Annotated in this window: 50 protein-coding genes and 2 pseudogenes; 30 read left to right on the top strand and 22 right to left on the bottom strand. The window is 41.4% G+C overall.

From position 1 onward, the window contains the following. The first annotated feature begins 74 nt into the window (after positions 1-74). Positions 75-1,973: a transketolase gene (locus V7K56_RS00935; protein WP_334906699.1), complete on the top strand. Its 1,899-nt coding sequence runs from the start codon at positions 75-77 to the stop codon at positions 1,971-1,973. A gap of 916 nt (positions 1,974-2,889) precedes the next feature. Here V7K56_RS00935 and V7K56_RS00930 read toward each other — a convergent pair. Then, positions 2,890-3,192 carry a 2Fe-2S iron-sulfur cluster-binding protein gene (locus V7K56_RS00930; RefSeq protein ID WP_334906697.1) on the bottom strand — a complete coding sequence of 101 codons (303 nt, stop codon included), beginning with the start codon at positions 3,190-3,192 and terminating at the stop codon, positions 2,890-2,892. Positions 3,193-3,748: 556 nt separating this feature from the next. Here V7K56_RS00930 and V7K56_RS00925 point away from each other — a divergent pair. Continuing rightward, positions 3,749-4,672: an NADP-dependent oxidoreductase gene (locus tag V7K56_RS00925; protein WP_334906695.1), complete on the top strand. Its 924-nt coding sequence runs from the start codon at positions 3,749-3,751 to the stop codon at positions 4,670-4,672. Positions 4,673-5,305: 633 nt separating this feature from the next. Next, positions 5,306-6,571 (top strand): IS701 family transposase, encoded by a 1,266-nt coding sequence (locus V7K56_RS00920; RefSeq protein ID WP_334906693.1) that lies wholly within the window; start codon positions 5,306-5,308, stop codon positions 6,569-6,571. 71 nt (positions 6,572-6,642) lie between these two features. Here the strand turns inward: V7K56_RS00920 and V7K56_RS00915 are convergent, their stop codons facing one another. Further along, positions 6,643-7,626 carry a toll/interleukin-1 receptor domain-containing protein gene (locus V7K56_RS00915; RefSeq protein WP_334906691.1) on the bottom strand — a complete coding sequence of 328 codons (984 nt, stop codon included), beginning with the start codon at positions 7,624-7,626 and terminating at the stop codon, positions 6,643-6,645. A 263-nt stretch (positions 7,627-7,889) separates the two neighbouring features. Between V7K56_RS00915 and V7K56_RS00910 the strand changes: the two genes are divergently transcribed. Both V7K56_RS00910 and V7K56_RS00905 read left to right on the top strand, forming a co-directional pair. Continuing rightward, positions 7,890-9,161: an urease accessory protein UreH domain-containing protein gene (locus V7K56_RS00910; RefSeq protein ID WP_334906689.1), complete on the top strand. Its 1,272-nt coding sequence runs from the start codon at positions 7,890-7,892 to the stop codon at positions 9,159-9,161. Beyond that, positions 9,136-9,837 (top strand): hypothetical protein, encoded by a 702-nt coding sequence (locus tag V7K56_RS00905; RefSeq protein WP_334906687.1) that lies wholly within the window; start codon positions 9,136-9,138, stop codon positions 9,835-9,837. The genes V7K56_RS00910 and V7K56_RS00905 overlap by 26 nt, the downstream gene beginning before the upstream one ends. A gap of 165 nt (positions 9,838-10,002) precedes the next feature. On the opposite strand, the gene galE is transcribed toward V7K56_RS00905, so the two are convergent. Then, on the bottom strand, positions 10,003-11,001 hold the full coding sequence (gene galE, locus V7K56_RS00900) for a UDP-glucose 4-epimerase GalE (protein ID WP_334906718.1): 999 nt from the start codon (positions 10,999-11,001) through the stop codon (positions 10,003-10,005). Positions 11,002-11,381: 380 nt separating this feature from the next. Here galE and V7K56_RS00895 point away from each other — a divergent pair, with 380 nt between their 5' ends. The 3 genes from V7K56_RS00895 to acsF all read left to right on the top strand — a co-directional run bounded on the left by V7K56_RS00895 (position 11,382) and on the right by acsF (position 15,593). Further along, complete coding sequence (locus tag V7K56_RS00895) at positions 11,382-12,032, top strand: hypothetical protein (RefSeq protein ID WP_334906685.1); 651 nt, start codon at positions 11,382-11,384, stop codon at positions 12,030-12,032. Positions 12,033-12,384: 352 nt separating this feature from the next. Then, complete coding sequence (locus V7K56_RS00890) at positions 12,385-14,136, top strand: ABC transporter ATP-binding protein (protein WP_334906683.1); 1,752 nt, start codon at positions 12,385-12,387, stop codon at positions 14,134-14,136. A 401-nt stretch (positions 14,137-14,537) separates the two neighbouring features. Next, positions 14,538-15,593, top strand: coding sequence for a magnesium-protoporphyrin IX monomethyl ester (oxidative) cyclase (gene acsF, locus V7K56_RS00885; RefSeq protein WP_334906681.1), 1,056 nt, complete (start codon positions 14,538-14,540; stop codon positions 15,591-15,593). A gap of 213 nt (positions 15,594-15,806) precedes the next feature. Here acsF and V7K56_RS00880 read toward each other — a convergent pair whose 3' ends face one another. Further along, positions 15,807-16,664: an SDR family NAD(P)-dependent oxidoreductase gene (locus V7K56_RS00880; protein WP_334906679.1), complete on the bottom strand. Its 858-nt coding sequence runs from the start codon at positions 16,662-16,664 to the stop codon at positions 15,807-15,809. A gap of 83 nt (positions 16,665-16,747) precedes the next feature. After that, positions 16,748-17,602 carry an oxidoreductase gene (locus tag V7K56_RS00875; protein ID WP_334906677.1) on the bottom strand — a complete coding sequence of 285 codons (855 nt, stop codon included), beginning with the start codon at positions 17,600-17,602 and terminating at the stop codon, positions 16,748-16,750. Positions 17,603-17,720: 118 nt separating this feature from the next. Between V7K56_RS00875 and V7K56_RS00870 the strand changes: the two genes are divergently transcribed. Then, on the top strand, positions 17,721-18,608 hold the full coding sequence (locus V7K56_RS00870; protein ID WP_334906675.1) for a LysR substrate-binding domain-containing protein: 888 nt from the start codon (positions 17,721-17,723) through the stop codon (positions 18,606-18,608). On the opposite strand, the pseudogene V7K56_RS00865 reads toward V7K56_RS00870, so the two are convergent. After that, a pseudogene (locus V7K56_RS00865) lies at positions 18,593-18,856 on the bottom strand (transposase); the annotation flags it as partial. The gene V7K56_RS00870 and the pseudogene V7K56_RS00865 overlap by 16 nt on opposite strands. A gap of 176 nt (positions 18,857-19,032) precedes the next feature. On the opposite strand from V7K56_RS00865, the gene V7K56_RS00860 reads away from it, so the two are divergent. From V7K56_RS00860 to V7K56_RS00800, 13 genes are all read left to right on the top strand, one after another. Continuing rightward, positions 19,033-20,445, top strand: coding sequence for an eCIS core domain-containing protein (locus tag V7K56_RS00860; protein ID WP_334906673.1), 1,413 nt, complete (start codon positions 19,033-19,035; stop codon positions 20,443-20,445). A 367-nt stretch (positions 20,446-20,812) separates the two neighbouring features. Continuing rightward, entirely contained in the window at positions 20,813-21,760 is a 948-nt protein-coding gene (locus V7K56_RS00855) for a zinc-binding dehydrogenase (RefSeq protein WP_334906671.1), read from the top strand. A gap of 15 nt (positions 21,761-21,775) precedes the next feature. After that, complete coding sequence (locus V7K56_RS00850) at positions 21,776-22,123, top strand: hypothetical protein (protein WP_334906669.1); 348 nt, start codon at positions 21,776-21,778, stop codon at positions 22,121-22,123. Positions 22,124-22,148: 25 nt separating this feature from the next. Continuing rightward, positions 22,149-22,949: an SDR family oxidoreductase gene (locus V7K56_RS00845; protein WP_334906667.1), complete on the top strand. Its 801-nt coding sequence runs from the start codon at positions 22,149-22,151 to the stop codon at positions 22,947-22,949. Between the two features lie 76 nt (positions 22,950-23,025). Further along, entirely contained in the window at positions 23,026-23,940 is a 915-nt protein-coding gene (locus V7K56_RS00840; protein WP_334906665.1) for a TauD/TfdA dioxygenase family protein, read from the top strand. Between the two features lie 586 nt (positions 23,941-24,526). Beyond that, positions 24,527-24,838, top strand: coding sequence for a hypothetical protein (locus V7K56_RS00835; RefSeq protein ID WP_334906663.1), 312 nt, complete (start codon positions 24,527-24,529; stop codon positions 24,836-24,838). A gap of 123 nt (positions 24,839-24,961) precedes the next feature. Then, complete coding sequence (locus V7K56_RS00830) at positions 24,962-25,924, top strand: DMT family transporter (RefSeq protein ID WP_334906661.1); 963 nt, start codon at positions 24,962-24,964, stop codon at positions 25,922-25,924. Between the two features lie 157 nt (positions 25,925-26,081). After that, entirely contained in the window at positions 26,082-26,858 is a 777-nt protein-coding gene (locus tag V7K56_RS00825) for a sulfite exporter TauE/SafE family protein (RefSeq protein ID WP_334906659.1), read from the top strand. A 204-nt stretch (positions 26,859-27,062) separates the two neighbouring features. Then, complete coding sequence (hpxZ, locus tag V7K56_RS00820) at positions 27,063-27,449, top strand: oxalurate catabolism protein HpxZ (protein WP_334906657.1); 387 nt, start codon at positions 27,063-27,065, stop codon at positions 27,447-27,449. Between the two features lie 73 nt (positions 27,450-27,522). Continuing rightward, a complete protein-coding gene (locus tag V7K56_RS00815) occupies positions 27,523-27,717 on the top strand; it encodes a hypothetical protein (RefSeq protein ID WP_334906655.1) in 195 nt (64 codons plus the stop codon). A 30-nt stretch (positions 27,718-27,747) separates the two neighbouring features. Beyond that, entirely contained in the window at positions 27,748-27,918 is a 171-nt protein-coding gene (locus V7K56_RS00810; RefSeq protein ID WP_334906653.1) for a hypothetical protein, read from the top strand. A gap of 70 nt (positions 27,919-27,988) precedes the next feature. Next, positions 27,989-28,552 carry an NUDIX hydrolase gene (locus V7K56_RS00805; protein ID WP_334906651.1) on the top strand — a complete coding sequence of 188 codons (564 nt, stop codon included), beginning with the start codon at positions 27,989-27,991 and terminating at the stop codon, positions 28,550-28,552. Between the two features lie 60 nt (positions 28,553-28,612). After that, the gene (locus tag V7K56_RS00800; protein WP_334906649.1) at positions 28,613-28,765 is read left to right on the top strand and encodes a GNAT family N-acetyltransferase; all 153 of its coding nucleotides are present in this window, start codon (positions 28,613-28,615) and stop codon (positions 28,763-28,765) included. 237 nt (positions 28,766-29,002) lie between these two features. Here the strand turns inward: V7K56_RS00800 and V7K56_RS00795 are convergent, their stop codons facing one another. From V7K56_RS00795 to V7K56_RS00775, 5 genes are all read right to left on the bottom strand, one after another. Then, positions 29,003-29,677 carry a hypothetical protein gene (locus V7K56_RS00795; protein WP_334906647.1) on the bottom strand — a complete coding sequence of 225 codons (675 nt, stop codon included), beginning with the start codon at positions 29,675-29,677 and terminating at the stop codon, positions 29,003-29,005. Positions 29,678-30,321: 644 nt separating this feature from the next. Further along, on the bottom strand, positions 30,322-30,783 hold the full coding sequence (locus V7K56_RS00790) for a hypothetical protein (RefSeq protein ID WP_334906645.1): 462 nt from the start codon (positions 30,781-30,783) through the stop codon (positions 30,322-30,324). Between the two features lie 27 nt (positions 30,784-30,810). Next, positions 30,811-32,649, bottom strand: a complete 1,839-nt coding sequence (locus tag V7K56_RS00785) for a bifunctional serine/threonine-protein kinase/formylglycine-generating enzyme family protein (RefSeq protein WP_334906643.1) — start codon at positions 32,647-32,649, stop codon at positions 30,811-30,813. A 435-nt stretch (positions 32,650-33,084) separates the two neighbouring features. Next, entirely contained in the window at positions 33,085-35,484 is a 2,400-nt protein-coding gene (locus V7K56_RS00780; protein WP_334906640.1) for a beta strand repeat-containing protein, read from the bottom strand. Positions 35,485-36,000: 516 nt separating this feature from the next. Beyond that, positions 36,001-36,810, bottom strand: a complete 810-nt coding sequence (locus V7K56_RS00775) for an ABC transporter permease (RefSeq protein ID WP_334906638.1) — start codon at positions 36,808-36,810, stop codon at positions 36,001-36,003. Between the two features lie 783 nt (positions 36,811-37,593). Between V7K56_RS00775 and V7K56_RS00770 the strand changes: the two genes are divergently transcribed. Then, on the top strand, positions 37,594-38,679 hold the full coding sequence (locus V7K56_RS00770) for a glycosyltransferase family 4 protein (protein ID WP_334906716.1): 1,086 nt from the start codon (positions 37,594-37,596) through the stop codon (positions 38,677-38,679). A gap of 97 nt (positions 38,680-38,776) precedes the next feature. On the opposite strand, the gene V7K56_RS00765 is transcribed toward V7K56_RS00770, so the two are convergent. Beyond that, a complete protein-coding gene (locus V7K56_RS00765) occupies positions 38,777-40,408 on the bottom strand; it encodes a phospholipase D-like domain-containing protein (protein WP_334906636.1) in 1,632 nt (543 codons plus the stop codon). Positions 40,409-40,625: 217 nt separating this feature from the next. On the opposite strand from V7K56_RS00765, the gene V7K56_RS00760 reads away from it, so the two are divergent. Beyond that, complete coding sequence (locus V7K56_RS00760; RefSeq protein WP_334906634.1) at positions 40,626-41,795, top strand: cysteine desulfurase family protein; 1,170 nt, start codon at positions 40,626-40,628, stop codon at positions 41,793-41,795. Positions 41,796-42,114: 319 nt separating this feature from the next. Continuing rightward, positions 42,115-43,128: a VOC family protein gene (locus V7K56_RS00755; protein WP_334906632.1), complete on the top strand. Its 1,014-nt coding sequence runs from the start codon at positions 42,115-42,117 to the stop codon at positions 43,126-43,128. A 116-nt stretch (positions 43,129-43,244) separates the two neighbouring features. Here V7K56_RS00755 and tftA read toward each other — a convergent pair whose 3' ends face one another. Then, on the bottom strand, positions 43,245-44,597 hold the full coding sequence (gene tftA, locus V7K56_RS00750) for a hormogonium tapered terminus morphoprotein TftA (protein WP_334906630.1): 1,353 nt from the start codon (positions 44,595-44,597) through the stop codon (positions 43,245-43,247). Between the two features lie 179 nt (positions 44,598-44,776). On the opposite strand from tftA, the gene dnaG reads away from it, so the two are divergent. Beyond that, entirely contained in the window at positions 44,777-46,735 is a 1,959-nt protein-coding gene (gene dnaG, locus V7K56_RS00745) for a DNA primase (protein ID WP_334906713.1), read from the top strand. 81 nt (positions 46,736-46,816) lie between these two features. Continuing rightward, the gene (locus V7K56_RS00740; RefSeq protein WP_334906628.1) at positions 46,817-48,052 is read left to right on the top strand and encodes a DUF4336 domain-containing protein; all 1,236 of its coding nucleotides are present in this window, start codon (positions 46,817-46,819) and stop codon (positions 48,050-48,052) included. A 243-nt stretch (positions 48,053-48,295) separates the two neighbouring features. Here the strand turns inward: V7K56_RS00740 and V7K56_RS00735 are convergent, their stop codons facing one another. The 4 genes from V7K56_RS00735 to V7K56_RS00720 all read right to left on the bottom strand — a co-directional run bounded on the left by V7K56_RS00735 (position 48,296) and on the right by V7K56_RS00720 (position 51,806). Further along, positions 48,296-48,970 carry a response regulator transcription factor gene (locus V7K56_RS00735; protein ID WP_334906626.1) on the bottom strand — a complete coding sequence of 225 codons (675 nt, stop codon included), beginning with the start codon at positions 48,968-48,970 and terminating at the stop codon, positions 48,296-48,298. Positions 48,971-49,037: 67 nt separating this feature from the next. Next, a complete protein-coding gene (locus V7K56_RS00730) occupies positions 49,038-50,456 on the bottom strand; it encodes a sensor histidine kinase (RefSeq protein ID WP_334906624.1) in 1,419 nt (472 codons plus the stop codon). Between the two features lie 44 nt (positions 50,457-50,500). Beyond that, the gene (locus V7K56_RS00725) at positions 50,501-51,235 is read right to left on the bottom strand and encodes a DUF4079 domain-containing protein (RefSeq protein ID WP_334906622.1); all 735 of its coding nucleotides are present in this window, start codon (positions 51,233-51,235) and stop codon (positions 50,501-50,503) included. Between the two features lie 190 nt (positions 51,236-51,425). Continuing rightward, a complete protein-coding gene (locus tag V7K56_RS00720) occupies positions 51,426-51,806 on the bottom strand; it encodes a hypothetical protein (protein ID WP_334906620.1) in 381 nt (126 codons plus the stop codon). Positions 51,807-52,059: 253 nt separating this feature from the next. On the opposite strand from V7K56_RS00720, the gene V7K56_RS00715 reads away from it, so the two are divergent. Continuing rightward, the gene (locus tag V7K56_RS00715; protein WP_334906618.1) at positions 52,060-53,043 is read left to right on the top strand and encodes a DMT family transporter; all 984 of its coding nucleotides are present in this window, start codon (positions 52,060-52,062) and stop codon (positions 53,041-53,043) included. An 88-nt stretch (positions 53,044-53,131) separates the two neighbouring features. Further along, positions 53,132-53,499 (top strand): annotated as a pseudogene (locus V7K56_RS00710) (IS701 family transposase); the annotation flags it as partial. 7 nt (positions 53,500-53,506) lie between these two features. Here V7K56_RS00710 and V7K56_RS00705 read toward each other — a convergent pair. From V7K56_RS00705 to V7K56_RS00695, 3 genes are all read right to left on the bottom strand, one after another. Then, complete coding sequence (locus tag V7K56_RS00705) at positions 53,507-54,478, bottom strand: MvdD family ATP-grasp ribosomal peptide maturase (RefSeq protein WP_334906616.1); 972 nt, start codon at positions 54,476-54,478, stop codon at positions 53,507-53,509. A 306-nt stretch (positions 54,479-54,784) separates the two neighbouring features. Beyond that, on the bottom strand, positions 54,785-55,774 hold the full coding sequence (locus tag V7K56_RS00700) for an MvdC family ATP-grasp ribosomal peptide maturase (RefSeq protein ID WP_334906614.1): 990 nt from the start codon (positions 55,772-55,774) through the stop codon (positions 54,785-54,787). 191 nt (positions 55,775-55,965) lie between these two features. Further along, positions 55,966-56,256, bottom strand: a complete 291-nt coding sequence (locus V7K56_RS00695) for a microviridin/marinostatin family tricyclic proteinase inhibitor (RefSeq protein WP_334906612.1) — start codon at positions 56,254-56,256, stop codon at positions 55,966-55,968. A gap of 452 nt (positions 56,257-56,708) precedes the next feature. Here V7K56_RS00695 and V7K56_RS00690 point away from each other — a divergent pair, with 452 nt between their 5' ends. Next, positions 56,709-56,933, top strand: a complete 225-nt coding sequence (locus tag V7K56_RS00690) for a hypothetical protein (RefSeq protein WP_334906610.1) — start codon at positions 56,709-56,711, stop codon at positions 56,931-56,933. On the opposite strand, the gene V7K56_RS36870 is transcribed toward V7K56_RS00690, so the two are convergent. Together V7K56_RS36870 and V7K56_RS36865 are read right to left on the bottom strand one after the other, a co-directional pair. Beyond that, a complete protein-coding gene (locus V7K56_RS36870; protein ID WP_442939899.1) occupies positions 56,930-57,160 on the bottom strand; it encodes a transposase family protein in 231 nt (76 codons plus the stop codon). The genes V7K56_RS00690 and V7K56_RS36870 overlap by 4 nt on opposite strands. Continuing rightward, positions 57,127-57,324 carry a hypothetical protein gene (locus V7K56_RS36865; protein ID WP_442939898.1) on the bottom strand — a complete coding sequence of 66 codons (198 nt, stop codon included), beginning with the start codon at positions 57,322-57,324 and terminating at the stop codon, positions 57,127-57,129. The genes V7K56_RS36870 and V7K56_RS36865 overlap by 34 nt, the downstream gene beginning before the upstream one ends. Positions 57,325-57,671: the final 347 nt, after the last annotated feature.

Here is a 57,671-nt window from a genome sequence, read left to right as displayed (position 1 = left end):
TAGAGTAAACAATCGTTCGTGTTGACTAGCATGTGAGTGCTGTCCTTAGTTCCTATACATGGAAGAGAGCGATCATGGCTACCCTTGAACAATTGCAAGCATGGCATGAATTGGCACAACAACTGCGGATTGATAGTATTCGTGCCACCACCGCAGCCGGATCTGGTCATCCCACCTCCTCAATGTCAGCTGCTGACCTGATGGCGGTGCTACTTGCCAAGCATCTGCGTTATGACTTCAGCAATCCGCACTCCCCTAACAACGATCACCTGATCTTCTCAAAGGGACACGCATCACCGCTGTTATACTCAATTTATCGAGCGGCGGGAGTAATTGATGATCGCGAATTGATGTCCCTCCGTAAGTTTGGTAGTCGCCTAGAAGGGCATCCAACCCCAGCATTACCTTGGGTAGACGTGGCAACGGGTTCATTGGGACAAGGACTGCCGATCGCGGTTGGTATTGCTTTAGCTGGAGAGTATTTAGACAAGCTGCCTTACCACACCTGGGTTTTGTTAGGGGATAGTGAAATGGCGGAAGGTTCTATTTGGGAAGCCTTTGAACACGCCAGTCACTACAAACTGGCAAATCTGATTGCCATCCTCGATGTCAACCGTTTGGGACAGCGAGGTGAAACAATGTTAGGCTGGAACACCCAAACATACTGCGATCGCGCTCTTGCTTTTGGCTGGAAGGCAATTGAAATCGACGGTCACAACCTAGAAGAAATTGACGAAGCTTATGCAGCAGCGATCGAGAACCCCAACTGTCCAACACTGATTGTGGCTCGGACAAAGAAGGGCAAGGGTGTTGCAGATTTAGAAGATATTGGCGGTTGGCATGGAAAAGCCTTGAAACCTGACCAAGCAAAGGCAGCGATCGAAGAACTAGGTGGTGAACGTCAGATTGCTATTGCCGTTTCAAAACCTAATTTACAAATCCAAAAAACTGTAATTGGACAAATTCAAACTCTCCAACTTCCTAGCTATCAAAAGGGAGATTCAGTGGCAACCCGTAAAGCTTATGGGGATACCTTAAAAGCTCTCGGAGCGTCTCGACCAGATGTAGTTGCCTTAGATGGTGAGGTGAGCAATTCCACCTACGCCGAGGAATTTGCCAAAGCTTATCCTGAGCGCTATTTTGAGATGTACATTGCCGAGCAGCAAATGGTTGCCGCAGCAGTGGGGTTACAAGTGCGCCAGTATAAGCCCTTTGCTTCCAGTTTTGCGGCATTCTTAAGTCGCGCTTATGATTTTGTGCGGATGGCTGCCATTTCTCGCGCCAATATTAAACTTGTTGGTTCTCATGCAGGAATTTCAATTGGTCAGGATGGCCCTTCACAAATGGCACTGGAAGACTTAGCTTCTTTGAGAGCAGTGTATAGTAGCACTGTGCTTTACCCTAGTGATGCTAATCAAACCGCTCAACTTGTCGCCCAAATGGTCGATTGTGATGGGATTGTCTACCTACGCACAACCCGTGAAAGCACACCTGTTCTCTATGAAGCTGAGGAGGATTTTTCAATTGGTGGCAGCAAGGTCATCCGTAGTTCTGAGCAGGATCAAGCAGCAGTGATTGCAGCAGGTATTACGGTACATGAAGCACTTAAAGCATATCAGCACCTCAAGCAGGAAGGGATTACGGTACGCGTTATCGATGCTTACTCAGTCAAACCAATTGATGCTACAACTCTGCATCAGGCTGCCCGTGATACCCAGGGCAAACTCGTTGTAGTCGAAGACCATTGGGACGAGGGTGGATTGGGAGCTGCTGTCCTTGATGCTTTTGTGGGTACAGATACTGCTTCTACCTCTGGTGGATTGCCACTAAACCTAATCAAACTGGCAGTACGGGATCTGCCTGGATCTGGTACTCCAGAAGAGCTACTTCATGCAGCAAAAATTGACGCTTCTTCTATTGCCGAGGCTGTGCGATCGCTTGTTAAACAACCTGCTTGGGTATCAACGAAGTAACGACTCGCGATCTTTTTTTCAATCAAAGTTCAGAAGGCACAAGACAACAAAGGTTTAGTCGTACAAAAAGATGCTCCTATAGATAAATTGGAAATGCAAATGATTAGCGTTGCCATCAATCTCCTGAGTGTAGCGAAAACGATGGTCAGATTCTTTCTCCCCCAGCTTCAAAAGCGATGACTTTTTTTATTTAGAAGTCGTTAATGTGAATCAAGCTGTTGTTTTTACCTTGTGCTTTGTGCCTTATCTACAATTTTAAGAGGTAAATTATAATGTCAAATAGTTTAAAAATAATCAAATCTTTCAACGTATCCTAATTCAAGAAGAACGGCTAAAATAGTAATTTCTATTCTCAGAGATAATTACTGATTGTTTTCCAGTCCGCTTGCGCGGACTTTATTTATCAAAACAGAATAAAGGCGTCAGTCGCCAGAATAAGAAATTGAATTGGAGTGTGACTGGTGAGGCAGCGCGCAGAAAGTGGGTTTCCCCCATGAGCGACTGCCTTTCCCGTTGGGCGGATGAATAACTGGGTTTAAGAAAAGAGCTAAATCGTACCCCTTTCCTACGGAACGCTCCGCGAACGGGGAAGCAAGCTACGCGCAGCGTCTGGAGAAAGAGAAGATTTAGCGGTCTACAATCACCTGTAAGGGCCCCAATCCCCCACTGATAGCGAAGCTCCTTCGAGTCCGCGAACGTCTTGATTCTGACGCCTTGGCGGAGCTTTCCTTGCTCCGCTCCTGAATTCTGACGAATGTATTCTTCTTCAAATAGCCACAAATTCTAAACGCTAGGCTTTGATTTCAAATTTCAACTTAGTAAAGTACACGCATGGCGAAACATGGGCGCTTTCGTCAGTTTCGCCAGTGTAATATTGATGTAGTTGCTCGTCGTCAACTCAAATTGCTTGAACTGCTTATGCTATTTCTTCTTCTTTGTGAGTAATGATCTTGCAATCTGAGGTAGGATGAGCAACACAAATTAACACATAGCCAAGAGCAATCTGGTCGTCGTCCAAATAAGACTGCTCCGACTGATCGACGGAACCCTCTATCAGCTTCCCAGTACAAGTAGAACACACTCCCTGACGACAAGAATACGGTAACTCCATCCCTTCATTTTCAGCAGTAGCGAGAATATATTCATCTTCTGGAACATCTACTGTCTGGTTAATTCCCTCTTCTTCATTCGTCAATTGAATTTTGTATGCCGTTGTCATTTTTTTAAACCTCACTTTCAAATTAATATTTTTCATTTCTTACTGAAAAAATCTGAGATTTGTTCAGACATTTCAGACGTTTAAATCATCCCAAATGACCACTTTGATCAAAATTTAGCTTGAACAAGCTAGCATTTTCTCTCCCATAAGTTGAACATTTATTACTAATTTATTATTCTGCAAGATAGATATTAGAGTTTATTTAGAAGTCTCTAATTCAATCTGCTTGAGTTGCACTTTAGCCTGTTTTCTGAGCGTAAGGTAATTGAATGCTGTGGCATAATTGGGTATTCTGGCACTAAATCTATTTGGAAGCATTGAGCGACAGTCGCCAATAACAAAGCCACTTCCATTGCCGATAATCTGGTTAAAACAGTATTATTCCTTTCGTCAGATGACGCAGCATTCATAAGCGGTCAAACTATCAACGTTGATGGTGGAAACAACAACGCCCTAGTGGAGGGAAATACCATCGCGTTTGGATGACCACAGATGATTTTCTGCTTACAGGCTTCGTCAAATTGAACACACTATAACAATTTAGGTAAATAAGATAATGCAAGCAATTCGCATTCATAACTATGGTGAGTCAGACGCGCTAACACTGGAAACTATAGCGCAACCCGAACCACAACCAAATGAAGTGCTAATTCGGGTTCAGGCGGCTGGAGTCAATCCGCTCGATTGGAAAATCCGGGCAGGCTACATGAAAGAGGTTTTTCCAATACCTTTGCCGTTCACGCCTGGAATGGATGTTGCAGGCATTGTGGAAGCGATCGGCACTGATGTTAAAGCATTCCAAGTTGGTCAAGCAGTTTATGGTGAACTACAAATGGGGGCTTATGCCCAGTTCGCTACGGCTTTGCAAGATGCGATCGCCCTCAAGCCGGAGACGCTGGATTTTGTGCAAGCGGCATCAGTGCCGATGGTAGCAATGACCGCTTATCAAGGGTTGTTTGATCATGCTGATCTCAAGCCTGGTCAAACCGTCCTGATTCATGCGGCATCAGGTGGAGTTGGTATGTTCGCGGTACAGTTTGCTAAATGGATCGGAGCGCACGTCATTGGAACTGCCTCAGCCGCGAATGCAGAATTTGTCCGATCTCTGGGTGCAGATCAAGTGATTGACTACAAAGCAACACCCTTTGAAGAAGTTGTTCAGAATGTCGATGTAGTTCTAGATACGTTAGGTGGCGACACGCAAGCACGGTCTTATGCAGTGCTGAAGCCAGGTGGCATTCTGGTTTCAACCGCTGCTCCCCCTGATGCTCAAAAAGCTCAAGAACGAGGTATCCGTGCAGAGATGATGAATATGAAACCCTCGGCCTCGCTGCTAGAGGAAATTGCTAATTTACTCGATTCCGGGCAGCTTAAGACGGTTGTTGCTCAGACCTTGTCTTTATCTGAAGCCCGTCAAGCTCAGGAATTGAGTCAGGGCGGTCATGTCCAGGGCAAAATAGTGCTTCAAATCAATGCTTAACCCGATGCGTGCTCAACCTACTGATCCATCTGGAAAGGCTAAAAATACCAAAAATCGGGGAAATTTATAAGTTGGAGAAATTTGCAAGCAATGGCTCTAGAGTCAGTATCAACTTTAGAGCCATTGCACTATCGGCTTAATTAAAGGATGAAATTCATTTTTGTATTGTTTAACCAGTCTTGCCAAACTATCCTTTCTGGTAACTGTTTATCCCTCAAAATGTTTAAGTCCCTATAATCAAAGCGACCGCATCTAAATTTGCCATTTGCCACGGGCAGTATTATTTTTTGGTTCTAACTAGAAGCGATAGGGGGTTGATCCCGTAAAGAAGCGATCGCAGCTTGTAGATACTGCTTTATCATTGTTCGCTGTCAGACAGAGATGTTTATACGTATTATCTCGTAGTTTTTTTCAGAAATAAAATATGATTCCTATAGGATAAGTATTATCCTATGCTTACTCCAAACAAGCGTTAAAATTCTCTGTTCGATAAGCTTTTGGCTTATTTGTTTGTCATCTTGCTCAGTCAGCTTTTGGTAAACTCCCTAATTCACTAGCGGGACTTAAACAAAACAGGAGAGTAAAAAAGTGTATAATGCTATCTCAGCATATCTTTCACGTTAAAAGAAGTTGATGAAAGAAACTACCCCCGCAGCAATGCCGGCATGTTTTGAAAGATGGTGTCAAAGGTTTGATGATGTATTTACTCATAAAGCTCAAAAAAGAGAGTTCAGACATTATTTAGGGGGATTATTGGGTGAAAGTGAGAGAAAAAACCTATTTCAAATCGCAGAGAATGCCGTAGGGGTGACTTACCACCGATTACACCACTTTTTAACCGAAGCACCTTGGTCGAGTTCCCAGGTCAACGAGCGTCGGTTAGAGATTATGAACAAGTGTAGTCAGACGAGAATCAGTAGAGGCTTTAGCCTCATAATTGATGATTCTGGACATAGAAAAAGCGGTAATTTTACAGATGGAGTAGGAAGACAGTATATAGGAGAAATTGGTAAAACAGACAATGGAATAGTAGTAGTAACAACGCATTTACATGATGGAAGAAAAAGCTTACCATTAGACATAGAGTTATATCAGCACGCTGATTCTTTAGCCCAAGGGAAACAAGACCCAGAATTTGAGAAGAAACCAGAATTAGCAATTAAGTTGATAGACCTGACACTTCAAAGAGGTTATCAACCAGGAATAGTAATTGTAGATGCTGGATATTGCAACAACACATCCTTCCTATTAGAGTTACAGAAGCGGCAATTAAAGTATTTAGGGGGATTAGCTAAAAATCGCAAAGTAACTATCAATGGCAAAGATAATATTCAACAAATAATTAGACTAGATGAATTGGCACAAGCTTTACCCCAAGAGGTATTTACAGAAATTCAACTCAACTTAGATAAACCCAAAACATTATGGGTAGTAACAAAAGAAGTAGAAATATCAGGTCTAAACGGAAAGCGAAATATTGCTATCGTCATGAACGCTGCGACTTTCTCGGATGCGACTGATCTTGATTATTTTATCACCAATGTTTCCTCATCAATTGTCACACCCCAATGGGTCGTTGATACTTATGGAGCAAGAAATTGGGTAGAAGTTTTTTATAGAGAAGCCAAGGGTTGGTTAGGACTAAAAGAATATCAAGTTCGAGACAAAAGAAGTTTAATGCGACATTTTATCCTAGTATTCTGCGCCTACACTTTTATTCTTTGGCATCAACTAACAGGGGGCTTAAGACGTAGGTGGGCGAACAAATCTTTAAACACATTTACTGAAGCTTTAGAAGCCTTTAGAACAGCTATGTCCTTTCGATTTTTTGATTGGTTAATTATGAATCGTGACGTGTTTACCGCTTATAAAGCCAGTTTGGGCTTTATTTGGGCTTAATTTTTGTCTAAGTCCCGCTAGAAATTATTTTTACAAGAGTTTTTTACAGATTGACCTTTATGACAGAACATTCATGTTGAGCCTTGTTGCAATGGTCTTAGCAAGATATCCCAAAAATACTCAGCAGCCCCTTGTTGAGACAATAATTTCTTCACATTCTGTTGGCTTGCAAAGAAAGCCATTCCCAAAGGTTGCAGAAAAAGAGCATATCCATCATCAACTATAGGCATGGATTCATTAATACTATTATCACTTCCTGAAGCATTCGAGGAATATGCAATGTCGCTTCTAAAAAAACGGCTAATTCCTCCAATTTCTCCTATCCAAATTCGACATTCAGTAGCTTTCTTTCCCCTAATGTAGACAATAGCCGAAAAATGATTTGCATCTATACGCTTGAAATGTGTATCAACTTCTGGATTTCGGTTGGATAGTTCAGCAAGTGAATTCTCAAAAAAGTTGGATATGTATTCAAATGATTCCTCTACAAATTGCTCCCTGTCTCGATCCGAGAATGTTTTGCGAATATGGAGATTGCTCGATCTTGGTATATCCAAAATTTGTGGTTTGACAGCAGAACCGTAACTTTTGCTTGGTGGCGTAGAATTCTGACGGAGTTGTAAGCGAGTAATTGTCTGTTTTACAGCGTTGACTACTTCAAGAAAAGCATCGTCTTTATCAGGGAATTTTGTGATAGGCTTGCCATCAGTTGGCATGACCAAGAGTTTGCCAAATGGCGCACTGGGCCAATCGCATGGACGCAGGATGACTGGTATAATATAGGATTCTCCTTTCTCATGCTTTTCCATCGCACGTTGCATCTCAATGTCATAACAATAATTGGAAGCTAGAAAATCTGAACTGACTAATAAAAGAATGATGTCTGCTTCTTCCAAGTTTTTGCTTATTGCCTTATCGAATTCCTCACCAGCAGTTATTCGCCGATCATGCCACGTCTCAATGAAGCCTTGCCTTTTTAGCATAGCAAGATGAATTTCCATCTCATCGCGCAGGATTTGATCTCGATGTGAATAAGAGAAAAAAACTGTAGCCATTCGACGATTATTAATTAAAGGTAGGTATTTACTTATGATTAATACCTTTATATCTTATACCAGTACAAAAGAACTAATTTCCTAAAGTAAACATCAAGTTTGACGCTTTGTCTTTTGACAGCGATCGCAACTTCATTTACAGTTCCGCACTAGAGGAGTGTTGAGTACTGAGTAAAGAAGAAAAGAAAAAATTTCTTATTACTTCTGCAACATCTTTATTCGGACACTCAGGACTCATAACTCAGAATCTCGGAACTTTTTTTATGGTAGATTTGTTGCTGATCGCAATCGTGGGGTTTCTGGGGAGTTTTGGACATTGCTTTGGGATGTGTGGGCCGCTAACAGTGGCATTTTCTCTGTCTCATCAACCAAAAAGTCCACAAACAGTCTCCTTGGGACGGACATTAACCTTAGAAAAACCCGATACTTGGCAACAGCAATTAAAATTTCATATCCTGCTAAACCTGGGGCGGATGTTGAGCTATGCTCTAGTCGGTGCTGGCATTGGGGCGCTAGGTTCGGTATTGCTGCAAGGTGGACAGCTAGCGGGTGTTGGCAGCGACTTCCGGCGCTGGATGGCAATTCTGACTGGTGTGATGTTGATTTGGTTTGGCTTAGGACAAGTAAAACCTGATTTACTACCGCGTATTACCGTGTTACATCCCTTATTGCAAGGTAGTTTACACGATCGCCTCAGCAGAGGAATGGTTAAACTTTCCTTAAAAACCAAATGGTGGACGCCAATGCTTTTAGGGATGACTTGGGGTTTAATGCCCTGTGGTTTCCTGTATGCTGCCCAAATTAAAGCCGCTGGAACTGGCAATTTATGGATGAGTACAGCTACTATGCTGGCTTTTGGCTTGGGAACCCTGCCCACGATGCTAGGTGTAGGCGTTTCCACATCTTTGCTAAGTAAAGACAGGCGCAGTCAGTTGTTTCGATTAGGCGGTTGGGTAACACTCACCATTGGCGTCATCACCTTGCTGCGGACTGGTGACACAATGGTAGATTACACCGGACACGCCGCCTTAATCTGCTTAATTTTGGCGTTAATTGCGCGTCCGATTAGTGGTTTGTGGGCTTCACCACTGCGTTACCGCCGCGGCTTGGGAGTGGGATCTTTTGTGCTTTCTGTGGTTCACACCTTCCACATGATAGAACACTCATTGCAATGGAATTTTGCCGCCTTTTCTTTTCTGCCGCCAGAATTTCAGTGGGGGATGGCTGCGGGTGCTGTAGCATTGGTATTAATGTCCCCCGCCGCTTTTACAAGTTGGGAATCTTTGCAAAAATCTTTGGGCAAGCGTTGGCGACAGATTCATCTATTGGGTGTGCCAGCCTTGCTCTTGAGTGCCATTCATACTGTGTTGATTGGTTCCCATTACCTGGGTTCCTTGCAATCAACTTGGGGAAATAAATTAGCGGCAGTACTGATGGTAATTGTTACTTTCAGTGTCTTACTAGTGCGATCGCGCTTTTTTTGGTCAAAGTTAGCCGTAGAAAAGTTTTATGTTCCCCCAACCAAATCGCGGTAAATCATCCTTATTTTCAGGTTCCATTCCCAGGATTCAAAAACAGAGGCGTTACCCCCTCAAAGACATTTTCTGGAAGAATCAAGGAACAATAAAGTATTTATTATTCCTGAGTTGCTTAGTTATATCAATAACTAATCTTTACCCTGCTTTTGCTCATAAGGTGGAAGTAGCCTCAGATGTTGGCGGCACTCTCCACATTGAACCAAATGATAATCCCCGTGCTGGAGAACCAAGCCAAGCCTGGTTTGCACTTACCCGTAGAGGTGGAAAGGTGATTCCCCTATCACAGTGTAATTGTCGGTTGGCTGTTTATGCCGAACCTTATGCAGCCGGAGAGCCGCCGCTGTTAGAACCACAGTTAGAACCTGTGACAGCCGAACGTTATCGAGGCATCCCAGGTGCAGAAGTTGTCTTTCCCAAACCAGGTCTTTATGAGTTGCAACTAAATGGAAAACCTGTCTCTGGGGCAAGATTCAAACCCTTTGAGTTCAAATTTGAAGTAACTGTGGCAGGAGGCGGGTCTACACAAGGTACACGAAACCTGCGAAATGTCAATGGCGATTTGGTAGAAGGTCAATCTCAACAATTACCAACTTGGGCAATCGCACTGCCAATTCTCGGATTTATCGGCATCTTAGTTGTCGTCATGCAAAGTATGAGGAGGGGTGGGGAGTAGGGAAGAAGCAGAGGGGCAGGGGAGGCAGGGGAGCCGGGAGACAAGGGGACAAGGGGGACAAGGGGGAATTATTGAACAAGTCTCTCCCTTGTCTCCCCCTCTTCCTTGTCTCTTCTCCATGCTCAATGCCCCATGCCCCATGTCCCATGCCAATGCCCAATGCCCTTACTTGTGTCGCTTCTGATGCCACTGCCACGCATGAGCGACGATATCTTTGATGGATGGATACTGAGGTTGCCAGCCTAAGATTGTTCTGGCTTTCTCGCTAGTGCCAATGAGAATTGGGGCATCGCCAGGGCGGCGATCGTGTTCTTCTACTGGTATCGAAACTTCTGTCACCTGTTCGGCAGCTGCAATTACTTCTCTGACGGAGAAGCCGCTGCCATTACCCAAATTAAAAACTTCGCTATCGCCACCTTTTAATAAATATTCCAATCCCAAAATATGGGCATCTGCTAAGTCATTAACGTGAATATAATCTCGAATACACGTACCATCAGGCGTGGGGTAATCAATGCCAAAAATTGAAATGGATTCTCGTTTGCCTAAAGCTGTCATTAGCACCAAGGGAATCAAATGGGTTTCTGGATTGTGATCCTCGCCCAGTAAGCCATTGGGATTAGCACCAGCAGCATTGAAATAGCGAAAACGCACTGATTGCAAACCGTAAGCGACATCAAAATCAGAGAGAATCCTTTCTACCATCAGCTTTGTAGCACCATAAGGATTAATCGGATCTTGGGGATGGGTTTCTGGAATCGGCACGAATTGCGGCACCCCGTAGGTGGCACAGGTAGAAGAAAAGACAAATTTCTTTACAGATGCTGTCAGCATCGCTTCTAACAGGGTCAAAGTACCAAAAACGTTATTACGGTAAAATTTGGCCGGATCGGTAACAGATTCTCCTACGTAGGTATAAGCAGAAAAATGCATCACCGCAGCAATATCGTGGGTTTTAAATAAATGATCGAGCAAGGCGCGATCGCTTGTGTCCCCAATTATCAGTTCTACCTGTAAAACCTTTTCTACTAAATCGCGATGTCCATAGACCAAATTATCAAGTATAACAACGCTATAACCCGCTTTCTTCAAAGCAAGCACTGTATGGGAACCAATATATCCAGCTCCTCCCGTTACCAGAATAGTAGGCTTTTCAGGCGACATCATTTTTCCTTTTAAGTCGATTACTTAATTAATTTAGTTTATCGGTACCATATTACTCTTCTGGAAAATTATAAATATATAGACGCAGTGTCAAAAAATTGCACTAAAATCACTACGACGGTAGTCTTTGGGTGTGAGGTTTGAGAAATTTTAAGTCAAACAGTACGATTACAATTTGACAATAAAATAAATCCATTTCCCGAAACCTCTAGGTTGAGTCTTACGGGTGACGCTTCTAACGTCGCTATCAGTAAGAAGTCGCCAGTTGTTTTACACAGGGAAACCATGCATGGCAGTCTTTTCTGGGGGCAACCCCAATTGAAACGGACTGCCTCTCCACCACACTGGCTCACTGCACCAGAAAATTTGAGAGTTAGTCTATGTTTCTATTGTTAAGCCGGGTACTGCTGTGGCTGCTGATTGGCACTATCGTTTATTCTCTGTTCCAGCGATTTTATCCCTCTGGAAGTTTTGTCGGGCGATTAATCTTAGTGGTTATCTTGGTAATCGTAGCCCTATCATTTCTTAACCCCAATGAACCTGCTGTGGCGTCGTTGTGGAGGATGCTATCTTTTCCACTCAAGCCTCTAGGAGCCTCTGTTTTACTGATGATTATTGCCGCTCAGAAAATCAAAGGAGGTGGAATAGACAAACCAGGAGGATATTTGATCGGTTGGGCACTGACAATTTTGCTGTTGGCAAGTACACCAGCAGTCGCGTATTTACTTTATAGAGCGCCATTAGCAATGACAGTTGAAAGCTCTGTCGCAACTGCTACACCAACATCTGGGACACTGGTAGCATTAGGGCAACCCACCACAGCTAACATCTTAGATGTAACGGGAGATAGCATTCTTTCTTATAATTTGAGAGTGCCTCCCTATTTATTACAAGGAAGTCCTCAAGATATTCGCGCACGCGGTTTACGACTTGAAGACTTTGTACCAAATTCGGAAACATTGCAATTGACAACAAGAACTTGGGAAAGTTACCTCGTTGAAATTTACAGGTTCTTGCGTGTTCAGCGGTAATCAGGTGAGAGAAATTTACTGGGTTCGTAGTAAGCGCTTGAGCGCTCAATCCAAGAACTAAAGTCCTTACTACGAACTTATTTCTTCATTAAAGTTGCTGTAGTAGATTACTACAACACGGCGGAAATAAACATACTATTCCAAATCAACAAAACGCTTATGCTGCATTAATTTTGAATTTTGAATTTTGAATTTTGAATTCGCCTTGCGGCACTAGTACCAAACGGCAATAACTATCCAGTAAAAAGAGGTAACAAAAGCTGAATTTATCACAAGCGGTATTTCCTATGCGTAGCTGCCTTCTTGGATTAGCAGTTAATCTAGATGATAAAGAAGTTGCACAATTGCTTTAATGGCAAAATCTCGACGAATCGCTAAACTCGGTGCTTACCTACAACCCCATTGGCGGGAAGCCTCCTTAGGCATTCTCGCTTTGTTGTCTGTCAATGCATTGGGTGTTTATATTCCTTGGTTGATTCGTGCTGGTGTTGACAAACTCTCGACAACCTTCAGCTGGAACCAAATACTACATTATGTAGTGGTTATTGTCTTGCTCAGTTCGGCGATGTGGCTAATGCGGATGGCATCACGCATTTGGCTATTTGGAGTGGGACGTCAGGTAGAATTTGACCTGAAACAACGGATTTTTGAACACTTACTGAAGCTGGAGCCTGCTTATTTTGCCAGTAATACTACTGGCGATTTGATTAGTCGGGCTACTAGTGATGTGGAGAATATCAAGCGGTTATTGGGTTTTGCGGTCTTAAGTTTGGCAAATACAGTGTTTGCCTACGCCCTGACACTGCCAGTAATGCTGGCAATTAGTGTGGATCTCACCCTAGCCGCCCTATCAGTGTACCCTTTTATGCTCTTATTGGTGAGTCTGTTTAGCGATCGCTTACGCAAACAACAAGCAGTAGTCCAAGAGCAACTCTCTGACATCAGCGAACTCATCCAGGAGGATATCAGTGGCATTGCTTTAATTAAAATCTATGCTCAAGAAGCAAACGAGCGTCGAGCTTTTGCCAAGAAAAATCAGCAGCTATTGACTGCTAACCTGGAATTGGCAAAACTCCGCAATACACTGTTTCCGTTAATTGGCGGGCTAGCTAATATTAGTTCACTGGTAATCATCTGGCTAGGGTCGGCACGGATGTCTGCTGGGACGCTTCAGGTTGGCGATTTTTTAGCACTGTTAATTTATGTAGAGCGCTTAGTTTTTCCCACTGCCCTTTTAGGATTCACAATTACTGCCTACCAACGCGGTGAAGTTAGTATCGATAGGCTTGAATCTATTCTCTCTGTCACACCAAAAATTAAAGATACAGCCGATGCCATACATTTACCAATGGCTGAACTAAAAGGCGAGCTGACAGCTAAAAATCTTACCTACAATTACCCTGGTTCTACTACTCCAGCTTTAGCAAATGTTAACTTTACCATTGCTCCTGGAGAAACTGTCGCGATTGTTGGGGCAATTGGTGCGGGGAAATCTACTTTGGCCAATGCTTTACCGCGCTTATTGGATATTGAATCAGGACAATTGTTTTTAGATGGACTAGATATTACTAAGATCGCCTTGACAGATTTACGAGGTGCGATCGCCTACGTTCCTCAAGATAGCTTTCTATTTAGCACTACAATCAAAAATAATATTCGCTACGGCGATCCAATTGGCGAACAACAGCAGATAGAATCTGTCGCTAAACTTGCCCAAATTGAATCAGAAATTCAGAATTTTCCGCAGCAATATGAAACTATTGTTGGCGAACGCGGTATTAATCTTTCTGGCGGTCAACGGCAACGTACTGCTTTGGCTCGAGCAATGTTGGTCAATGCTCCAGTGTTAATTTTGGATGACGCTCTCTCTAGTGTGGATAATCAAACAGCCACGAAAATCCTCAAAAATCTCTCCAGTGGTACTGAACGTAAAACAGTAATTTTTATTACGCACCAATTATCAGCAGCGGCGACGGCTGATCGAATTTTAGTAATGGAAAAGGGAAAAATTGTGCAGGTCGGAAATCACTTAGAACTTTTAAAACAACAGGGTTTATACAGGACTTTGTGGAGCCAACATCAAGTTGAGGAATTACTGCGGTGAAGATCGCAAGCAATTATAAGCTGATAGGCTATTCCCCCAAACTACGGAAAAATTCACACCCTCTTCAGACACCTGCCCTTTTGGAATCAGGCAGTTACGTCTTTCTTTGCCTTCTGTTCGCTCCAGTGGCTTGTTGAAGCTCTAACGCTGCGTAAATCTCATCTCGTAAATTCTACATGAATTGCTGCGATCGCTTCCACCCGTCTCATATTCAGGGCAGCAAGACTTACTTCGGCGTGAGCGCTTAGTTAAACGCTGCCCAATCTACAAGATGATAATTTATTTATTGTAAATCCCTGCCTGCCGACTTTACTGAAGGATTGTAAAGAGGCCAAGCAAAATAATTGCATTTGTCATAACTTTATAGTTATAGAACTATTGATGTGATCGCCTCATTACTCATGGTTAACACCCTACCGAAGCCAGAAATTAAAATCCCCAGCAAAGAAACTGTACTCACCCCCCGGTTTTACACTACAGATTTTGAAACCGCAGCCAAGCTGGATTTGTCTGCTCAAGAAACTCAGTTGCAGGCGATGTTGACAGAAATGCGGACAGACTACAACCGCCACCATTTTGTTCGGGATGAAGCGTTTGAACAGTCTTGGGAACACATTAGCGGTGAAGCAAGGCAGGCATTTATAGAGTATTTGGAACGCTCTTGCATTTCTGAATTTTCCGGCTTCTTGCTCTTCAAGGAATTATCCCGCAAGCTAAAAAATCGTAGTCCAGTGCTAGCGGAAATATTTCAAATGATGGCACGTGATGAAGCCCGGCACGCCGGATTTCTCAACAAAGCAATGGCCGATTTTAAACTCTCTCTTGATTTAAGCACTGTTACTAAAACCCGCACTTATACATTTTTCCCGATTGAATGGGTACTTTACACCGTTTACCTCTCAGAAAAAATCGGCTACTGGCGTTACATTATTATTTTCAGGCATCTAGAAAAGCACCCAGAAAACCAGTTTTACCCCATATTCCGCTACTTTGAGAGTTGGTGTCAGGACGAAAACCGCCACGGGGACATATTTAAAGCATTATTGCGTTCTCAACCGCAACTTTGGAACACCTGGAAATCTAGGCTGTGGAGTCGCTTTTTCTTGCTATCAGTATTTGCTACTCACACCCTGACAGTTCATGAACGTTCTGGGTTCTACAAATCATTGGGACTTGATGCTACAAAATTTGATATCCAAGTTGTCCGCAACACCAATGAAACAGCAGGACGGGCTTTTCCTGTAATATTGAATACCGAACATCCCAAGTTTTTCTCACGTCTACAACGCTGTGCTGGTTATAACTTAAAAATTGCAGAGATTGAAGGCAGTTCTAGTCCGAAATTGGTGAAGCTAATTTGCAAACTACCTTTGATTGCAGCAATTGTTTGGAATCTCCTGTTACTTTACCTCATCAAACCGATTGATACTGAAGCCCTGCGGGGAACGGTTCGTTAGCTATTGATCAAACATCTGCTGGTGAAATTAATTATGTGTCCTGAATAACGCATAATTAATTTCACTAGATGTCAATTCTTGAATATTTGGGTAGCTGAATAATGACAAAATTAGACTAAGAGGCTATTTATTAAAGTAAATTTAAAGCCAAGTAGAAAAAGATTGTCGGAAGGATAGGATACCTCAGACCATCTCAAAGTACAAGCCCAGTTCTTAAAACGCAACATCCGCAGCAATCTCGTGCCAGCGAGTAGCCAAATCCTCCGCAGTAGAACTTTCAACAGCGGCAAGGTTCAACGGATAGTCCACGTTGTTTCGCTCGATCCAGCGCACAGCTGTGAATTGACCATTGCTTGCCCTTAATATAAATCCAGACTCTCGGCATTCTGGAGAAGCGAGATATAACACTCCGGGAGCTACTTGATCGGGTCGCAAATCCTTTGGCTGATCTTGTACGTCCCACATCCGCGTTTTGGCTACCGGCGAAATCGCATTAACAAGAATTTCATGCTCTTTGCCTTCAACCGCGAGCACGTTCATCAGACCTATCTGTGCCATTTTCCCCATCGCATAGGGGGCGAGACCACTAAGGGCATATTGCTGATAAATAGCTCTATCCGAAGTCGTCAGCACGATTCGTCCGTAGTTTTGCCGCTTCATAATTGGAAAGGCCGCTTGAGCCAACCACGTTGGCGCTTCGACGTTAACTTTAATGGCCCGCTGCAAAAAATCAGGGGTTAGCTCTTCTACTGATTGGTATGCGACCCATCCAGCGTTGTGGATCAAGATGTCGAGGCGGCCAAATTTCTCCAGCGCGGTTTCCACTAGGTGTGTGCAGTTCTCTCTACTATCAAGAAATTCGGTGATCGGGAACGCAATCCCGCCTGCTTCGTAAATTCTCCTTGCAGCATCAGCCGCCACGTTCGGATCGAAACCAGTTCCATCTTTATTAACGCCTGCATCGTGTACGATGACTTGCGCTCCTCTATCCGCTAGCAAGCGGGCATAAGCTGCTCCCAAACCTCGCCCGCTTCCAGTAATAATTGCTACTTGCTCGTCGAGTCGAATCACTTAACTTCCTCCTGACTTAAATTCTGAGTTTTAGTGGAGCTTTGCACCATCTAATGACTAGCTTACAGAGCTTAACTACACAACTATGTATAATCTGTACTCACAGTAACCTGCTGCCAAGTATCCAAATCCGTTTTCACCCCTGACAGTTTCTCCTGAATTAAACTCATGGCATCCGTGCCTAACGCCAGTCGCATCGGTGGATGAGGACTTTCCACAGCTTGAATGATGGCTTGCGCCGCTGATCGTGGATTGCCTAGTTGCTTACCATCCATATCTTTGAACCACTGTAATGAGGCACCGCTCACCGGAGCATAGGCATTAATAGATTGTTCGGCTGCTGCCAGAGAGCGTCCGTTAAAGTCTGTGCGAAATGCACCAGGTTCAATTAAAGTGACTTTAACTCCAAAGGATTCAACCTCCTTAGCCAGGGCTTCAGACATGCCTTCAAGAGCAAATTTAGTGCCACAGTAGATGCTACTTCCACTAAATCCCACTAATCCTGCCGTAGATGACATATTTATAATGTGACCGCTGCCTTGCTGACGCATCAAAGGCAAGACAGCTCGTATTAGACGGAGTACCCCAAAGAAGTTGGTTTCAAACTGTCGGCGAATATCGGTATCACTGACTTCTTCGAGTGCTCCAATTAGTCCATAGCCAGCATTGTTAACCAATACATCAATTCGACCAAATGTGATGATTGCTGCATCAACGGCTGCTTGTATGTCTTGGGATAATGTTACATCCAGACGTACAGCCTTTGCGATCGCTGGATAGTGGTCAATCAAAGCGCCAAGTTGCTCTGGTTTGCGAGCAGTAGCAAGTAGGTAGTCGCCCTTGTTCAACACAGCTTCTGCTAGGGCACGTCCGAACCCTGTTGAACATCCTGTAATCAACCAAACTTTAGGAGCGACACGATTTTTGTCCGAGTTCATTTGTTTTCTCCAATACAAAAACGATGAGACACGCCTTATATTTCTTACGATAGGAGACAGCCATGCGACTGTCCAATATATATTTGACTAAGATTAATAGGTTAGACATATAAGTGTGATGGAATTACGGCATCTGCACTACTTCATCGCGGTGGCTGAGGAACTACACTTTAGTCGAGCAGCCCAGCGGTTGTGCATTTCCCAACCCCCGCTCAGTCAGCAGATTCGTGCTTTGGAAGATGAACTAAAAGTCAAGCTGTTTGAGAGAACGAAGCGGCAAGTGCATCTGACTGAAGCAGGCAAAGTGTTTTTAGAGCGCTCCTATGGAGTGTTAGCGCAACTCGAACAGGCAATCGAAGTGACACAACAGATAGGGCGGGGTGAGGTTGGACGGTTGGCGATCAGCTTTGTCGGCTCTGCAACGTATACCGTACTGCCAGATATTTTAAGTGTCTTTCGAGAACAGTTTCCTGCTGTAGAACTGCGATTGCATGAACTGACAACTGCTGAGCAAATTCAAGCCCTGCATCACAAACAGGTTGATGTCGGCATTGTTCGTTCTGCCATCATCGAGCCAGGTTTGAGTGTGGAATGCATTTTGCAAGAATCATTGGTATTGGCGTTGCCAAAAACCCATCCGTTCTCTGCCCAGACTAAAGTATCTCTCTCCACTTTGGCAGATGAATTATTTATCCTATTTCCTGCCAAAATGGGACCCATCTTTTACGAGCAAATTATTAACATTTGTCAACAAGCTGGATTTCGTCCGAAAGTCGCTCAGGAGGCAGTTCAGATGCAAACTATCATCGGCTTGGTTGCAGCAGGACTGGGCATCGCTTTTGTTCCCGCCTCCTTGCAAAACTTCCACAGAAGCGGAGTCATTTACAGACCCTTACAAGAGCAGATACCTAAAACCGGACTCTATCTTACTTGGCGGCAGCATGATTCCTCTCCAGTAATAAAAGCATTTCTGGGCTTGGCACGGAAGACGACACAATCAACATGAGCTTGAATCATAAGCCAAACACACAGTGCAAATTTATCACCGTCATAGCCGGAATCGACCCACATGACCTCAACTTTATCTAGTAATTCGGGGCGCTCTTCTAGCAGTTTCATCAAAGCGTAGGCAGCAATTACTTGTTCTGAGGCATTTGCTTCACTAACGACAACTTTCAACAACAGTCCCAGACTATCAACCAAGGTCTGCCGCTTTCTTGCTTTTACCTTTTTACCGCAATCATTGCCGTACACATTCTACGCCAGTTACTTGGCTGTCGGCAAAGCCGCCCAACACACTGACTCCTTATAAATAGCCTCTAAAGTCTATACATAAGTATGTTAATAAAATAGTCAAATTTTTGTATATATACTGAAATGCAATAGGTAAGAGATTCGTTAATTAATCTATAAAATCTAGGAATTGGGAAATGAGCGACATTAAAAGACAAACCGCTTTGCCTTTACTCACATGGAAGCGACCCAACATAGGTACATCAAATTTTACAAATCCATCGCTTGTCTCATCCAATATTCCCACATTGGCTAATCCAACACGCGGTTTTGGTTTACCAACAAATAATACTCCACTCAATACAGTCATGGAAGTAACAGGCGACCTTCAAGATGCCCCGTCTGCTAATGAGCAATTATTAGAACCAGAAGTTATTAAAGAAAAGCCTCTTGTTCACGACATTAGTCGGATATCTTTACGTCGTCCACAACCGCAACTTATGGTTAGCCAGCCAAAAGACCAGTATGAGCAGTCAGCCACCCAGTCAGCTGACCAGATTATACTTCTACCTAAACCTAAATCAGATATAAATATCGGCGGAATAGATTCACATATAGTACAACGAGAATGTGCAGATTGCGAGCAAGAAAAAGAGGAAGTACAAACCGAGTTGTTGCTACAAGGCTTTAGCGATCGCAGCATTCAGACCCAAGATAATATTGAGAGTCAGTTAAATAATAGTAAGGGTGGAGGAAGCCCGTTATCTCCCGAAGTGCGAGACTTTATGGAACCACGCTTTGGTAGTAAATTCGACAATGTGCGAGTACATACTGACTCCAATGCTACGCAGATGAATAAGTCGTTGAGAGCGCAGGCCTTTACTCATGGTAGTGATGTTTACTTTAGCGCCGAGAAATCACCTGGTAATAACGAGTTGACAGCCCATGAGTTAACCCATGTGGTACAGCAGACAGGCAAAGTGCAAAAACAAAGCGATGCATCTATAGCATCGGCCCCTGTTGAACAGACATCTAGTGGTATGCCGCCTAAAAAAGGGACAACTAAAATTGACAAAAAAAATACCACAATTACTGCTTCTGGAAAAAATATTACCGAAGCAATTACAAACTTAACATCACAAGGAAAGGGGGAAGCGGGCAGTGTTACTTGTGCCCCGACAAAAGATGTCAAAACTTACCAAGCAGAAGATCAATCCGATGAAATCGTCTACGAGGCAGATGTCTCAGTAACAGAAACTAAGGCAATGCCCGTCTGGACGGAACTTGACCAACAGTGCGAACCTGTTAAAAAAGAATGGGCAAGGTTTTATAGCGCTCTTGATACACACGAGAATGGGCACATTAGTATTGATGAGAAGGCTTTTAAAGATTTACACAAAAAGCTTCTTGGCAAAACAACCTCAGCATCTGACAAGATTTTTAACGATACTTACACCCAAGCGAATACTGATAACAACGCATACGATACCACAACGAAACACGGACTCACTCAAGGTACAGGAGTAACTCCGGTTCAGTGCGGTCCAGAAAAAGTTTCTCAAAGTGGAGATGAATCGGATGCAAAGGTAGAGGTTCAAACTCAAAAATAGAGGCGAAAACACCATAACACAAGCTTACTAATAATTTTCGCGTTTATACTGTTTGGAGTCAAATTGAGAAATTATAAAAAGAACGCCGAACTATACGGAAGCCACTTGGCTTGACTACAGTGCAAGAAGTGTCAACAGCGAATTCATTCACAAGGTGCTTGATTCTTCTGGCTGTCTGTGATAGCTTTTTTTTACAAACCATAAAATACTGTAAGTTTATCAAAATACCGTTGTTTATAAATTTCGTTAACCTAGTTGCAAGGATTTGAAGTTAAGAATAAATAGCTAATCTATCGAGATTATTTATTACAGGTAGTATATTGCGAACCAACGAACTAGAAATTAATCTCTAAGCCAGGGCAACCTTATGAGCAAAATACGTGCTGTGATTGTCGATCCCAATGTACCGGGGCGTTTGGCACTGAGCGAAGTGACTGCACCAAAGCCTGCCCCAGATGAAGCTCTAGTGCGGGTAGCGGCGATTTCTCTCAATCGGGGAGAGATAAAACGTTCAACTTCTGCTGAGGCTGGTTGGCAGCCTGGTTGGGACTTAGCAGGTGTAGTGGAAATTCCTGCGGTTGATGGTTCAGGGCCTCCCCAAGGGGCGCGTGTAGTTGGCTTGCGCCGTGCCGGAGCTTGGGCAGAACTCGTGTCTGTTCCTACTAACGCCTTAGCAGTAGTGCCGTCATCAGTATCTTTTGCTCAAGCCGCCACACTGCCTGTAGCAGGTTTAACCGCATACCATGCAGTGTTAAAAGGTGGTTCGCTTTTGAGTCGGACAGTTCTGGTTACAGGTGCATCAGGAGGCGTAGGTTACTTCGCTATCCAATTGGCGCAACTGTCAGGAGCACAAGTTGTGGCACATATTCGTCAAGCTGGCTATGAAACTCTAGTTAGAGAAGCAGGAGCGCAATCGGTGGTGATTGGCGAAGACCTTTCACCTGCCAGCGAGTACGGCCCCTACGATCTAATTATAGAGTCAGTAGGTGGCAAGACTTTGGGGATAGCCCTTGGCTTACTGGCACAGGATGGAAAAACTGTGCTGTATGGAGTATCTGGGGGAAATGAAGTGACATTCAACGCGGCTCAGTTTTTTGGAACTGGTAGCGTCAGCCTATATGGTTTACGTCTATTTGATGAATTGAGATTTGAATCAGCCGCAGTCGGTCTAAAACGGCTTTTGAGTCTAGTAGAAGCAGACCAGTTACATCCTCACATTGATTTAGAAGCTTCTTGGACACAAATAGCTGACGTGGCCCAACAACTACTCGATAGGCGTTTTCCTGGCAAAGCTGTGTTGCACATTTCAAATTGAGCAATAGCAGATGGTATGAGGGATAGTACTGACTTCTGGTTCAAACTAGATCGGCTTGTAGCCATTAGTAATTTCAAGATAGATCGCCCAAAAGGGACATCACATCCACGTTATCCATCTTTCATTTATCCCCTAGACTATGGATATTTACAAGACACTCGCTCTGGAGATGGATCTGATATTGATATCTGGATAGGTAGCTTGTCTAGTAAAACAGTAACTGCTGTCATTTGTAGTGTTGACTTGGAAAAGCGAGATACAGAAATCAAGATACTTCTGAGTTGTACATCTGAGGAAAGCCGAGTCATCTTGGACATCCACAATACAGGTTCTCAATCAGCAATATTATTGGTTCGCAAGTAAATTACATTTTTGAAGGTAGCTGTGTATGAGTTTAGAACTAAAACTATCAGGTAAAACAGCGATCGTCACAGGAGGAAGTGCGGGAATTGGTTTAGCAACTGCTAAAGCACTTTATAGTGAGGGTGTGAATGTGGCGATCGCAGCCCGCAATCAAGAAAAACTAGAAAATGCAGTAGCTGCCATCCAGTCTTTACCAACTCCTGGCGCTAAAGTTATTGCCATCAGCGCTGATTTGACTAAAGCAGAAGATGTTGAGAAAGTTGTCTCCACAACATTGGCCCAGTTTGGTCAGATTGATATCTTGATTAATAATGCCGGGTCAGCCCGTGCTGGGTCTTTCCTAGAATCCACTGATGATTTATTTTTGGATGCTTGGAACTTAAAATTATTGGGCTATATCCGCTTAGTTAGAGCCGTCGTTCCCCATCAAAAAAGTCGCGGTGATGGGCGGATTGTCAATATAGTCGGTGGTGCAGGACGGACACCTCGTCCGAACTTCCTAGCTGGTGGTACAAGCAATGCTGCTTTGCTGAACTTCACAAAGGGCATTTCTAAAGAGCTAGCCGAGTACAACATTCGCATTAACGCTATCTCCCCTGGTGCTACAGCTACTGAGCGTGCCGAGACTTTAGCTCGGCAAAACGCCCAAGCGCAAGGGATCACCGTCGAGGAAGTAAAGGCACAAAACATCCAAAGTATTCCTTTAAAAAGAATCGCCCAGCCAGAAGAAATTGCCGCGCTGGCGCTATTTTTGGTGTCTGATCTTGCTGCATCGATTACAGGAACAGAGATTATCGTTGATGGCGGATCTACCCCTGGTATTTAGTAGAGACGCGATGAATCGCGTCTGATGAATCGCGTCTCTACTGTTGTAAAAATATAAACTTCTTGGAGATAAAAACATGAGTTCTCAATACTTTGATATCAAACCAGTCGCAGGACGTATCGGTGCTGAAATTATTGGTGTTAATCTGAGTTCTAACCTCAGTGATGACATCATCAGTGACATTCGCAAGACTTTAGTCAAATACAAAGTCATATTTTTCCGTGGTCAGCAACAACTCGATGCCAATGCACAAGTTGCCTTCGCTCGTCGTTTTGGTGAAGTCACTACAGCTCATCCAACTGTACCATCGCTGCCAGAAAATCCAGAAGTCTTAGACCTAAATTATGGGCGTACCACTTCCCGCGCCAATAGCTGGCATACTGATGTAACATTTGTAGACCGTCCTCCTCTCGGTTCTATCCTACGAGCGCTTGACATTCCGCCAACTGGTGGCGATACAATCTGGGCAAACTCAGTAACTGCATACCAAGATTTACCTACTCATCTGCGTAATCTAGCGGATCAACTTTGGGCAGTACACAGCAACAAATTCGACTATGCTACTGCATTTGACTTACCTGAAGATGCCAAGGCTTATCGGGCTGTCTTCACTTCGACTGTATACGAGACTCTGCACCCAGTTGTACGCATCCATCCCGAATCTGGGGAGCGGGGGCTATTCATCGGCGGATTTGTGCGCCAGTTCCGTGGCTTATCAACAACTGAATCAGATGACATTCTGCGGCTGTTGCAAGCATACATCACACGTCCTGAAAACACAGTCCGGTGGCGTTGGCAAGTTGGTGACGTAGCCTTTTGGGATAACCGGGCTACTCAACATTATGCGATCGCAGATTACGGCGACCAGCCTCGCCACGTTCAACGAGTGACAATTGTCGGCGATCTCCCAGTTGGCATTGATGGGAAACAAAGTGAACCGATCAAAGGAGATGCTTCTGAGTACAACCGACGTCAGGCGGTAACTGCGTAATACTTGGGCATTGGGCATGGGGAATAGGGGATGAGTCTTTGATACTCGTGAATGAGTCTTTGAATTCCGTTAATGAGTCTTTAATACTCGCTGACGAGTCTTTGATACTTGTGAATGAGTCTTTGAACTCCGTTAATGAGTCTTTAATACTCGCTGACGAGTCTTTGATACTCGTGAATGAGTCTTTGAACTCCGTTAATGAGTCTTTAATACTCGCTGACGAGTCTTTAATACTCGTGAATGAGTCTTTGAACTCCGTTAATGAGTCTTTAATACTCGCTGACGAGTCTTTGAACTCCGTTAATGAGTCTTTGAACTCCACTCCCCTGGTTTATTTGCTACCCCTCATCTCCCCATTCTCTTTTACTGGCTTAACCTTCCACTGATTAATGACTTCTGAATTCTGAACTCAGTATCTAATGATGATCGCACTTTTTTATGAAACTCTTCTATACACCTAATTTACCCTATGCACGCATTGCACGGGTAGCAATAATAGAATTGAATCTGTGCGTTAGGCGTAGCCCGTCGTAGACATCGCATCAAAACGCAAAAAGTCATTGCACGAGATCCAAACAGCGACCTATTGAATTACAACCCTACAGGTAAAGTACCAACTCTAGCGACTGATGACGGATTTATCTTGAGTGAAACACGTATAATTTGGTTCTATCTAAATCACTTAAATCCTGAGATTAAACTAGTTGCTGACATATCTAATGGTTTTTTACAGCAACTTGAAGGTATGACTGGTGGGTTCATAGATGGCATTGCTGTCTGGGTACGGGAGTTAAGGCATCCTCTGGGTGAGCAGTCTCTTGGGGCGATCAAGTTTGAGCATGAGCGGGCATTGAGAATTTTGGACTATTTCGAGAAGATATCAGATAAACTGGCATAGTTTTGATTGAACAACTGGCAGTGTTTTTGAAGCGACGGCTTTGATTTCCTCAAACTTCATCTGGTTTGTTATTCCAGTGGTTTTAACAATACAATCAAGTCGTCTCTAAAGAAATTTTTTATCGTGTTGGGCATCTTAACGGTTCTTCTATCCTCTTTTGTTTTGACGTTTCACAACGTTACTGTCCGAGTTTTGTTTTCAGAACATCTCGTACTAGGTTTATTTTTACTCGGTGGATACGTTAAACCGGATTTGCAGAATTCCTTCTTGCTGATGTTTATGCGAATGCTGCTGGTGGTTCCACTGATGGCATCTCTATCATTCAAGCTATATCCATCTGCTTGGACAGAACTCCAAGACTTGTTCACCCGCAAGCGTAGAGATGTTTTGATTCAAGCTCTTGGCTGTGGAGTGCTAATGTTTGTGTATATTGCCTCACTCTACATTGCTATTGGCTTGATTCCCACAGGCATTGCCTTGACCCTTTTCTTCACCTATCCCGTATTTACAGCACTGTTGTCATGGAAGTTTTTTGGCGATCGCCCCACATTGTTCCGTTGGCTGGTAATGGCTATTATTCTGGGGGGAAGCGCTCTCACCATTCCTCAATCTTCTGCTACCTACAGCAGTCATACCATTGCGATCGGCATTTTCGCTAGTTTTGGCGCTGGGATCGTTTATGCCTTTTATTGCATCATTGCTCAAAAATGTTTAGAAAAATTCCATCCAGTTCCATTCACCTGGATCAGTTTTGCTTCCACTCTACTGCTTTGCAGTATTAGTTTACTTTTTTGGCCGGCTAAGAGCGGCCAACTTGATTGGACACCCCTATGGATTGGTAGCATATTTTCGGGTCTTGTCAGCTTTCTCGGACACACTTTAAACAATGTGGGAATTCGGATGGTTGGCGCATCTACCGCTTCCATAATTGGCTCTAGCAGTCCAGCATTGACGGCGCTAGTTGCATGGATAACCATTAGCGAAACTTTAAATGTGATTCAGAGTGTAGGGATTGGTGTTGTCACATTGGGCATCGCCTTACTTAGTGCAGAAGGTTTTGTGAAAAAGCTCAAAATTAGAGGTTGAATTGGGAATTAAAATATGCCTTTCTTTGCTATTCTTTTCGATCTTGACGGGACTTTGACAGATCCTAAATCTGGCATCACTGGTTGCATAAAGCTTATGGTGCTGACTTGATTGCCCATTCTCCAAGCGATATTCCAAAATTAATAATTCGTAAATAATGCCACCATCTTTAACACTTTTCCATAGTTTACTTCTCTTTAGTACCGCTTTTATTGCAGGTGGATTAAACGCTGTAGCAGGTGGTGGAAGTTTTATCACGTTTCCAACTCTTATCTTTACAGGTGTACCCCCGATCGCAGCTAACGCCACGAATAATACCGCGATTTGGGTGGCTGCTCTAGCAAGTGCTGGAGCATATCGTCAAGATTTAAACATCGAGCGGCGAGATTTTTTACTTTTATGTGGTGTCAGTTTAGTTGGTGGCATAATTGGCTCGGTAGCTTTGTTATACACATCGCCAGATGTGTTTAAAAAGCTGATTCCCTATCTATTGCTGCTAGCAACGGTTGTATTTACCTTTGGTGAATCGTTTAAAAAGTGGTTACAGCGTCAAAAGCAGAATATATCACCGGAATCTGTACCCTTGTTTAATTTGGTACTGGCTCAACTAGCGATCGCAATCTATGGCGGTTTTTTCGGCGCAGGTTTAGGAATTTTAATGCTGGCAACTCTGACATTTTTAGGTATCAAAAGTATTCACAAAATGAATGCTTTTAAGACATTTTTAGGGAGTTGTATTAATGGTATTGCAATTATTCCATTTATTTTTGCAGGTGTAATTGCTTGGCATCAAGCTATTTTGATGGCAGTAGGTGGCTCTCTTGGTGGTTACTTAAGCGCTCATCATGCTCGTCAACTTGAACCGCACTTAATTCGGAAATTTGTGATGATTGTTGTCTTCAGCATGACTGCCTACTTTTTTATTCACGGTTAAGGACTAAGAGCTACTGAGGGGTGATCTATGGAAGCATCAAGAAAATCGCAGGTCATGCTTCGTGCTTTTGGTTCCAGAAATTTTCGCCTCTACTACATAGGTCAGGCAATTTCTTTGATTAGTACGTCCAGAGCTTAAAAAAAATAGCTTTGGCTATTTGAAAGAGTGCATAATCAGCCATAACACCAAAAATTGGTAAAAACAATGACTACTATAAATGACCCTACTGTTATAGCTGAAGTAACTGATTTGTACCTCAAATATGAAGAAGCCCTTTCTAATAACAATTTAGAGGTGATGGATAGCTTGTTTTGGGATGCGCCCGAAGTAGTGCGGTTTGGAATTACAGAAAACCTCTATGGCGGCGATGAAATTCGTAACTTTCGCCAGAATCGACCAAACCCAAAAATAGAGCGAGAAATCTCGAATCTCAAGGTTGTAACTTTTGGGAAAGATGCAGCAACAGTAACTTTAGAATTTCGCCGGATTATCAATGGTGCAGAGCGTTTTGGGCGACAAAGCCAGACTTGGTACAGGTTTACCGAAGGATGGAAGGTGGTTTCAGCCCATGTTTCATTATTGCCAGTGTAAGTTTTAAAACTATGACTAGCATTACCGAAATTGCCCCAGATATCTATCGCATCTCAACCTATGACCCAAAATTGTGAGTGCATTACACCCAGATAGTACATTGATTACGATCAAGAGCGATCGCCAGCTTGCAAAACTTGTGCAACAGCTATTTGCAGATAAGTCTAATGCCCGCGCACTTCAAGGCGACTGGCGCGATTTGCTCACCTATGCTCCCTTTGATTTGTTATTTGCCGATGGCGGAAAGGCAAAACTCACAGAACCTTAAACATTGATAACTGCTCTCAAGCTTGGAGGCTTGATCTTACTAGACGATCTCACACCCAAAGAATACTGGCCACCAGAATGGCACGGACGCACAGATCCAATCAGGAAATTTTGGCTCAAAGATCTTCGGATTGCCGCCACAGAAATCCGCGTGACAGCAAAAAGTGCAGTAATTTTTGCAACGCGCATCCAATGGCTATAGTACTAGCTTTACCAAATTTAAAATTACTAGAAATAATTACTGTAAAAAACAGAGAAATAGAGGTTTAAATATGGAAAATTCATTTGATTGGATTGTTTTAAAATCTAGACATATAGTAAAAGACAAATGGATTTCAGTACGGTCTGATACTTGCCAAATGCCTAATGGAACAATAGTTGACCCCTATTATGTTCTTGAATATCCAAGATGGGTAAATGTTGTAGCTTTAACTAAAAATCAGGAAGTTATTTTAGTAAAGCAATATCGCCACGGTCTGAAAAAAACAATTCTAGAATTGCCCAGTGGTGCTGTAGAGACTGAAGATATTTTACCATTAAAAGCCGCAAAACGCGAGTTATTGGAAGAGACTGGTTACACTAGTAATAATTTTATTGAAACTGGTATATTATCACCAAACTCAGCCAATCATAACAATTTAACTTATTGTTTTTTAGCAACAGATGTAGAATGTATAGCTGATTTAAAGTTAGACCTTACCGAACAAATTGATGTAGTTTTATTGCCTTTAAAAAAGGTCGTTGAAGGTATTGATAAAGGTATACTATTGCAAACATTACATATTAGCTCATTATTTTTTGCTCTAAAAAAACTTGATAAAGTGCAATTTTCTTAATCATCTGGCTAGAGTTGTCTTTGTCAATAACTTCACTAATGACTAAACGAGGATTCACTAATGATATTGGAAACTCAACGCTTATTACTGCGGGAAATGACGCTTTCTGACCTCGACGCCTTACTGCTTGTCCTCGGCGATGCAGAGTCGATGCGCTACTACCCAAAACCCTTTGACCGCGAGAGCAGTCTTAGAAACAGAGAAGTTCAATAATCTGTGTACCAACGTTGAGGCTGTTCACCAAGAACATAGTTAGCTATTGCATTAAGATGAGAGCGAAAGTATCTTGTTCCTAGTCTGAGACTAGGAATGCCTGTTGTTGGGGCTGCCGTCTCAAGACTTGCGGCAGGGTCCAATGAACAGCATTTCTAGCCTCTGGCTGTAAACGAGACTTGAAAAGGATTAAGCGTTGGTTGTAGAGCGAACTTTGGTTGGCTGTGCTTCAAAATATCAAGTGCATTTAATTTTTTGAGTATAAAATCTAGCTACTAAAAGAGCCGCACCTGCTACTAAAGTTGCTAGTACACTATCAGGTTCAGGGACAGCAGCAACTTGAGCATCAATTCGTGCAGTTCCAGCAAACAAACCTGACAATTTAGGGTCGTTTAATATATCAGCAAACTCTGGAGAAATTAACAATTGAACATCAGGGATGGTTAAATTTTGACCATTAAATGCTACAGGTCCGGGAGTGCTTAAATCAAACAAGATTGTATTTAAAGAAAATGTGTCTCTTAAAACAAGTCCGCTGGCACCTGTAACAGTACGTCCTGGAGCAAAACCGATTGAAAAATCACCAACAGTAATTTGATCGTTGAATGTAACAGTACCAGTATGCTCGATTGTACCTGAGAGCGGAGTAAAACCGCCCTCATCACTGAACATGAAGTTAGTAAGTGAGTCAATGTTGAAGCCAACTAAATAATTGCTAGGAATTGGTGCAACTGTCTGATTAGTACCTGTCAAGTTTAGCCCAATACTACTAAGAATCTTCTCATGATCGCGATCAATGCTGGTGACTCCAGATATCACTTTAAAAGTTGCAGCTTCTACCTGTATGGGTGCTATTGAGATAAAAGCTGCTGTCGTACAACCAAGAATTCCTGCAAACTGAAAAAAACGCATATATATTTCTGATGATCTTTGTAGTTTATTTTATCTAAAAAAACGTCCTTTATTAATCTATGAACTAAAAACTTATCGCTAAAAAAGTATTTTCAAAATTGAAGATTATGTAAACATACAGTTAATAACAAAATGTAACTATACAGTTACAAATACAAAGGTGAGTATGTGGGTGCAAATAAAAATTACTAGTAAAAATGAGGCGTAAAGTATAAGGTATAAAGCATTAAGAATATAAGAAAAAAAAATATACTTACGTTTAATTATGCCCAATACCGATTATTTAGGAACAAATTTCAAAGTCCCTCTTCTAATCTTGAGCTATGCATTAGTCACATCTTTCTTAACAATCTTGAAACCCTAGTTTTATAAGCATCTTGGATACTGATATCTTAGGTATCCTTGACAAATGTACCCTTATTATTCTCGATAAAACTACGTTTTTATTGGGAATTAACGACGAAATCATAAGGGTTAGAAAAAATGTGATTGAATACTCTCACAAATGTTGAGAAAGATCCGGGTAATGGATAGTAACCTTGAAAGAAGGATTTAGGGTGAGGGTTTTTGATTCATGCATGAAGTCTAATTAAGTATTCGCAGATTCTAGCTGAGAACCAGAGAAAGCTAATTTATTTCTTAGTTCACAGACTTGTTCTAATCCACCAGCTTATTTTCTCCAAATTAGGATCTATTTCCTGCCAAAAGCTTGCTGATGAGTCTGTTTCTCTTATTGTTACGAGTATTCTATCTATACTGTCGAAGTTTTTTTGAATTAATTGCTTATCTAATTTAGGAATATCTAATTTCAGATATTTTAAACGGTTGGGTAACTCTACTTTCTCTTTTGCTTGCAAGTGGGCAATCTGAGCAACTTGTTCTAAAATTGTATCTACTGATACAATAATTTCTTGCAGGCTGGGTTTTTTAGTTTTTAATTGTAAATCCTTTTCTTCAAAGGCTTCTTCTTGATTACTTAACTTTACTAAGACTATTTTGACAAAGAAAATATTGTAATCTACCTCACTAACTTCACCAACTTGCTGATAGTATTTTCCACTTTTATTTATAACTACTATGTCACCTTTCTCAATTCTATTGTTCATAACTTATACAATTTTGTAATTAAATTACTAAATAATCTCCTCTACAGAAAATACTACTCTAAAGCCACAAACCCTCAATCCACCGTCTGACTCATTCCAGCTACGACTGGCGCTGCGACAAAGTTCTGGACTGAAACTCCAAGAACCACCGCGTAGCACCCGGCGATTCATATCACCGCCAACTTCCCAAGCTGTTCCATCTAAGGGTGCGTCGTTGTAATTGTTATGCCATGAATCAGCACACCATTCCCAAACTAACCCGTGCATATCGTACAATCCAAAAGCGTTAGCGACTTCAAAACTACCGACGTTTGTTGTTTCTTTACGGAATTTGCTTTTTGGTTCCATAGTACAGCTGACTAACTCAGGAGTAATGGTTTCGCCGAAATGGAATGAGGTTGTAGTTCCAGCACGACAAGCATATTCCCATTCAGCTTCACTCGGTAAACGATAGTCGCGTCCAGTTTTTTCTGATAGCCTGAGACAGAATTCTACAGCCTCATACCAAGATACATTTTCCACTGGTCTATCTAGACCTTTGAATTTTGATGGATGGGGATTTAAAGCTTGCTTGACTTTGGGTAAAGCTGCTACTACTCTCCACTGTGCTTGAGTTACAGGGAATTTCCCCATAAAAAACGGTTCAACGGTAACTTGGTGTCGCGGACGTTCGTCAGCATCTCCTTCAAATTCCGGTGAACCCATCATGTAAGTACCACCAGGAATTGATACCATTTCTAATGTGACAGACTTACCTAATTCTTCAGCAAAGAAGTTTGCATTACAGTTCATGTGGTTTACTTCTCTACCACCTGTGTCTACTGTCACTACGTCAAATTTAAAGGTTTCTAATGGGGGTAATGGTACGATTACTTTTTGTGGTAGCGGCGGTAATATTTGTTGAGATATCGAAACAATTTTTAAGGCAACAGGTTCAATGTTTGATGTAGCAAACTTTAAATCGTTGATAACTTCTACTGCTGTTTGATATCTTTCACTCGGTAGATGTTTGAGTAATTTCTCTAAAATTTTCTCTAAGTCGTCGCTAATAGTAATACCTTTTTTCTGTAAATATTCGCGCCACAACCATTTAGCATTCATGGCATCATATATAGGGTCATTAATCTGTCCAGAAGCATCTTGCAACGGCAAACATTGAGTTAAAAGACGCACACAAGTTACGCCCAAAGCATACAAATCACTGCCATGACAAGCAAATCCAGCCATTTGTTCTGTTGGGGCATAGCCAAGGGTATAAATTATCGTAGCTTGTCTTCCTATACTGGTTTGTGTCACCTGTTTAGCACCGCCAAAGTCAATTAAGACGGGTTTTTCATCACTTGTACGGCGGATGATATTTTCTGGTTTGATATCTCGATGAATGACGTTATGGGTATGAATGAATTCCAGAACTGGCAATAAATCAGCTAAAAGTTCCCAAATTTGTTGTTCACCATAAATTTGTTGCTGAACTTCTTGTAAGAGAGTTTTTCCTTGAATAAATTCTTGTACGAGATACAAGCTAGTACCTTGTTCAAAATAAGCTAGTAATCGAGGAATTTGGGTATGATTTTCTCCCAGTTCATACAACCGAAAAGCCTCTTCTTTGAAAAATTCTGCGGCTTTAGTACGTTGTCCTGTTCCCTGAAACTGTGGGAAAAATTGCTTGATGACGCAAGGGGCGTTTAGTCTGTCTACATCTTCTGTAGAATATGTTCTACTAAATCCACCTTCACCTAAGAGTCTTAATACACGGTAACGATTTCTGAGAAGTTTACCAAAGTTGCTTTGTCCGCAACTCACGCAAAATCTATTGCTATCAGAGTTGAATGGATTTGAGCAATTGGGATTTTGGCAGATTTGCATAATGAGGAGGAAATAGCATCTTCTCCAAAGTTAGCCCCAATATTATCTAATTGAAAACAGTTATGTAGAGAAGCGAACACGGAAGTTTATTCATGTGCTTAAAACTATCTTTCACATGAGGCGGAAGGATAATTAAAATAATTCGTAATTCGTAATTCGTAATTTGTAATTAAGTTTTGTAACGGAGATTTAGCGCCAAACTAAAACGGAGGTTTCCTCTGTAGAGGCTTTGTGGCTCATAAGAGGATTTAAACCCCGAATTAAACTAATATTAGTACGTTAGGCTTGCTGTAACACACCCTATATTTTAATATAGCTGTTATTCACTATCCAAAAAGTTTGCAAAGAACCAAATGAACATAGTAGGGTAGCACAGCTAGCTGTGCTACTCTACCCGTGTAAATCATTCAAATGAGAATCGCTATCTCAGATAACTTAGTTGACTTTACGTTGGAAACTAAATGTTCCAGACTGTCCAGGTTGAAGTGGTCCAGGAATTGTATCTAGATAGGTGGTGATATCAACGCCAATCGCATCCGTTACAGCTACTCCCAAATTTAAATAAGTTACAATTCCAGCAGGATCAGTTGCAGTACCGAACACATGACTGGTATCCACCGTTCCATTGCCATCATTGTCTTTTGCCCAGCTATTATTAGTGGAATTACCATTTTCAGTAATAATGATTCCAGTTGCACTTATAGTAGCGTTATTTGAGCCGATCGCAACTGATGAGATATTGGTGTAAGTAATCCGATACTCAATAATGTTGCCTACACCAGGCTTTTTCGTTGTTGTACTAAAAGTGCTATCATTCGTAGCAACAGCAGAACCACTTCCTTGTATAATTCGAGATTCTTTCACAAGTTTCAAGAAACCTGTGTAAACTTGGTCAATCGTATTATTGTAAGATTCTCCAGAGTTAAACGCTCCATCATTATTACTATCCACAAAAGCTCGAATTGTCACAGGAAAAGCTTTACCTGTATCTGTTGATAGAGGCGTTCCTCCAGGTAAATCTACAGTTACGGTATAATCAACTGGGAGATTATTGAGGGTTGGTAGGACAATTCCTAAGCCAGAAGTTAAGGTGAAGGCAGTGCCATTGTATGTATAAGTGGCAACATTGGCTCCAGAGGTCAACGTTACAGTTGTACCTGATGGTAGGTCACTAGTATTGGTTGGCGTAACTGGTACTAGTAAGACATTACTCAACAACGTTGGATCGGGGTTTAGTATAGTATTGAAGAAGCTAACAGCACCAGGATCGAGGGTAGATCCTGGCGGCAGATAGAGTGAAACGATCGCTGATTGGTTTGAAAAATCATCATTATTATTAGTTGCTCCCACAGCGTTAGCGTGCAAGTGCGGCCCATTCAAAATCGAAGTTTGGGCAGTCATCGTAAAGGTGTTAACTTCACCTCCAGGCCCTTGACCTGTGTTGTTATTAGTGCTGTCTGCCCCTTGAATAGCAACATTTGCTACCCCACTATTAGGAATATTTGAACCAACAGTACCATCATCATTAAAGTTGCTAGGGTTTTGGTCGCCTGACTCATCATAAACTAGCTGATTGAGTGCATCACCTTGAGTTTGACCAAAGCTCTGAGCAATATTAGAAATCGTGGCTGTGGAAGTCAAAACTCCATTTGTCACCACTTGGAAGGATAATCCATTTACTGTTGTCCCGGCGGTGAGAGTGCCAGATTTAACAAAACCAATACGAGTTACCAATGTTAAATCAACGGGTACAATACTAGTCCAAAGGGCATTGTTTGCCGTCACTAGTGTAGGGGTCACAGTGTAAACAACACTCCAACCTGTAGGAGGGGTAACTACACTTGCTAAGTGAGTATTTACGGGAATGGCATCAGATACCAAAATTTTGGCACCAACCAGCCCATCTACACTGATATTCGTACCTATCAAATTTGCGGGAGTTAATCCTGTACTACCTGCGGGACTTGTAGAATCAATTTTTAGACTCAAATCGTAGGTCAACTTATCATCACTGAGATTGTTGGGTGTACTGGAATCTGAATACCCAGAACGAACTTTTAAGACTTTAGCAAAGGCCTGTGGAGTCGCAGAGATAGTAGTTGTTTGTTTAGCACTAGCTTCTCGTTCTCCATTCAACGGTATCCCTGGCGTTTCTCCTGCTGTTGCATCTGAATTATCAACGGTGCGGACTTCCGTAGTGTTTGAGCCATCAGGACTATCAGGTTGGTTCTGGGTAGTATTACTGTTATCGTTAGGCCCTGTATCACCTAGTAATACTGAAATAGTAGAACCCGGCGTTGCCAAAAGATTAACTGTGACAGGAACACGAACTTTGACAAATCCACTGACAGGAATGGAACCAGTGGTAAAACCAGCGTTGGGAATAGTAGTTTCAAATGTACCGTTGCCATCTAAATCTGCGGTAATTGCGCCAGCTGTTACTGACCCTGTAATAGTAGCTTTACCTGGAATAAAGAAACGGGTGGGATCGTTCCCCACATTAGTAATCAAAAAATCGTAGTACAGCAAATCGTTAGAAACAACAGTACCACCTGTTGTATCTGTCATGCCTTGAGAAGTCACCACAATTCCTGCTGTCTCTGCTACAGTAACTGTTACAGTATTGGAAGTAGCTTTATTAAGAACATTTACTCCCAAATTATTCACGTAATTATATTCAGCAGTTGCGGTGTTGTCGATAACAGTACCAGCAGTTGTACCATCTGCTAGAGAAGGCATTATTAGTGTAAATGATCCTCCCAAAGAAATTGCTGCTGCTAATAGAAAACGATACTGATACAATTTATGAGCAAAAAAATTGCGTGATGGTTTCATGATTTATGAACTGATTTTTAGTCCTTTAATTTTTGTTATCTAAGATTTTGCACCCCTTGTTTTAAAACTATTTTTGGAGAGTAGATATTGCTTACTATTCGCTCAAATACTGATTTTGAAGTTGTAAGCACTGCTCACTCTACGAATAGTTAGAATGGCTGATTTGGAACTGAACTTTATACATTCCAGTTTGTTTGTAAAATTAATACTTAACCACCGAAAATTTGCTTAATTTAAAGTATTGCCAGATTTTAAATAATTGGTATAAATACTAATTATTTACCCTTGATTCTTAACTTAACTCAGCACTCTCTATGCTGAATGGCACTAAAAAAGCTCAAACACTTGTGGTTTAAGCGGTTTGTAATTGCTTACGTAATTCAGATTGAATACAAATTAAATAATTCTCAGTGTTGTGATCTGTGATTGAGTCAGGTACAGTGCTCAAAGCCTTAGAAACGGCGATTCCATCTGATACCATTGAAGAGGCGAAGATTGTAAAGATTGATTTGACTCTTATTTGAAGCTTTTATTCTCTCCAGAAGCGCGAATTAATTCAGCTACAAGGGCAACGATCGCAGATACTGAAATTAACATGACACTCAGAGCATTAATATCAGGTTTAACTCCGGTTCTAATGCGGCTAAAAATTTCCATTGGCAGGGTGTTATAACCACTACCAGCAGTAAAACTGGCGATGAGAAAGTCATCTAAGCTGAGGACAAAAGCCAACAGACAACCAGCGATAATCCCAGGCATTAATTGAGGTAACAATACTTTGATGAAAGCTTGGGTTGGTGTCGCACCTAAATCTAGAGCTGCTTCTTCTAAGTGGGGATCTAAATTAGTTAGTCGGGAAGCAACTACAAGTCCAACGTATGCCAGACAAAACACGATATGGGCTGCAACTATCGTCCACAAACTCAAAGGTATCGCAAAGGCTGCTAGACATACTAGGGTAGCCACTGCGATCGCAATATCGGGAATAATCAATGGTAGGTAAGCAATACCACGATACAATTTCTTGCCAGGAAATTCGTAACGCGCCAACCCAACCGCCATCAAGGTTCCCAGCACTGCTGAAATTGCCACGGCACAACCAGCAACTATCATACTGTTTTGCAAAGCCGATAAGATGCGATCGTCACTGAACAACTTGCGATACCAATCGAGAGTGAATCCTTGCCAAGTTGCACTGTAGGGCGACTGATTGAAGCTATAAAAGCCTAGTACCAGTATAGGCAGGTACATGAACACAAATATTAACAGTGAGAAAACCGCCTGCCATGAGACACGCGGTTTTTTAAGAGATGGAGACATATTCACGTTTATATATGATTTTTGTTGATGGCAATACAAAATATCATATTTAATGTAAAAAGTCAATGATTTAACTATTTTCTCTGCTTTTTGACTAGCAAAGAATCGAATAGCATCTTAATTAATCATATAAGAAGCTTAACCCCCTTGTTATCAGGTAAGTAAATTTCCGCCCTACACATCTGGTGAAAAAGAGACGTAGCACTGCTATGTCTCTATAAGGGTTTTGGATAACGTATATTTAATTTTTGAAGATGTCTAATAGTTAGTTGTTACGTTTAAAAACTTGGATAGAACTTATAAGAAAAATTGCTGCTTTTGATTTCCAACTATCTACTTTACGAAGGTTTATCATCTGGACGGCTCCAGATTATTCTTGAGAGTACGGAAAGCCGCTTAAAAACTCTCTACACGATTTATTATTGAATTAATATTTGTAAATTAGATATTGACAGGCAATAGTAGAGATTTTTCGCAAAATATCAGCATTTAGCTAAGAATATGACGATTATAGGAAATTTCTGTTTGTCAGCAAAATTTATATTTAACATTGTACCAAATCACCAAAAAATTAATAACCAAAGTGTATTTACCTCTTTAGGAGTGGATAATTTCCGTACTAGGATAGACAACAACTCTAGAAGTAATAGCATAATATCTAAAAAGAATTAGTCAGGTAGTTATAGGATCTAAAGCTACTTTACTCATGCCAAGTCAATCAATTACAAGCACTCAAACAACAAAAATAAAAAACTTCTAATTCAATTTTTATTTTTTAGGAGGTTTATGATGCGAATTGCTCAAGTAGCTCCACTATGGGAAAGAGTTCCGCCTCCAGCTTATGGTGGTATAGAGTTAGTAGTAGGGTTACTAACCGATGAATTAGTTCGACGCGGTCATGAAGTAACTTTATTTGCATCGGGAGATTCTATTAGTTTGGCAAAACTAACTTCAGTTCATCCCCGCGCTCTTAGACTCGATCCTACTGTTAAAGATTACAGCATTTACGAGATGCTGAATCTAGCTTCGGTATACGAACGCGCAGAAGAGTTTGATATTATTCATTCCCATATCGGGCATGGGGCACTGGCTTACGCGAATCTGGTAACAACTCCTACGGTTCACACGTTGCATGGTACTTTTAACCCTGACAATGAAAAGATGTTTAGTTTTGGTAAAAAACAACCCTACATCAATATTTCCAATGCACAACGAGAACCAAGGTTAGGGTTAAACTGTATAGCGACGGTTTACAACGGAATTGATGTTAGCAGCTATGAGTTTCACTCCCAACCAGAAGATCCCCCTTACTTAGCGTTTTTAGGTCGAATATCTCCAGAGAAGGGAGCGCACTTAGCCATAGAAATCGCCAAAGAAACTGGTTGGCATTTAAAAATGGCAGGTAAAATAGATGTCGTTGATGTAGAATACTTTGAGAAGGAAATTAAACCGCACATTGACGGGGAGCAAATTGAGTATCTGGGTGAAGCCAACCATGCTCAAAAAAATGCTCTGATGGGTGGTGCAGTAGCAACTCTATTTCCGATTACTTGGCGAGAACCGTTTGGATTGGTGATGATTGAGTCAATGGCTTCAGGTACGCCAGTGATTGCGATGAAATTGGGGTCTACTGAGGAGATAATTTCTCAAGGCAAGACGGGTTTTATCTGCAATAATATTCAAGAGTGCATTAGTGCTATTGATCGCGTCATAGAGTTAGACCGCTCTGCCTGTCGTCGGTATGTCGAAAACCTTTTCAGCGTTAAACACATGACTGATGGCTATGAGGCAGTTTATCAACAAATAATAGCAGAACGATTTTCTCAGAATGGGCATTTCCGCAGTTTGGTTAATTTAGCTAGCGATCGCATTTAGATTTCGCATTTATGTAATACTACAGTCTTGGCGAATAAAATTCGCGGCTACATAAACAAAGCCCACCTCCGTGGGCTAAGATAAAATGCTGGGCGCTTTACCAAGTGATGCGACCGCTCCATTTTCCCAACATCTTAGCACTCACTCCGGGAACTCTTTCTAAGTCTTGTAAAGATATAAATTTTTGTTGTTGACGACTAATAATTATTCGCTGTGCTAACTTCTTACCCACGCCAGGGAGAGTTACTAATTCTTCTAAACTGGCGGTGTTGATATTTACTTTTTGAGTTGCTTGTAACTCAGTTGATGAAGAAGTTTTTATTTGGGGACACCGTGTTTGTTCTAATTTAATTTTTTGTTGAATTGCTGGTGGTAAGCCTGGTTTAATTTTGGTATAAAGACGAGCAAATTCTCGCACATAATGGGCAGCAACTATCGGATTTTCAATCACGACAAGTGTCTCATCGTTACCATTATTGGCAGCATCTGACCAATTATGAGAACCTGTAATTACAGTTTGACTATCAATAACACCAAACTTGTGATGCAATAAATCGCCTTTAGGTAATACAGGTACACCTACGGTAGTAATTGGATTTGACCAAGGATGATTGTCAATTTCATATTTACATTTGTTACTCAGAGCAACCCCCATCATATCTAATGCTTCGCTATAAGAACGGTAGGCAAATTGTGGTTCAATTAAAGCGCGAATTTGCACACTTTGTTGATGGCGTTTTTCTAAAATATTGGCAAGACGCTGTTCGGAAAGGACAAATAATGCTATGTCAATAGATTTGGTTGCTGAATCTAAAGTTTTAGCAATTAAACCATTACTACTGTTATTCCAAGGTTGAGTTGGAGAAGTAGGCGAAAATTGCACAGTAATTTTGGTATTACCTAAAGTTATTTGTTTAGGTAAACGCAGCGGTTTTTTTAAACCAAATCGACTATCTGGTTGACCTCCCGGCCCATCTCCCCATAAGATGTTAAACTCTTCTGTAAATAAAGATGCTAATTCTCGGCTGTCAATCTGCAATAAATTATTGGCATTGCCTAAACTGCCGGAATTTGTAAAATCACCAGAAGTATCACTTAATGTAAAATTAGCTGAAGTGATAATTACAAGATGATTGTCCACAATCACAAATTTGTGATGCATCAAGCTGCTACCCGCTGAACCATCTGCTCGATCGTCTAGCCAGGGAATTTGGGCATTCTGCAAAATTATCAAAGCATCTCTTTGATTGATTTCTGCTGGACTAAGTTGATTATCGCGGTTAATATCGATAAATTGGCGAAATTCGTTGTAACGTTCCTGTTCTCTTTTATCTAACTTACCTACTTCAGTAGATGTTAAGCTACTCCAAGGTCGGCTATAGGTATTTTCTAAAATGATTCTGACTTTTACCCCAGCTTTTTGTCTATCAACCAATGCTTGGGCAACTCTGGGTAAACGTAATTCTTGCACCGCCACATCTACTGTAGATTTAGCTTGCATAATCGCATCGACAATCTGTTTTTCTAAATCATCCCCAAGGCGAGTTTGCTGACGGTAAGCTTCTTGGTATTCTGAAGACTCAGAATGGTTAAAATAAACTTGAACTAACGGATCTTGTGGTAAGGGTGCTGGACGCTGATTATAAGACTGGACTCGTTGACAACCAGCCAAAGAGAATATCAGTAAAAAGATATATAAAAAATATCTTTGTCTAAAGATAAGTTGCACTGTAATCTGTTAAAAGTGGATTGAAAGTGGATAGATTTATCATTCCCAAAATTTTGTGTTTTGAATTAAGTAGAGAAATAAGTTTCCAAGTAAAGGGAAAAAGCCACTATTAGATGTAGAATTACAGATATTTTTTTCAGGATTTGTCCACCAAAACTGTATATGCTGACAAATCCGCAGTCTATCACCAACGTGTGTTCTCACTATTATCGGTTATATGCAAGTTTATCTAGATTACAGCGCCACTACTCCGACTCGAAAAGAAGCGATCGCACTTATGCAAACAATCCTCACTCAACAGTGGGGCAATCCCTCCAGCTTACATGAGTGGGGACAACGGGCGGCAACGGTTGTAGAACAAGCCAGAGTCCAAGTTGCTGGTTTAATTAACGCTACCACTCCTGAATCGCTCGTTTTTACTTCTGGCGGCACTGAGGCAGATAATCTAGCAATTATGGGTGTGGTTCGGTTGTATGCTGTTCCTCAACATCTAATTATTTCCAGCGTTGAGCATTCCGCAATTTATGAGACAGTAAGGTTGCTAGAAATGTGGGGTTGGGAAGTTACGCGCTTATCTGTAGATATTAAAGGCAGAGTCAACCCCTTGGATTTAAAAGCGGTGTTGCGACATAACACAGCCTTAGTTTCTATAATTTACGGTCAAAGTGAAGTTGGGACTGTGCAACCAATCGCAGAACTGGGTAAGATAGTGCGATCGCATGGGGCTTTGTTCCATACAGATGCGGTGCAAGTTGCAGGACGCTTACCCATAGATGTGCAACAACTCCCAGTAGACTTACTTAGCCTTTCTAGTCATAAAATATATGGACCCCAAGGTGCAGGGGCGTTGTACGTGCGTCCTGGTGTGGAATTGATGCCTTTACTCGGTGGTGGTGGACAAGAAATGGGACTGCGTTCTGGTACGCAAGCAGTACCCGTAATTGCCGGATTTGGTGTAGCAGCAGAATTAGCAGCGCAAGAATTGGCTACAGAAACACCACGGTTGATTCAGTTACGCGATCGCGCCTTTGCCCAATTAGCTGAAATTCCTGGTTTAATTCCTACAGGGGATACTTGCGATCGTCTACCTCACCATGTCAGTATGTGCCTAGAAAACGCCGATGGGGAAAAACTCAGCGGTAAAACCTTGGTACGACAGTTAAACCTTGCTGGCATCGGCATCAGTGCTGGTGCTGCTTGTCATAGTGGTAAACTTAGCCCTAGCCCGATATTGTTAGCAATGGGCTATTCAAAAAAAGCTGCTTTGGGAGGAATTCGCATCACATTGGGGCGTGATACTACCGAAGCTGATATAGATTGGACGGTGATGGTGTTGAAGCAAGTTTTGCAAAGGTTAACACCGGATTTATCTTTAGTTAAACGTTGATTGCTCAGCGTACAATTACTGCAAACTCATTCTTTTTTGTCCAAAGTCCAATGACTTAGGGCTGGAGCTTAGACTAGACTAAATGGTGAAAAAAAGCGGTCAGCCTTGTTGAACTGACCACGTTTTGAGCAATGCTGAAATTTAGATAAAAATAACAGCTTGACTATGACATTTGATAAGCGTGAAACTTTTCCGCACAGAAGTGTACACCCTCTTGAGCAATGGCAAAGATGCACTATTGATCCATAAAAATAAAGGTTAAATCTTCATTTACAAGTGATATTATCATTCAGTAAAATTTATTTCCAATAGTACATCAATGGAAATACCATCTATCAGTGGTTTATACGAATTCGTGATTGCAGCAACAGCAGAGTCTGAATCTGTCTTTATTCAATATTGGCAACAGTTTGGTTTTACTGTAGGAGAATCTGGTACTCTGAATGCAAAAGGAGCCAATCAATTATATGGGATCAATTCCGATTTGCGCTCGCTTCGCCTTTATAATCAAGTTACAGATAGAAGTTTGCTCCGCTTGATGATATGGGAAAAAGCAATTAACGAAGGATTAGGACTGACTCCTTTAAAAGCTGTGGGTAGCCGTTGGGGAACTAGTTTATCTTTGGATGTGTTTAATATTGCCAACCATGCTGAAGATGCGATCGCTGCTGGTTTGCCTGTATATTATGTTCCACCTCAGAGAAATTTGATTAATCGTTCTGAGTCATTTGAACCATTTATACAAGCTAATCCCTGCGTGCATGAAATGGTTCTTATCCAACCGTTAACACGACAAGTTCTTTTTGAGCGCCATGATTATACTATCCCTAATTCCGGCATTGTCAACCAGGATTCTCACTTCAAAGGTTCGGAGTTCGTTCACGTTGGACTGATTGTTGAGTGTGAGCATGAAAAGTTAGATTTTTACGACCAAGTGCTTGGTTTGCATCGTGCTGTGAATAATCGCGAAAGCAAATACGGTGAAGCTTCTCGTCGCATCCTTGAGCTAAAAGGACCAGAAAATGGGGAGCATATGCTGAATTATTACTTTACTGCTCCTCTGCCCTCTACTACAGAGCAACCCAAAACTCGTTCGGGGAACATTGAAGTTTTGCGGTTTGAAGGTAGCTTACCAAATAAGCTGAATTACTCTCGTCCCGGCTGCTTAGGGGTTTGTTTATATACTATGAAAGTGAGGGATATTGAGTCGTATCACCAGCGCGTTAGTAGTAGCGAAGCTACGGAGGTGACGCAGATGTATGAAAACGAGTTTGGCGAGAAGAGTTTCTCTTTTGTCGCTCCTGACGGATATTTTTGGACTTTATTAGAGTAAGTTTTAACAGGAGGTTTGAAGCAAAAATTGGACATTTCATCGCGATGTCTACGATGGGCTACGTCTACGCTCAAATTCATATTTATATTCTGCAACGCCAATTTTCCTTTCCTTACTCAAAGAAGTCCTGCTGATTCATATAATCGTTTGAGCATTGCTGAAATCTTTGTACCATAATCCAAATCTGCTGACCACCGCCCTGATAGCTGATCGATTAATGGCGCAATCCCCCGTGTGACAAAGCGAAACCTGGGATCTACTACTTCTTGTACCAAAGGTTCTAAACTAGCGTAAGCTTTCAAATGTTGGATGTGCGCCCTAACTCCAATTCTGGCACTTGGAAAAGATGCAGCCTCCGAACCGCCACCGATCGCACCTAAGCCTGCAAAGTTATTTTGCTCAGGTTTAATATCACCACCAAACCGTAAAAATCCAGTTTCTACACACATTTGGCAAAAGGCAATATCATAATTAACTCCCTCTATACCTGATTCTTCGCGATAAAGTTTTGGGATATCAGGAAACTTTGTTAAAGCATTTTCATTATTATTTCTCAGAAATAATTGTAACTGTACTTCGGAAGTATTACCGTTTGACATCACCCGCGAAAATTGACCGGGGCAAACTACTAAATTCGAGCGCAAGCTGACAGTACGTGTTGCAGCATCCCAAGTGACTGCAATATTAAAATCTCGCAGTTCGATCGCTTTGACATAAACTACTTTGTGATAGGTAATCCGATTGACATTAGCTGCTTTTGAAAGGTCAATTCGTAAAAGGTCTATTAAATCAATAGGAATGTAAGCATTACCATTAACTAAAACACCTTGCTCGGTGTAACTTTGTCCATTAATATTAATATTAATCGGCGGATAATTTGGTTCAACTGGAGTTCCAGGAGTGGGGTCAATTACGCGACTCCAAGTTACCAATCCATCGGCAATTCCCAAAGCAAAATCCCGGCGACGATTTTGCAGCAAAGCCCGATCCTCTGGATTGCTAAGAAACCCCACTTGTATCACCAAAGCTGGCAGCGTTGTCTGGCGACAGAATGCTAACCTACCCAATCCGCTATCTGTATCTGGCTTGACTCCGCGATTCGGTAATTGGGGTACGCGGCGCAACAACCCAACTAGTAACTGTTCAGCATTACTCTTGCGATCGCTATTATTAGTAATGTAGAAAACGCTAGCCCCACGCACAGAAGGGCTGTTAGCCGCATTAGCTGCAATTTCTAGGGCGACATCACCCCGGCGGCCGCGGGAATTGATCCAGCTGATAGTTTGGGCGGCGCTCAAGTCATCAGGAACCGCCAAAATTTCCAAACTCCGCGCTCTTAGTTCCGTGACAATCAAATCCCGCAGCAAAATCATTTCTTTTGCTTCACTTGTACCACCTGCGATCGCACCTTGATCTATTCCTCCGGCTTCTTTGCCTCCATGAGCCGCTGATATAAAAATACGCCCCATCTTCAGTATTTCCTCTGATAAAATTAAGTTTAAGCAATTGTATAGATCATTCTTGGTCTAGCAACAAGAATATAATAGCGATCAGAAGTCATTTGTCCTTTGTCCTTTGTCCTTTTTTCAAAGTTAATGCCCAATGACTAATGACTAATGACCAATGACTAATGACTAATGACAAAGCCATGCAAATCCCCCGCTTGCACCCAGACACAATTGAGGAAGTTAAACTACGGGCTGATATTGTAGATGTCGTCTCAGAATACGTAGTTTTACGCAAACGAGGAAAGGATTTTGTCGGTTTGTGTCCCTTCCACGATGAGAAATCTCCCAGTTTCACCGTTAGTCAAACCAAGCAAATGTACTATTGCTTCGGCTGTCAAGCTGGGGGAAATGCCATTAAGTTTGTCATGGAGCTGGGGAAGCGTTCTTTTGCTGATGTGGTGCTAGATTTAGCACGGCGTTACCAAGTACCTGTACAAACTCTCGAACCCGAACAACGCCAAGAATTACAGCGTCAGCTATCTTTGCGTGAGCAGTTATATGAAGTTCTGGCAACGTCCGCACAGTTTTATCAACACGCCCTCAGACAATCTCAAGGGCAAAAGGCACTTCAATATTTGCAATCTAATCGCCAACTCAAAGAAGAAACTATACAGCAATTTGGTTTAGGTTACGCCCCCGCAGGTTGGGAAACTCTCTATCGTTATTTAGTGGATAATAAACATTATCCAGTGCAAATTCTCTTAAAAGCGGGATTGATTAAGCCACGCCGGGAAGGAGGTGGTTATTATGATGTATTTCGCGATCGCTTGATGATTCCCATCCGCGATGTCCAAGGACGCGTCATTGCCTTTGGTGGGAGAACTCTAACTGATGAACAACCTAAATATCTAAATTCACCAGAAACCGAACTTTTTAGTAAAGGCAAAACATTATTTGCCCTCGATCAAGCCAAAGGTGGAATTTCTCAACTCGATCAAGCGGTGGTGGTGGAAGGATATTTTGATGCGATCGCTCTCCACGCTGCTGGTATTAATAACGCCGTCGCTTCTCTCGGTACGGCATTAAGCTTAGAACAAGTGCGGTTAATATTACGTTACACCGAATCGAAACAATTAGTACTCAACTTTGATGCTGATAAAGCCGGAACTAATGCCGCCGAAAGAGCGATCAGTGAAATTGCCGAATTAGCATATAAGGGCGAAGTTCAGCTAAAAATTCTCAATTTACCCGATGGTAAAGATGCTGATGAATACTTGCACCAGCGAACTCCCGAAGATTATGGAGAACTGCTAAAAAATGCGCCACTTTGGCTAGACTGGCAGATTCAGCAAATTATTCAAGACCGAGACTTAAAACAGGCTACTGATTTTCAGCAAGTAACTCAGCAAATAGTCAAATTACTTAAAAATATAGCTAACAGCGATACACGAAATTATTATGTTTCTTATTGTGCTGAAATACTCAGCTTGGGAGATACCAGACTTATACCTCTACGAGTCGAAAATCTGTTAACTCAAATTGTTCCAGCTGCGGTTACATATTCTAAGCCTGTGTCAGCTAAAAAAGCATGGGGAGGCGGTAAAGTTTCTCCACCCACGATTTCCAACTCCTCACTCCCTACAGAACGCAGTCTTTTAGAACGCGCAGAAGCGTTATTATTGCGAGTTTACTTGCATTGTCCCGAACAGCGTCAAATAATTGTTGACGAACTTGTTGAGCGAGATTTGCAATTTAGTCTTTCCCACCACCGATTTTTATGGCAACAGATTTTAGAAATTTCATCCGGTGATGGAGAGACGAAAAACTTTGCGTCTCAACCAAATTTAATTTCCCGCCTCCAAGATCGGTTCTTAGAATTTGACAGCGAGATCGGGTTAATTTCTCATTTATTTCATGTGGATGAAAAAAACCAAAAAGAAATACTGCGGACTCCACAAGTAGTTCAAGCTGCGATCGCTTGTATGGATTTAGTGATGCTTGAAAAACGCTATCGTCACTTTTTGGAACTATGGCAACAAACCGATCCAGAAGCGGAACCAGAGCGGTATCAATATTATTATCAAGCTTTCTACGCTGAAAAAATCAAGCTTCAACAAATAGACCGACAACGGTTATTTTCGATCACAGAGCTAAGTTAATACAATAGCAATACTTTCAGTCTTCACTCTTTGCTAATTCTCCCGATTAAACCTTAACACTCACAGGACAATGGAACGACGATGAACTCACAAGGATTTAAGTCGAGGGTTGAACTACAAGATCAAGGGATATCTCCTTTGAACAACCCAAAGGATTGGTCATGGCCATTCTGGGCTACTGTCCCACTGTACCCTTACAGCAAGCGGCGGACACTTCGCAAGGAAATAGTTAAGGACACTATCTGGACATTCGATCAGCTTCACGGCATTCTCTACACCATCGTGCCGATTCGGATGACTGTGGTCAAGCTTGCTGCCAGAGGTCTTCTGGTTTATGCTCCTGTTGCCCCCACAACTGAGTGTGTCCGCTTGGTTAATGAGTTGGTAGCAGAGCACGGTGCAGTTAAGTACATCATACTGCCAACGAGTTCTGGTTTGGAGCATAAAGTCTTCGTTGGCCCCTTTTCTCGTCGCTTTCCTGAAGCACAAGTCTTTGTTGCCCCGCATCAGTGGAGTTTCCCGTTCAACCTGCCGCTTAGTTGGCTAGGCTTTCCCCAAAAACGGACTCAAGAACTTCCACACGACTCAAGCCTTGCTCCCTTCGCTCTGGAGTTTGACTATGCAATATTGGACATCAATTTGGGACGAGGATCTTTTGCAGAAGTTGCAATGTTTCACAAGCGATCGCGCACTCTACTTGTAACTGATTCTATACTTTCTGTTCCAGTTGACCCACCAGAAATCCTCCAATTAGATCCTTATCCCTTACTGTTTCATGCCAGGGACAATGCCTGGGAGATAATCGAGGACAATGAAGACAACCGCCGCAAGGGATGGCAACGTATTTCATTATTTGCGCTTTACTTTCGTTCAAGTGCCTTGGAAGTTACTCCCATCGGACAGATGTTTCGTGATGCTTTCAAAGCACCACAGCGAACCCTAAAAACGTACTTTGGTTTATTTCCTTTTCGCTGGCAAGAAACCTGGAAGCAGGCATTTGACGCTCTACGAGGTCAGGGGCGACCATTTGTCGCACCAATTTTGCAAATCCTCATTTTTCCTCAAGCACCAAGACAAGTCCTCAACTGGGCTGATACAGTTGCAAGTTGGAATTTTCAGCAAATTATTCCCTGTCACTTTGACTCGTTAATTAAAGCAAATCCGCGGCAATTTCGGCAAGCATTTGCTTTTCTGGAAAAAAATCTTTCTTCTAGCGAAAGCCAGCTTCTATTGGAGGAAGACTTAAAATTCATTAAGGAACTTGAAGCGGGTCTAGTTAAGCACGGGATCGCAAGGCCAGCTAAAGAAAAGTTGTAATCAATAATACGTCTATCAGGGCGATCGCATTTTTTTCACTGGCTGATTTACCTGCACGGCAATGCTTTTTTTTGGAGTTGCTGCAACTGTGATTATTTTGACATATATAGCAGAAGGCAGGAGGTAAAACTATTGCTAACTCTAGCATTCACCCCATCCTTATGTCCTAACCTGTGTGATTACGGCTATAGTAGTTACCGCATGGTTAAGGTAGAGAAAATCGAGTCAATTAGTGGGTTAAAACTATTCTCGAAGTACATAGCCCACGCCACGCACTGTATGAATCAAGCGTTTTTCATGATTCTCTTCTAGTTTTATACGCAAGTAACGGATGTAGACTTCAATGATATTGGAATTACCCATAAAGTCATAACCCCAAACTTTCTGTAGAATTTGGTCTTTAGTAAATACCTGACGGGGATGTGAAAGCATATACTCTAATAAATCAAACTCTTTTGCCGTTAATTCAATTGCCCGATTACCTCGGTAAACTTGGCGAGTACGATGACTTAAACTTAAGTCTTCAAACTGTAAAATGTCCTGATTTGTGTCTTGAGTACGGCGTAAATGAGCGCGGATTCTAGCTAGCAGTTCTTCAATACTAAATGGTTTGACCACATAATCATCTGCTCCAGCATCCAAACCTGCTACACGATCATTAACTTCATCTTTTGCTGTCAATAATATTACTGGTATAGAGATACCAGTTGCTCGCAACCGACGACAGATTTCTAAACCTGACAGTCCTGGTAGCATCCAATCAAGAATGACTAAATCTGGTGATAACTCCCGTGCTAAAGTTAAACCAGCGATTCCATCATGTGCCACATTTATATTGTAACCTTCGCTATTTAATTCCAATTCAACAAATCGCGCTAGTTTAACTTCATCTTCAACTAAAAGAATATTTGCTGACATATTTTTGCTCTGATAGCAGATATATAAAATTAGAATATAATTGCCATTTTCAGCTACCTTTGGCTAACTATGTAAGTAAAGTTATTGTAAACTCACTTCCTTCTCCTAACTTGGATTGCACAGATACATTACCACCCATACCTTCTACAAGTGTTTTAACAATTGATAAACCCAAACCAGAACCTCCAGTTGATTGAGAGCGGGATTGCTCTACGCGGTAAAATCGCTCAAAAATCCGTGTTTGGTGTTGTAAAGGAATGCCATAACCTCGATCGGAAACTTTAATAATTGCTTTTTCATGAACTTGATTTAGCTTTATACTCACAGGCGTACCAGCTTCAGAATACTTAATAGCATTATCAACCAAATTTAGCAATACTTGTTTCAGACGACTGTAATCTGCTTTTACTTCAATGGGGTAAATTTTTGACTCGATTGTAATTAGGCGATCGCTATATTTTTGTGCCATGATAACGACTTCTTCAACTAAGTCATTCAGTACATAAGATTTCATCTGAAAATGTAAATAACCACTATCTGCTCGTGCTAAATCAAGCAAATCTTGTAGCAGGCGAATAGTACGTTCAGTTTCCGATGCAGCAGTTTCTAGAGCTTCTTGTTGAGTTTCTGTTAAGTTATTCTGCCGTCGCAAAACGCTTTGCAAATAACCATGTACAATTGTCAAAGGTGTGCGTAACTCGTGAGAAACGTTACTCACAAATTCTCGCTCTTGCTCCCAAGATTGCCAAAGGCGCGATAGTAACATGGTTAAAGTTTGAGCTAATTCTTTGACTTCACTGGGTGCATTATCAACATATAATTGTGCTTGTCCTAAATCTTTTATAGAAATGGCAGAAGTCATTTGACTTAGCTGACGCAGTGGTTGCAAAGAACGTCTAATATAAAATGTCATTATAGCTATCATCACAATAATTGCCGAAATACTAGCAATATTTAAACTCTGCACCATTGCTACAAACATCGTCTGTTCGCGAGTAATATCCTGTGCTACAAAAAGCTTACCTAGTAACTTACCCTGTACTTGCAAAGAACCACTACTTAAAACAAAGTAGCTTTGATTAACTTTGTAAATTTGTGCTTTAATCTGCATATTACTCAGAGACATCAACTGAGTCACTGTAGAATCAGATAACAAATCCAAAGTTATAGATTTTACCAGTATTTTATCATCATCATTTTTTACCCATAATAATATTTTGGTATTTCCTAAGTTATTAATAGCCTTTTGTAACCCGGTTTCAGGTTGCATCATTTCACTATAAATTTGTACATCATGTGGCAAGCGTTGAGCGATTTGTTCTATATTCTGTTTATGACTATCGATTAAAAATTGCTGCATTTTCCAACGAGTCCATGCAGCAAGACTACCTAATATTAAAGCTGAAAACGTAGCAATACCAACTGTTATGCGTAGTTGTAATGAGAATGGGTCAAGATATATCCAAGTTTTTTTGCTTTGATTCACTATTTGAGTTTGAGTTGATAAAAAAGATGTTGATTTCTATATTATTAATGATTTTGGGGTAAAGAAGATGGCTGAATAGTACAGGATTTTGTATCACATTTTTGTTCGTAAAGTATCTTAACATAGGGTTCCTGCCAAGTAAGAGGAACTTCTAACAACGCCCGTGTCCCTGTGATTCCCTGCCCAATAAATAATAAAAGGGCGATGGAATTAAGAATGATGTGAACTTTGCGCCAGCCATTAGTTTTATCTTGATAAATGTCTCGCACAATAGAGAGCGAAAAAATCATCAACAGAGCAGCAGTTAGCCCATAGTAGTAGTGAGAAATATACCATTGATCAGTTTTGCGGTAGATACCATCTTGACAACCAAGCACTACTAATGCCATCCCTGTCAGGGTTGCAAATATGCCGCGCCATTTTTTCTCCTTTGCTTGATAGAGTAAATATAAAGAAGCGATCGCAGCCACGAACAATAGCCCAATAAAAATTACCTGGAATGGGGATTTCATCCAAACTTGATTGTCTAAAATATTATTTATAATATCGTTGGCGAACGCTATTAAAACAATACTAACAACTGCTCCAGTTAGCCAGTGACCCAACTGGACGTGTTCTTGTCCCACTGTGGGGGAAATTTTGCTTTTACCCGTAGTTAAAGTTTGCAATCGGCGTTGACGGACTTGTAAAGCACGGTTGACAATGATACCAATTAATGGAAAGACTACAAGTACAGCGATCGCTGGATGTAACAGCAGGATAATATCTTTAAATTCCATATCTGACCTCTCACCAAAAGTGACAAATTCCTTTTCTTAGACAATGCCTTTTGACTAATTCTGCGGTTATTAGCAACTGCTAGAAAATTTCAGATTTCGGATAAATTTTTGGGTAGCGCTTGGCACTACCCTTTTTTAGATACTTATGAAGTGGTACATTACACTTAAACAAGCACCTACAACTAAAAATTTACTTAACTTCATCGGCGGCAAACTTAGTGACTTTACCCTTTTTAACTGCAACTATCACATCGTAAGTAGAACAATAAGCAAAGGTCACATTATTAGCTTTGTTATAAAGATTAACTACCATACCTGCACCACCAGGTTGAACAGCAAGCGGTTCAAGATCGCCAAAAAAGAAACGACGTAATTCGTCACCACCACCAAACTGACCCTTGTGCTTGATGACCAAATCAATCTTTTGTTGAGTAGTCAAACCTGTAGCATCTTTCATTTCTGCGGCTGATGCTTGCATCAGGGAAGGACTCACAGTTTTAAGTGGAACATTACAGGCTGTTAACATCCCAACAATAGCAACACTTGTAAGCACAGAAGAAGCGATTTTCATTTGTTTTTCCTTATATTGAAGCTCCTCAATGAACTAAAGCATCGCATCTGCTACTGAGGCTCAAATGAAACCAGTCTATTAATTATCTGAATTTATCCATTGGGAAAACTTAGTTTAGATTCAGCAGATTCTCAGTAAATTATGATATTCTTCTATCTCAGCTTGCTTTAAGTGTTTTCTCAGATTCATCTCATGTAAAATTAAGCAAGTCAGATGAGTATAGGAAAGAGTATTTCCTGGCAGTGGTGTTATTGTGAGCAGAGCGAGAAGATGGCATCCTTCTATCGATAAAATTCCAGGTCAAACCTATCTCTGGCTAGCAATCTTGATTTTTGGAGCCTCTAGTGCAGTTACCCGCAAGCTGACACAAATTGGCGCTCAACATTTCATAGATGGTCGAAATCCGATTTCTTTATGTAATGTTTTATTCATAGGAAATTTGTGTGCTTTGATATTTCTGTTACCTATTTATAGGCAACAGTGGCAGAAAAAGACTTTGAAGCTACTGTCAAAAAAAGATTGGTTGGCGCTGACAGTAGTAGCTATTTTATCTGGAGCGCTGATTCCTGGTTTAGTTTTCCAAGCATTAGCATTAACAGAAGTTAATAATGTTATTTTGGTTGGACGCTTAGAGCCACCTCTAACTATGGCTTTATCAGTCTGGTTATTAAAAGAACAGGTAAATCGTTGGGAAATTCTCGGAGCGATCGCTGCATTTATCGGTGTTACCCTTACTATTATTCTGCAACCTTCACAGGCAGCTACGATCAATATGGGTGTTTTAAGAGTGGGTGTTGGAGAATTTTTAGCAGCGGTAGCTGCTGTAGCTTCAGTCGCTTCAACGATTATTGTTAAAGTCAGAATCTCCAATATCCCAGTCGGAATCTTTAGTACATTTCGTACTGCTTTAGGAACTGTAATATTTTTCTTCGCTGCTTTAGTTCTCTATGGCAGCAACCATTTTATAAATGTATTCTCACCTTTCCTGTGGCAGTGGATGCTTGTTTATGGTGCTGTGATTGTGGTGTTAGGTCAGTTATTTTGGCTCAAAGGCTTAAGAGCTTCTACCGTGTCAGCAGCTTCCTTAGCAGGCTCTTTTACACCAATTGTAGGAATTATAGCAGCTTATTTAGTACTGGGGGAAGCTCCTACTCTAGCCCAGTATATTGGTGGTAGCTTGATTTTAGTTGGCATATTACTGAGCCAAGTTGGTATTCGCCCCCAGATTTATCGTTAAGTTGCAACTACTAACGAGACTTAAACGAAATAAGAGAGTAAAAAAGACTATAATGCATAAATAGCATAGCTTTCACATTGAAAGAGATTTTATCACCAATATTTCTTTATCAATTGTCACACCACAATGGATAGTTGATACTTATGGTAATAGAAATTGGGTAGAAGTTTTCTATCGAGAAGCTAAGGGATAGTTAGGACTAAAAGAATATCAAGTCCGAGATAAAAGGAGTCTACTTCGGCATTTCATCTTAGTTTTCTGTGCCTATACTTTTGTTCTTTGGCATCAGTTAAGTGGGGGATTAAGACGAAGGTGGGCTAACAAACCTTTGAATACTTTTACTGAAGCTTTAGAGGCCTTTAGAACGGCTATGTCTTACGATTTTTCGATTGGTTAACACTAAATCGTGACCTGTTTGCCTCTTATAAAGCCAGTTTGGGCTACATTTGGGCTTGATTTTTGTTTAAGTCCCATTATTTAAAACCTCAGCGATCGCCTGGGAAATTGGTAAGCCAGGACAGCGTTCCAGCCAGAAGAACTCGCCAACTGGGTTAACTTCAAGGAATACATGACGACCATCAGGAGTCAAAATAATATCAAGCGCCCCATAGTTTAAACGGAATTCTGCCATGAGTTTGAGCAATTTCTCTTCGACATCTTCGGGCAAAGTGTATGACTCCCAAGCGTCGAGTAAGGCGATTCCCTGTTTGCGCCAGTCGTAACGTGCCTTATCCAAAGCTTGAGAATCAACCGCAGCCGTTAGCACACGCTTACCGACAATAATTGTCCGCAATTCCAATGCCTTGGGAATCTTCTCCTGAAATGTCATTGGGCAGAAACGTAAGCCATCAAGGTTGTCTAGATCCTCTGATGAAATTGGATTTGTAAACACAACTTTTTCTCGCCCTCGTTCATCATAAATAGCAAAGGAAGACAGCATTTTTGTAATCATTCCCTGCTGACACTCTTGGGCAAATTGCTTTACTGCTACTGGATTATTTGTAGTCAGAGTGCGTGGCGTATCTAGACCGATATCTCCTGCTATTTGTAATTGCAGTTGCTTATTTTCCGCTCGGCGAATATTTGGCATAGGGTCAAGATGAAACCCCCTGATACTAGCAATCATTCCCTCAATACTGACACGAGATTCTTTTAGTGAGGCTTGTCTAAGTTGCCTGTCCATCGAGTTGGGAATTTTTGATCCTATTGCAATGCGCCGATACCAAACTGCTGACACTTCATTTAAATCTAATGTCTGGTCATCGACACTCAGAATCACTCGCTTAGTACTACCATAGTAAATATCTAACTGTATTTCTGTGGGAAATCGGTCTGTGTCAAAACGAAATGCTTTCTTTCCTTGGGCTTCAATTGCCTGAATAACTAAAGGAATACTTTCGTTATCTTGGCTGTGAGTAATTATTAAAACAGTCACGTCGCTTCGCTCCGAATTCAAAATTCAAAATTCAAAATTTAAAATTAATGATCCCCAGAAATAAATTCATGAGCAAGTAAACGGACGTAGTATTTCTTGCACTATGTGTCTCGAAATACATTTTTTTACTTCTCCATAAATAAATTTAGGAGCCACTTGCTCTACTTGGGGAAACCCCAAGTAGAGCAAGTGGCGTGGGTTTGTATACGAAAGCGTTTTCGGTCATTTACAAATATAGAGAATGGAGTACGTTACAGATAAATATAGATGTTATCAGTTGGTTTGAAATTTTTAAGTAAGAGCATTTTACTTTGGATTTGTTGAAAGTAGTGCAGATGCAATAGCTAGAGCAATTGGATAGTCCAAATCTCTCTCCAGCATCCCCCACTCTCCTGTAGGATTAATTTCTAAAAAAACATATTCTCCTGATGGTGTTTTAATAAAATCAAATGCTCCAAAAACCAGTCCAAACTTGGCCATAAAGGCATCCAAACAACGGATTAGTTTATCAGGTAATCGCTCTGGTTGCCAGGTAAGAATCTTTTTTGTCTCACGTCGCCAATCTTGGGTAGATGCTGCATACTCAGACGCATCTAGCGCCCCAACAAAGAGATTGCCATTCACATACACTACTCGTAGTTCTTGCTGTTTAGGGATTTGTTCTTGAAACATCACTGGACAATAGCGCAGTGTTTCAGCATCAAGTAAGTCTTCTTTTTTAACGGCGCTGGTATACATGAAAAAAGAAGAGGCTTGCATCCCAAAAGAAAGAGGTCTGAGCAGCTTGACAATCATTTTTCCCTTGACTTGGTGGAAAAATTCTCGTGCTTCTTGAGGATTATTGGTGACGAGAGTCCGAGGTATGACAAGACCTACTTCCGATGCAACCCGCAGTTGGCGTAACTTGTTTTCAGCTGCACTTATGCGGCGTAAATCATCCACCCATTTAGCCTCTCTCAGGCTGTCCCAAAAGCCATCTAAGACTGCGAGTGATTCACTAGAACAGACTGCTTGAAATTGTGGAGCCAATTCTTTACCAAGATCGGGTTGCCAAATACGCCGCATCCATACTGCTTGCACTTGCTCGGTGTTGAGAGAGCAATCGTTATATTCCAGTGTATGATTGCTACCAGAGTTACTGAAATTAGCTTGGAGTTGGAGTGCGATCGGAAACTTATCAGTATCAAGACGAAATGGCTGCGCGCCTAGTTTTGATACTGCTTCTGCAACTCTATCTATTGTAAAGTAATCGCCACTATGGGTGATTAATAAAACTACATCACGCTCAAGTTGCATAAAATATTTTTATTAGTTTTTGTATTTTCACTATCGTCAACTATTGAGAAAGCAAAATATTAAAAAAGTGAACTTAATTTTAATGGGAAGCCAACCTCTAGATGAAGTTGGCAAAGCTAACTGTATTTTTATTTTGACAATAGTTTCAAAACCGCATCTTTGGTGTAGTCAAAAGTATGCAGCTATGAAGGTCAAGACAGCGACCGGTCATCATCGCCATCTGAAGGAAACTTCTGAGTAACAGCGTACTTATCACTATCAGAACGGTACTTCTTGGTTACTGAAGTGGCATCTTCTTGATCGGATGGAAACTTCAGAGTTTGGACAAGTTCATCATCATTATTGTTTGTGGCATTATTGCATCCACCGAGAATCGCTTTTGATTCTTGATCAGAAAGGTCTTCAATGCTTTGCCCTTCCAAGAATCGAGCAAAGAATGGTACCGCTTGTAAATTTAAATCTTCTGGTTTGTTTTCAGACACAATCTTCCTCCTATAAAAAGTGAATCTAAATTTATACTGACCTAATTATATGACATAGTAGTTACCTATACCTTTGCCAAAATAAGAGTTTATACATCAACTCATCCTCGGAAATTGGCGAAGGTATTGACTTACCAAAACAAGTATTAATTTATTTTTTACAAAATATTTACTTTTGTGTAATTATGCTTGTATGAAGTTAAAAATATAATAATTTTTATTAAGTAAGTCAGGACTTACACAAAATAATGGAAAAACGAACCGCAAAGGCGCAAAAGACGCAAAGGAATGAGAGTTTTAGAGAGTTATTGCGTAAGTCCTATAAGTATGGACGGGGTACAATTGTGAAACAGTACTAACTGTATCTATCCCCTCCAAAATGCCTCTTAACATGCTTACATCTTGGATAGATTCGATTTTAGGTAATAAAACAATTTATTTGATTTAAGTTGATGTCAGATCTACTTATTCAAAATTGCCAAGTATTATATATTGCTGCTGATAGCAGTGAAGTAAAAATTTTTCCTAACCAAGATATTTTAGTCCGAGGCAATAAAATTGAAGCAATACAAGCTACTGGAATAGCAAATGCCAGTCATTTTCATCGACATCTGATCGCTAATGGGATGCTAGCAATGCCAGGGTTAATCAATAGACCTCTTGCAAAAGTCTCTTAGGCAAATTCGGTTTGGGAGAGATGAAGCTCGTAATTGTAGAGAGCAGCAATCAGATTAAACCTCAAACTAAATCTTTTTCGACGATTCCTATAAGTGAGGGACAAAATTTTAAATACCTTCAGCTTTCGATGTACATGCTCACCTAAAACTCTAATTTTAGCTAATTCTTGATTACTCTTTTTATCTTCAGAAGTTAACTTACCTCCTCTGGGCTTTTTTTTGGGAATGCGACCATTACAATGTAATTTTTGAAACCTTGATAACCTTTATCTCCCAAGCATTCTATGTTTTCTCTTAACCTCAGCTTACTGTTTTTAAATATACGAAAATCATGCTCTCTACCTTTGCCATGAGCAGTGCAGATGATTTGACCATTCGCTTGGTCTACCACTACTTGTGACTTTAGTGTATGCTGTTTCTTTTTACCACTGTAGAACTTTTTTTGTTTTTTTTAGGGCGTTCAATCGGACTTTCTGTAACATCAACTACCACGACCTCTAACTGATTATTAGAAGTAGCGAGTCTTTTCTTACCTGGAAGCGTGAAAGACCTAGATTTAGTCAGCGTATCTTCTATTTTTCGGATAATTCGGTAAACTGTAGACTCATTTACTCCCCAAGATTGACCTACAGCAGATTGCAGGTAGATAGAGTACACTAAAGGCTAGTGCATCAACCGGGACTATGAAAGCTTACTCTATCGACTTTCGAGAAAAAATAATTGAGGCATACTCTCAAG

Origin of the sequence: Nostoc sp. (genome assembly GCF_036917535.1) — a bacterium.
Taxonomy (GTDB): Bacteria; Cyanobacteriota; Cyanobacteriia; order Cyanobacteriales; family Nostocaceae; genus Nostoc.
The sequence above is the reverse complement of the archived record's forward strand: the minus strand, read 5'-3'. Positions and strand labels throughout refer to the sequence as shown.

Excerpts from the sequence above, each read along its gene's own strand:
- V7K56_RS00805 (WP_334906651.1), top strand. The coding sequence starts at position 27,989 with ATGGAAAATTCATTTGATTGGATTGTTTTAAAATCTAGACATATAGTA.
- V7K56_RS00850 (WP_334906669.1), top strand. The coding sequence starts at position 21,776 with ATGAGGGATAGTACTGACTTCTGGTTCAAACTAGATCGGCTTGTAGCC.
- tftA (WP_334906630.1), bottom strand. The coding sequence starts at position 44,597 with ATGGGGCGTATTTTTATATCAGCGGCTCATGGAGGCAAAGAAGCCGGA.
- V7K56_RS00930 (WP_334906697.1), bottom strand. The coding sequence starts at position 3,192 with ATGACAACGGCATACAAAATTCAATTGACGAATGAAGAAGAGGGAATT.
- V7K56_RS00755 (WP_334906632.1), top strand. The coding sequence starts at position 42,115 with ATGGAAATACCATCTATCAGTGGTTTATACGAATTCGTGATTGCAGCA.
- V7K56_RS00840 (WP_334906665.1), top strand. The coding sequence starts at position 23,026 with ATGAGTTCTCAATACTTTGATATCAAACCAGTCGCAGGACGTATCGGT.
- V7K56_RS00725 (WP_334906622.1), bottom strand. The coding sequence starts at position 51,235 with ATGGAATTTAAAGATATTATCCTGCTGTTACATCCAGCGATCGCTGTA.
- V7K56_RS00740 (WP_334906628.1), top strand. The coding sequence starts at position 46,817 with ATGAACTCACAAGGATTTAAGTCGAGGGTTGAACTACAAGATCAAGGG.
- V7K56_RS00690 (WP_334906610.1), top strand. The coding sequence starts at position 56,709 with ATGTCAGATCTACTTATTCAAAATTGCCAAGTATTATATATTGCTGCT.
- V7K56_RS00915 (WP_334906691.1), bottom strand. The coding sequence starts at position 7,626 with ATGGCTACAGTTTTTTTCTCTTATTCACATCGAGATCAAATCCTGCGC.
- V7K56_RS00825 (WP_334906659.1), top strand. The coding sequence starts at position 26,082 with ATGCCACCATCTTTAACACTTTTCCATAGTTTACTTCTCTTTAGTACC.
- V7K56_RS00800 (WP_334906649.1), top strand. The coding sequence starts at position 28,613 with ATGATATTGGAAACTCAACGCTTATTACTGCGGGAAATGACGCTTTCT.
- V7K56_RS00735 (WP_334906626.1), bottom strand. The coding sequence starts at position 48,970 with ATGTCAGCAAATATTCTTTTAGTTGAAGATGAAGTTAAACTAGCGCGA.
- V7K56_RS00855 (WP_334906671.1), top strand. The coding sequence starts at position 20,813 with ATGAGCAAAATACGTGCTGTGATTGTCGATCCCAATGTACCGGGGCGT.
- V7K56_RS00770 (WP_334906716.1), top strand. The coding sequence starts at position 37,594 with ATGCGAATTGCTCAAGTAGCTCCACTATGGGAAAGAGTTCCGCCTCCA.
- V7K56_RS00870 (WP_334906675.1), top strand. The coding sequence starts at position 17,721 with ATGGAATTACGGCATCTGCACTACTTCATCGCGGTGGCTGAGGAACTA.
- V7K56_RS00905 (WP_334906687.1), top strand. The coding sequence starts at position 9,136 with ATGTTCCCCCAACCAAATCGCGGTAAATCATCCTTATTTTCAGGTTCC.
- hpxZ (WP_334906657.1), top strand. The coding sequence starts at position 27,063 with ATGACTACTATAAATGACCCTACTGTTATAGCTGAAGTAACTGATTTG.
- galE (WP_334906718.1), bottom strand. The coding sequence starts at position 11,001 with ATGTCGCCTGAAAAGCCTACTATTCTGGTAACGGGAGGAGCTGGATAT.
- V7K56_RS00890 (WP_334906683.1), top strand. The coding sequence starts at position 12,385 with ATGGCAAAATCTCGACGAATCGCTAAACTCGGTGCTTACCTACAACCC.
- V7K56_RS00845 (WP_334906667.1), top strand. The coding sequence starts at position 22,149 with ATGAGTTTAGAACTAAAACTATCAGGTAAAACAGCGATCGTCACAGGA.
- V7K56_RS00795 (WP_334906647.1), bottom strand. The coding sequence starts at position 29,677 with ATGCGTTTTTTTCAGTTTGCAGGAATTCTTGGTTGTACGACAGCAGCT.
- V7K56_RS00790 (WP_334906645.1), bottom strand. The coding sequence starts at position 30,783 with ATGAACAATAGAATTGAGAAAGGTGACATAGTAGTTATAAATAAAAGT.
- V7K56_RS00925 (WP_334906695.1), top strand. The coding sequence starts at position 3,749 with ATGCAAGCAATTCGCATTCATAACTATGGTGAGTCAGACGCGCTAACA.
- V7K56_RS00780 (WP_334906640.1), bottom strand. The coding sequence starts at position 35,484 with ATGAAACCATCACGCAATTTTTTTGCTCATAAATTGTATCAGTATCGT.
- V7K56_RS00785 (WP_334906643.1), bottom strand. The coding sequence starts at position 32,649 with ATGCAAATCTGCCAAAATCCCAATTGCTCAAATCCATTCAACTCTGAT.
- V7K56_RS00920 (WP_334906693.1), top strand. The coding sequence starts at position 5,306 with ATGAAAGAAACTACCCCCGCAGCAATGCCGGCATGTTTTGAAAGATGG.
- V7K56_RS00935 (WP_334906699.1), top strand. The coding sequence starts at position 75 with ATGGCTACCCTTGAACAATTGCAAGCATGGCATGAATTGGCACAACAA.
- V7K56_RS00860 (WP_334906673.1), top strand. The coding sequence starts at position 19,033 with ATGAGCGACATTAAAAGACAAACCGCTTTGCCTTTACTCACATGGAAG.
- V7K56_RS00895 (WP_334906685.1), top strand. The coding sequence starts at position 11,382 with ATGTTTCTATTGTTAAGCCGGGTACTGCTGTGGCTGCTGATTGGCACT.
- V7K56_RS00700 (WP_334906614.1), bottom strand. The coding sequence starts at position 55,774 with ATGCAACTTGAGCGTGATGTAGTTTTATTAATCACCCATAGTGGCGAT.
- dnaG (WP_334906713.1), top strand. The coding sequence starts at position 44,777 with ATGCAAATCCCCCGCTTGCACCCAGACACAATTGAGGAAGTTAAACTA.
- V7K56_RS00910 (WP_334906689.1), top strand. The coding sequence starts at position 7,890 with ATGGTAGATTTGTTGCTGATCGCAATCGTGGGGTTTCTGGGGAGTTTT.
- acsF (WP_334906681.1), top strand. The coding sequence starts at position 14,538 with ATGGTTAACACCCTACCGAAGCCAGAAATTAAAATCCCCAGCAAAGAA.
- V7K56_RS00875 (WP_334906677.1), bottom strand. The coding sequence starts at position 17,602 with ATGAACTCGGACAAAAATCGTGTCGCTCCTAAAGTTTGGTTGATTACA.
- V7K56_RS00720 (WP_334906620.1), bottom strand. The coding sequence starts at position 51,806 with ATGAAAATCGCTTCTTCTGTGCTTACAAGTGTTGCTATTGTTGGGATG.
- V7K56_RS00760 (WP_334906634.1), top strand. The coding sequence starts at position 40,626 with ATGCAAGTTTATCTAGATTACAGCGCCACTACTCCGACTCGAAAAGAA.